Genomic DNA, 52,413 nt, shown 5'->3' with positions numbered 1-52,413 from the left:
GCACTTGGTCCCCATCGGAGTTCGGGGCGTCGCTGGTGGGCTCTTGGAACGGGTCGGAGCTGTGCGGCCCTTCGACAGGGCTCGTACCCGTGACGATGTCGCCCGGGCCCGCCTCCGCTGTGGTGCCGTCGTCGGCCTTCCTGGCCGGAGACTTTCGCGCTGCCATGAGCTACTCCTTCGTGCAGGGGCCCCCGCAGCGGGAGCAGGACGTGAAGAACGAGCCGAATGCGCAGTCGGTGCAGCGGTAGCCGCCGCGGGTGCGGCCGCCAAGGTTGGCGGGGAACGCCCCGTACTGGCGGAGGGCTCGCTCGTGCTGGGGGTTGTCGACGGTGACGGTGCCGTCGCGGCCGGGGGTGTACGCGGTGCGGGCGCCGGTCTGGGCTCCCTGGATGTCGATGCCGCGTACGGCGCCGTCGGGCATGCAGAGCCTGGCCAAGGGGGCCGCCTTTCGAGGGTGGGAGGGTGCCTCTGGAGGCCGGGCGGCGTGGTGCCCGCCCGGCCTCCAGGGGTCGTTGGGTCAGGCCTTCTTGATGCCGGTGATGGCGCCGTTCCACGCCGGGGCGTAGCAGACGAGGGCGCCCATCCAGTAGGAGCTGGACTCGAACGCGAACTGCGTGACCGGCCAGTCGACGCCCATCATGTCCTGCACGTTGTAGACGGCCCAGACGTCGCTGACCTCGGAGTCCGGGAGCGGCAGGGTGTCGGAGATGATCGGGGCGTTGCCCTGCGGCATCCAGGGGTGGACCTCGATGTCGACGCCCTTGCCGGTGACCTCGTTGATGATCGAGGTGACGACGTCGCCGAGGGTGACGCCGGTCAACTGGTCCTGGGTCAGGGTCATCCGGTAGTTCGAGGATGAGTTGACCTTGAGCGAGTCGGAGAGCTGCTTGCGGTCGGAGCCGTTGAACAGGATGCGGTCCGGGTCGGCCTTGACGGCGTCGTAGAGCGCCGCGAAGGCGGTCTGGAACTCAGAGCCCGGGTTGGTGGTCGACAGGGCCGCGTTGAGGCGGTTGACGTACCCGGATTCGGCGCCGGTGCAGATCGGCAGGATGCCGTCGTAGCCGGCCGTGTAAGCGGTGGTGTCCGCGGTGACGGCGGAGGCCGCGGTGCCGGACGTCGGGAGCGCGCCCTGCAGGGTGAAGGTGTTGTAGCCGGTGCGTCCGGCGTACCAGCGCGAGGCGTCGCCCGGGTCCGAGGAGCCGGTGGAGACGTACACGCGCAGGCCGGTGGCGCCGGTGGGCAGGTTGACGGTGACGTCGACGACCTGGCCGCCCGAGGGGGCGACGTTGACGGCCGAGGTGAGCACCGACTGTCCGAAGTCGCCGGCGTCCGATGTGACCTTGACGTAGATGTTCGTCGAGACGCCGGACAGTGCGGTCTCGCTGCCCGCTGCGGAGCGGGCGGTGAGGGCCAGACCGGTCGGCGCGGCGACTGCGCCGAGGAAGTTCCGGGCGCTGGTGCCGCGGCCGAGGAGCAGCATGCGCTCCTCGAGGAGCATGCTCGAGTAGAGCAGGCTCGTGCGGGAGAGCTGGCGGATGTCCTGGTAGCCCTGGCCGGCGTACTGAGCGGACCAGGTGACCTGGTCGGACACGCTGAACTGCGAGTAGCCGACGGTCTTGTCGTAGCCCGCGTACGTGATCTTCGGGCCGCGCGCGTAGTAGAGGCCGTTCGCGCCGCCGGGAGGTGCGAAGTTGGTCTGCGTCGCGTCGACGATGCCGGGGTGGATGTTCGCGACGCCGCCGGTGGCGGTGCCGGTGAATCCGGAGATCACCTTGAACTGGTGGGCCAGGCCTACGCCCTTGCGGCGCGGGAGCCGGTTGCGCAGCGGGGTGGGGCGCGGCGTGAGCATCTTCGCCGGCGCTTCGAGGTCGTAGGCGACCAGGCCGGTGCCGAGCGGCGAGGTCGTCGTGATGTCCTTCACCAGGTCCGGCTGCTCGGCCTTGAGGGCCTCCAGGGCGCTGGTGACGGACGCGAGCGCGTCTGGGGAGATCGCCTTGCTGATGTCGCCCTCGAGGCTCTTGGTGAGCGCCTCGTATGCCGTGGTCGGACCGGTGTTGAAGGAGATACCGCGACCCTCGCCGAAGGACTGGGCGAGGACCTGCTGGTCGACGTATCGCGACGGCGCCGTGTCGAGCGCGGACATCAGCTCGTCGAAGCGGCGGCTGACTTCGGCCTTGGTCAGCTCCGGGGCCTCCGGCGTACCGCCGAAGAGCACCTGAGCCTTGGGCAGAGCACCCATGCCCTGCTCCTCTCATGCGAAAGCCCCCTCGTCGGGGGCTGTTGAACGTGCGGTGGGGGTCATAGGCGGACGGTCAGGCGTCGGCCTTGGCCAGGAGGTCGCGGCGCCGCTCCAGATAGCCCTCGCGCAGCTCGCGGTCCTGGCACCGGTCTGCCTTGGTCAGCAGCTCAGCGGCCTCGGCGCGCATGCGGTCGGCGTCGCTGGTACGGGCCCTCGCCGCGTCTGCGGGGTTCCGGGTCAGCACGGGGCCTCCCAGTGTCGGCAGCTTCTTGATCTCCTCTAGGGCGCTGGTCGCCTTCGTCAGATCGCCCTCGAGCGTCGTGATGCGCTCCTCGGAGGACGAGGTGGCCTCTGCGACTGCCGCCTTCACAAGATCGGCCATTTCGGCCTTGGTCACTACCGCTGTCTCGCCTGTCGGGGCGCCGGCAGCGGCCGTCTGGGCGGTGTCCATACCGTCCGCCTTGTCGGCGCGATCAAGGTTGTCCTGCTCCATCTGCTCGCGCTCGTTGAACCATTTCAGGCTGCTGACGGCGTCGAGGAGCAGGCGGATGTCGGTGGCCTCGTGGAGGTTGCCCTCGGCGAGGGACTCGGCCTCGCTGATGATCAGCCGGGCGATGCAGGCGATCGCGTCGGTGGCCGAAGTGATGTCCCCACCCTCCGAGCCGTCGTCGCCAGCGCCGTCTTCGCCATCGGCTTTGGCGAGGGCGGGAACCAGGGCTCGTACGTCGCGGAGGACGCCCTCGACCTGGTTCTGCATCGCCGCCTGGTCGTCGGTGGCCGCCGAGCTCGTGTCATCCGCCTTGGTGGCGTCCTTCGCCGTTCCGTCTGCTTTCCAGTCCTTGGGCACCAGGCCCTCCAATCCGAGGGCCTTGGCCCGCTTGATGATGTGACGGCGGATGGCGTCGTGGTCGACGCCTCCGCGGCCGACTGCGCGGATGGCCTTGCGCAGATCGCCCTTGCTGGTGATGGGGTACGAGCCGTCGGCCATGGCGGTACCGGCCGCGGCGGCCTTCCGCCGGCCGGCTGCCGAGGTGTCCGCCTTCTGCAGCTCGGCGAGGCGCTCGGCGACGCGGCTGTCGACGAGGCCTCGGATCATGTCCTCGGCCACCGGGAGGCCGACCGCGTCCATCTTGAGGAGGATGGACGCTGGCCGGAGCGCGCTGGCCTCCTCGGCCTTCCCGATCGGCTCGGCGGTGACCGCTGTCCCGGCGGCCGCAAGGCTGGTGAGTGCCGTACGGACGGCGTCGGGGAGCTGTTCGTACAGGTCGTCGGCGATGCCGAATGCTGCGGCGTCGGTCTTCTCCACGACGAGCGCGCCGTCGACCAGCTCGAGGTCGCCCTCGGCGCCGTCGGCCTTGGCGATCTCGAACATGGTGGTCGGGTTGCAGGGCCGGTCGACGACGGAGACCTCACAGATCGAGCCGCCGACGATCTCACCCCCGGGGGCGTCGGTCTTCCCGAGCTTGATCTTGGGGTTCTTGATGCCGACGGAGAACCCCTTGAGGACCTTGTGCCGGACCTTGAGGCAGGCGACGGGGTCGACGATGTGCGCGGCCAGGAGGTGGCTGTCGCCGTCGCCCTTCGCGAGGCCGACGCCGACTCCCACAGCCCGCTTCACGTCGTGCTGCTCGCGCACGTTGGCGCCCTCGGCGAACCAGGCCGGCATCGCGCCGTCCAGCCACTCCGGGTTGAGGCGCTGGTTGGCGCGGTCGAGGTCGGAGGAGGCTGCGGGTCCGTAGACCATCATCGTGCCGTCGTCCTGCTCCTCCGTCTTCGTGATCGGCGCCCACGCGAAGGTGGTGGTCGTGTCCATCGGCTGCCCTTTCCGTGAGCGTCCAGCAGCGTGGGTCAGGTGCCGAGGCCTTCGGGGAGGAGGGCGCAGCGGCAGGAGGGGTGCCCGGGCGGGTAGGAGTGCCCGCTGGGGAAGGTCTGGCTCATGGGGATGGCGCCGGCGCTCTCGTTGGTGATGCAGACCGGGCAGACCCGTTCGTCGACCGCGGTGAGCCACGACTTCTGGCGGACGCCGTTGCGCTGGTACGTGAACAGGGAGGCGGCGGAGACGGCTCGGGCGATCTCGGTGACGGCGATGCGTTCGGCCCAGGCGGGGTCGCTGAGCAGGTGACCGATCGAGATGGCCAGGGTGTCGGCGGAGTCGCCGCGGGTGAGCGCGCCGGAGAGGATCTTCGCCAGCCGGCCCATGCGGTTCGCCGCGATGTTCCGGATGATGAGGCCGGCGTCGTCGAGGAGGGTCTGCAGCCCGTTGGTGGCGCCGTTATTGGCGACCAGGCGGGCGGCGTCCTTGTCGCCGGGCCGCCATTTCGACCAGTCGACGGTCGAGTGCCCAGCGAGGACGGAGACCGCGGACCGCTCGCCGATGACGTACCCGTCGGCGTGGATCTCCCGGACGCTGAGGAGAGCCTGCGGGAAGGGGATTCCCTGGGCGGCGAGCCAGCCGGCGGCGTCGTGCCAGGGCTTGCGCTGGTGGTCATCATCGCCGCCGGAGCGCTGTACGCCGCCGAGGTCCGGCTCGTCCGACTTCACGACGATGCCGCGCGCGGCGATCCACCGTTCGGCGAGGGCCCGGGCATCGACGGCGCCGGCGGCCGCCGCGATCAGGCGGGGTTTCCAGTAGTCGACGGCCCGCCGGTCAGCGGTCCAGCCCGGCCAGTCCCGGACGCGTTCAATATCCGGGGAAGATGACGCTTTTGGGTCGGCACCACCACCGTGCGGGTCGGCGAAGAGGACCAGTTCGTGGTTGACGTCCGGCGGGGCGTCGGCCTTGGTGACGGTGGTGAAGCGGAACGGCCGGGACGGCGTCGGGTTCTTGCGGGCCCAGCGCCGGAATGCGGCGAGCTCCGTTTTCACTGCGTCTGGCCGGTTGCTCTGCCCGCCGGACTCCGGCTCGGCGCCGGTGTCCTCGTCGTCCTGGTCCTGGTCGTCGCCTGCGTCCTCGATGGCGCCCTTCGGCGGGCCGATGAGCGTGCCGGGCGCCGCCTGCTCGGATGCGCCCTCCAGGAAGACGACGCCCCGGGTGGTGACGAGCATCGGCTTGTCGGCCTCCGGGAAGTCGTATCGCGGCTTCCCGGCGCTGTCACGGGCCTCGTTCATCGTCATCCGGCCCGTTTTCATCCGGTTCTCGGCGACGGCGTCCGCGGCCGCCTCGTCCTCCTCGTCCATCCCGAGGAACACGAACTCCAGATCGCGGCTCATCCCAAGGTGACGGCGCAGCACGGCCGTTACGAGGCTCTGCAGCCAGCGGGTCGTGGGCAAGGTGCCCTTGCGGCGCTGCACCGACTCCTGGCCCTCGTGCCAGCCCGTAGAGCCGAGTCCGCCCTGCTCCGTGAAACCGAGCTCCGCCATCGTCGTATCGAAATGCGAGGCGAGGAGCTTGATGAGGAACAGGTCGTACTCGGGCCGGTAGCGCTCGGCGACGTCGGGCTGCGTCGTGGGGTCCAGGCCGGGCGGCAGGATCCGCATCCGGTGACGCGATGCGCTGGTGCTGTACGCGTCGTTGAGCCAGACCTCGTAGTCCTTGAGCTGGGCCGGACTCCAGCCGTTCGCCCCGTTGTTGCGGAGCAGCGAGTTGGGGACGGTGCCCTCGGTGTACTCCGCCTTGATCCACTGGCGGCGCCGGATCCAGGTGTCGATGTCCTCGAGCGCCTGCTCCACGGCGCTGTACCCGTACAGGGTGTGGGAGCGGACGTTGCGGCGCTTGTAGACGAGCTGGTCGGTCCGCAGCGGGTTGAGGACGGCGCCGCCTTCGTCGACGTCGGCGACGAACTCGCCACGCGGGAATCCCCAGAGGATCTGCTGGAAAGCGGGGTTCGGCGGTAGAGGCCGACCGCCGCGGTGGTCGCGGAGCGGCTTGATGGTGGAGCCGTCGATGACCTCGAGGGAGAAGAGGTTCCCGCCCAGGGTGCGGCGCGGGTAGATCGCGACGGCGTCCAGGACGAGGTGCTCCTCCAGGATCTTGGAGAACCAGTCGGTGGGCTCCTCCCCCTGTCCCCGGTCGGGGTTCTCCAGGAAGTCCATGCACCGGGTGACCTCGCCCGAGAGCCGCTGCCGGAGCGCCTTGGCGACGACGTGGTCCGGCTCGTCCGTGCCCTCCTGGGCGCGCTCGATGGCCGACTCGGTGAGGCGGATCGTCCACCCCAGCGAGGCCACCTCGGCTTTACGGATCTCGATGCAGCGGCGTGGCAGTCCGCCGGCGTCCGCGGCGTCTCTGAGGACTTTCCACGGCACGATCCGGTCGGACATGCCGGGCAGGTTGCTGGAGACCGGGTACTCGTTGAGCCGTGGTTCGGGCCGGCCGGTGTCCGGGCGCGGCGGATCGATCGCGGCGGGGATCAGCGGGACGCCCGGGCCGAACGCCACAGCCGGGTCGGTGCGCGGCAGGGGCGGGAAAACGCCGGTGGTCTGGCCGCCGAGGCGGCTGTTCGTGAGGAGCGCGGCGACCTGGTCGCTGGTGAAGGTGACGGCTCCGCCCGGTACAGCGGCCTTGTCGAGCGTGCGCGGCCCGGTCCGCTTCTTACGGCCCACGAGCACCCCCTTCGTCGTGTCGGTGAGCGGCGGGCCGCTCGGGGGTCAGAGGCCTGCGGCGGCGTACAGGCCGGCTCCGCACAGGGCTTCGTGGGTGGCGCGCTGGGCTTCGTTGGCGGTGAGCTGCGCGGCGCTGTGGGCAACCCACCGGGTACCGCAGAGGGTGCGGCCCGGGTGCGCCCGGCAGAGCATGACGCGGTAGCCGCGGGCGGCGTGGACGGGGCAGCGGGGCGCAAGGCCGGGCATCAGCCAGACCAGGCGGGGACGTTGACGCATGAGGGTGCTCCGGGGGTCAGGCAGCGGCGTACTGACGCAGCCACTCGGACTGCTCGTCGATGCCGCCGGGCGGGGTGTAGTACGCGAGGAGGAGGGCGTCGGCGTGGTCCGGGCTGCGACCCAGGCGCTTCTTCGTCTTCTCCTTCGGCTCGACGACGATCCGGCCGGCGGCGTCGATGCTGTACTTCGGGGCCGTGAGCTGGGTGACGAGCCGCTCGCGGTCCATCTCTTCGAGCCCGGACAGGTCCCAGGCCTCGTCTTCGGAGAGCTGGCGGCCGATGCGCCACCAGATCTCAGACCGGAGCCGGGGGAATTTCTCGGGTTCGCTGGTGGCGGTGGACACGTTGACGGGGATGATCGCCGCGGTGTGCTCGCCCTTGAGGCCCTTCTCCCGGAGGGTGCCGGCGATGCCCCAGCCGATGCCGATGCTGTCGATCTTGACGGCTGTGGGGCGTACGGACTGGATGATCTCCAGGATGCGGGCGGCGGCCTTGATCGGGTCCCGCTCGCGGAAAGACCACTCCCTGCCGACGACTTTGCCTCGGCGCTCGCGGATGACGGTCTCGTCGCCGCCGGCTCCCATGTCGATGCCGAGCTCGTGCGGCGTCCGTTCTTCCTGTGGCAGGTCGTCGTCGTGGGGGGCGTGGCAGGCGCGGATGGCGGAGAGCCGTACGACGCCGTCCTCGGCATCGTCGGGGAACTCGCCGAGCACCTTGGAGATGTAGGTCGGGGATTCCTCGCCGAACTCTTCGCGCATCTCGTCGACGTAGTCCGGGCCGACGAGCATCGGCTTGAGGCTGTCGGGGACCGTCTCCCCCGTGAAGTTCGGGGTGTCGAACGTCGAGATGTGGATGGTGTTCCAGCGGGAGCCGGGCTGGCAGATCCTGGCGAAGTGGGAGCCGGGGTCGTCGGGGTTGCCGATGGCGAGGATGCGGCAGTGCTCACCGGTTGCGATGGACATGGCCGCGGTCCAGAACTGCTTGTTGATGCCGCACGCCTCGTCCAAGATCACCAGCACGTATTTCGCGTGGATGCCCTGGAAGGCGTGCGGGTTGTAGTCGGATGGCTTGCGGCCGAAGGCGACGAGCCGCTTGCCGAGCTTCCAGTCGGTCTCGTTGACGCGGCCGATGAACTTTGTGCCTCGGGACTCCGCTTTCACCCAGGCGCCGTTGATCTCGGACCAGAGGATCGCCTTGACCTGGTCGCCGGTCGGCGCGGTCGTGACGACGCGGGCCTCGCCCGGCGGGTGGGTGTCCAGCCACCAGCACACCAGCCTGGACGCCTGGAAACTCTTGCCGGAGCCGTGGCAGGAGTGCACGGCCGTGAGCCGGTTGTCGCGGACGGACTCGGCGATCTCGACCTGCTTGGACCACAGGTGCTCGCCGAGCTTGTCGCTCGCCCACCGGCCCGGCTCGGTGACGTACTGGACGGCCTGCTGCTCCCGCTCGGCCTCCGCGTCCAGCATGTCGGCTGCGAGGGCGAGAGCATCCATGGCCGCCTCACCTACGTGCCGGGAGCAGCCCGAAGATGCCGGGCCGCGACCGCTTTAGCCGCCGTGGCCTCGGCGCCGGTGACGCCGGCGTGCGTGAGGGCCGCCTCGATCGCCCCGATCACGGTGGTCGCCTGCTGCTCGCTGATGGCGGCCAGGCGCTCGTCGATGCGGAGCCGGCCGATGGTGCCGAGGACGGTGACGCACCGGTCCATCGCCCGCTCGTACAGTACGACTTCGGAGCGGAGCTGCTCGGCGTTCTTGTCGTCGGTGTACCGGATGCGGTGCAGCTCGTTGACGCGTTCGGCGAGCGCGTCCTTCCAGGCGATGACCTGCCCGGCCAGTTCGCTTAGGGCGGTGAGCGGGTTCTCGACCGGGGGGACGTCGAGGATCGCGAGGGCCCGCCGGGTTTCCTCCTCCAGGCGGGCCTCGGCCACACGGCGTTCGCCGGCGGCTCGATTCTGGGGGGCGCTCCCGCCGTGGACGCGGCAGACCGTCTGCCCCTTGAGCGCCCAGGCCTTGCAGCGCTCCCCTCTCTCTCCGCCGGTGCCCTTCTTGTGGCCGGTGCAGCGGCGTTCGGGGGTGGGCTTCGCGAGGTTGCTACGCGAGGCGACCATCACTGGCCGCCGGATGTCCAGTGCGCCGGAAGCGGGGCGGTCTCCTCGGGAGGCTCGGTGGGCAGCTTCTCGGGGGTGCAGTCGCAGCCGGGCAGGTCTGCCTCGTTCGGGGCGGTGCAGGTGCTGGCGTGGATGTGGGCCGCGGCCTCCATGTCGATCGCGTGGGGGCCGCAGGCGTGGACGATGACGGTCGTGTCGGCGCCGGTGGGCAGCGGTGGGTAGACCGGCGTGGGGGCGTCCGGGTTGTCGAGCTGCTCTTGGGCGGCGCGGCGGTCGATCTCCAGCAGGCGGACGGCTTCGACGTCTTCGTTGGTGGGACGGCGAAGCCAGTGGACAAGGGCCGGGCGCTGGCACAGCGTGCAGGCGGGCCCCCTGGAGGCGGAAATGTCGATCGGCGCGGGCGCGTCGGCGGTCTGCGGCCCCGGGCGGGGCGCGGGGGTGGGCGAGGTGAGGGTGTCCACGCCAGTCTCCTTCGGTCAGGTGACGGTGAGTTGCCCGTACGGGATGACGGGCTGCTCCGGGTTGTCGGTGATACGGATCCACACCGTGTACTTGCCCTTGGCGAGGATGGGCCCGTCGCTGCCGGGGCCGACGAGGACCTGCGCACGGTAGGCGCGGGTGCCGGGGATCGACTGGGTGCCGTCCCAGCCGCCCACGTACCAGGTCGCGGGCCGGGCGCCGATCGCGGTGAAGGCGAACTCCACGAGGTCGGACGTCGGGTCGTACGGGAGGCCTTGGACGGTCGCGGTGACCTCGGCCTCGACGAATTCGCGGCTCTCGCGGTCGATGGACTGCACTCGCCCCCCGTTCTAGTCGTCGACGTGCCAGCGGCCGTCGCCACGCCGGGCCTGCCACCGGCGGAGCCCATCACGGACCCGCCAGCGGCTCGTCGGCCCGGTGACCTGGAGGACGAGGCGGCGCAGGTTGCTGCGGACGGCGGTTGCCACCGCGGTGATGACGGCGCCGGCTTGGAGGACGACCTCGAAGTACCGGCCAGTCTGGACGGCGCCGGCTTGGAGGACGACAGCCCGGTAGGAGGCGCGCGCGGTGCGGCGACAGCGGCCGGTGAGGCCCGTTGTCGCGCGCCGGTGAAAGCCGATCGCCCGCGCGGCACGCCCGGTCGTGTCGACGGCGGTGGCGAGCGCGAGCCGGGCTGCGGCACGGGCGGTAGCTGCCGGTTCCGTCAGCGTCTCGGTGTGTAGGAGTTGCTGGAGGGTGCGGAGCCCCTGCCCTGTCGCGAGGGCGACGGCCGCCCGGGTGAGGGTCGCTGCCCGGGTGAGGACGCTAATGGTCACCACTCTCGCCGCCGCGTGCAGTCCGGCGGTACGGGCGGTCCGGCCTGCCGGTGTGGCGGAGGCCTGGCGTCCCATCAGCACGGTCCGCCCCACAGCAGCCTGCCCGCCGGCTTCGGCGGTGCGGGCCACGTCGGTGCGCCGGGCGGCCGTGGGGTTGACCACGGGGGTGGCGCGGGCGGTGAGCGCGGTCAACCGGCTGGCCGTGGCCCCGGCCAGGCTGCTCGCGACGGCCCGCAGTCCGGCCGTCCGCCGGAGGGCGCTGCTCCCCAGGATGGTGGTAGCGGCGTAGAGCTGGGCGCCCCTTCTGGTCACGGCGATCGTGGCGATGTCGGCGGCCAACATCACTCCGTGGGCGATCTGGCTGATGACCGACGCGGCCGTGGTCTGTACCTCGGCCGCCAGCATGCGGGTGTAGGACGCGCCCCGGCTCATCCCGGTGCTGAGGACCGTGGTGGTGCGTAGTGCGGTGAGCGTGGCGGCCCGCCAGAACCCGGTACCGCAGATGGTGGTGACGGTCCGGGTCACGCTGGCGGCACGGCGCGCCGCGCTGCCGGCGGTGACGACGGCGGTCCGGGCGAGGGAGATGACGCGGCTCGTACGGCTGCTGGTGGTGGCCGTGGTGGCTGCGGCCAGCCCGGTCTGGCGCAGCGGCCCCCCGGGTCCGGTCGTCACGTAGGCAGGCCGGGCAAGCGATGTCCTGCGGCCCTGCCCGAGGAGGGCCTGGACGGCGGCCGAACGGGCCATCTGCACCACCCTGGCCGCGGCGCCGGTGGTCGTGGCCGGCGCTGCCCGCAGGAGACTCGCCCGTCGGCTGGCCGTGGGCGCGCTGATGACCGGGGTCTGGCGGTCGAGGCCTACCCGGCGCAACAGGCTGGATGCGGTCGTGATGGCCGCCTGGACGGCGACCGCGACGAGGCGGCCGAGTGCAAGGGCTGTCGTGGCTGTGGCCGTCGCTCCCCGCCGTATCCTGCCCGCCCGGCCGGTGGCGGCCTGCCCCGTGACCGTCGACGCGTACGGCAGCGTGAGCAGCCGGCTGCTGCCCGGCGCCGTGCCCACGGCTGCCAGCAGCGCCGCGAGCACACTGCTGCGGCGGCCGGTGGCCAGCGTGGCTACTGCGGCTTGGAGAACGCGCGCCACCGACCGGCGCAGACCGCCCTGGACCAGCGCAACGACGGTGAGCGCGGCGAGCGTGACGCTCCGCCTGGCCGACGCCTCGGCGGTTACGCCCGCACCTCGGGGCAGCGCCGCAGCCCGCCGTACGAGTGGGGTGGCGGTGGACGCCGCCGCGCGGGGCAACTGGGCCCGCCGCAGCCCGTCCACGGACGTCGCCGCCGTGGTGGCGCGGGCCAGAGCTGTGGAGCGGACGGCGGCGGCAGTAAGCGACGTGGTGGCGCCCAGGTTGATGGAGGTGGTCTGGTTGGGGACGAACTCGACCAGCGCCCAGAGGGTGCTCACTCGGCGGGTTGTTGACTGGGAGATGCTCGCCCTGTAGCCGATCTGCGCGGCGGCGAGGGTGGCCGGCGTCCAGGCATCGGCGGTCTGCGGGTTGCTGTAGGTCGTGAGCTGGTACAGGCGCGGTACGGCGCTCTTGTGGGTGGACCAGCCGTTGACGGCAACGCTGGTGGAGGGCGACTCGGAGACGGTGCCGCCGGACTGGCCTTTGATGCGGGTGACGATGCTGGCCGTGGTGGTGGCGGTGGAACCGATCCGCGCGCCGACGGCTACGAGGGTGATCGCGTCGGAGGCGCCGATGCCGGCGGAGGCCGGTGAGGACACGGTGAAGTCGTCGGTGGCCGTGGTGCCGGTCGCGGCCGTCTGGTTGTAGGTGGTCGCGTCGTCTGGCGGGGCCTCCGCCACGCGGGTCCAGTTGTTCGCCGCTCCGGCGGTGCCTCCTACGCCGGTCCACGTGTTGTTGTCGCCAGCGCCTGCCGGCTGGAGGTGGACGACGGAGCCGGGCCCGGGCAGGCCGTTCTGGACCGTGCCGGTGTCGTCGTTGACGGCGATGTCGTCGATGCAGACGTCCATCGCGGTCGCCGACTGGATCGCGCCGACCCTGAAGCGGGAGAACCCGTTGATGTTCGTGCACAGGGTGTCGGCGAACTGGACGCCGTCGAGGTAGCCCTTGAACGCGGAGACGCCGGCGGTGAGGGTACCGCCGACGTCGGTGAAGTCGAGCTCGACCCGGTACCAGCGGCCGGTCGAGAGGACGCCGGTCGGAGAGCCGAGGTTGACGGCGGCCTGGTTGTCGCGGAGCTGCAGCTGGCCGGTGCTGGTGAGCCGCAGGACGCCGGGGAAATACCCGGACTGCCCGATCCCGTAGATGTTGCAGTCCGCGGCGGGCAGCGCCGTGATGTACAGGTAGAACCGGTGGAATGTCCGCTGCACCACGCCGGACGTGAGCTGGTGCTCGATGTATTGCGTGGCCCCGGACGGGGTGATGCGCAGGGAGGCGTTGCCGGCGCGGTGAATCGTCTGGGAGATGGCCGGGGAGCCGTTGGAGTCCTGCCACTCCATCAGGGCAGCCGCGCTCAGCAGCTCGAACCCGCACGTGTACATCCGCGCCATCAGCCTGTCACCTCACAGGTCGGTCCAGCGGGTGTGCACGGCGGGGTCGGTGTAGGCGGCGTGGCGTCAGGAAAACTTGGTGGTGAGGGTGTAGGCGACCTGATCGCCGGAGTTGAGGTTCTGCGCGCCGTGCTCGCAGTGGAAGAACAGGTTTCCGTTCGTCACGTTGGAGACGCCGGGGATGTTCCCGCCGGTGACGGTGTCGCCCGAGGCGATGGTGGAGATCGCGGTGGAGCCGTTCTGGGCGCGGGTCACGGTCAGCGTGTTTGTGCTGATGCCCACGATCTTCAGGACCTCGGTGCGGATCTGGATGTACTGGTTCGTCGCGAAGCTGGCGCCGTTCGCGACGACCAGGGTGGTCGCCGAGTTCGAGCCGATGACAGCCGAACCGGCCTGCACCGAGTCCGCGGTCGGCTTCGACGCGGTGTCCGACAGGGCGACCTCGGCGATCGACTGCGAACTACCGGACGTCAACGTGCCGGTGACCTGGTAGGTGTCGGACGGCGTGGTCGTCGTGACGATCGACGACGTCCCCGCCACACGCGACTCCGAGGCCTCCTTGAACAGGCCCACGTCCGACGCGGCGGCGGTGAGGCCGGCCGGGTTGTTCCCCCAGGCCAGGTTCAGCGGCTCGGCCTGCGAGGGCGACGACCCGCGCATCCTGCCCGCGATGATCTCCCGCCCCTTGGCGGTGACAACAGCCATCAGGCTCTCCCTCTCCTTCGGTTCGATCGGTGGATACGGCGGTTCGCGAGTCGACGGCCGACGTGCTGCCACCAGGCCTGCCGTAGCGGATTGGCGTAGTGGGCGGCGACGACACCGTGGTCCTCGATGGTGCCGTCAGCACGCCGGACGACCATGCGCAATTCACTGGCGTGCGGGACATCGGTGCCAGCACGGCTCATTGCTCCCCCTCGCCCTTCCGGGCCTCCTGCTCGCGGGTTCTGACCTCAGCGAGGCACACGCCGTACGGCTGGCCGGTGGCGGCCTGCAACTCCCTGGCCTGGGCCTTGACACTCGGATCTCCCTTGGGCGCCCCCGGGGCGGCGGCGTTGGCGGAGCGGGCGCGCGCGGCGGCCTTGGCCTGTCCGCAGATGAGCGGCTTCGGCGGTCCGTCCAGGAACTGTTTGATGAACTCGCGCTTCCGGTGCCGGCGCTCCGCCCGGTTGAGGCGCCGCCTGGGCTGTTCCGCGCCACCGTTGCTCGCGGTCATCAGCTTCGCCCCATCGCGCGCTGCTCAGCTCGCTGTGCAGCGCGCCGGACGGCAGCACTTACGGCGCCGGGGGACGGGACATGGTGCACGTGAACGACCGCTCCAACCGAGGCGGTGCCGGCGCCGGGGGCTGGGTTTGGGCTTCTGGTACCGGCTTCCGCCGAGGTACGGATCTCGGTCGTGCCGGACGAGGTCGTTCGGCCGGTTCCGTCCCGGGTGACGTGGTGGGCAACGGCCAGGTGCTCCGCGAGCGGCGCTGTGTCCACGGTGAGTTTCGCGACGGTTTCACCGTGTTCGCGCCTGATCGGGCCGAGCTTGATACTCAGCCGGAGCGGCTGTGAACAGGCCGGGCAGTCGAGGGTGATGTGCGTGGGTGCGGCCACCATGTCAGCCTCCTGCGCGGGCGGGCCACGACCAGGTACCGGCGTCGGTGCCGCACCTGATGTCGCGGGCCCAGTAGGTGTCGGGGCCGTCGAGGAGGACCTGGAGGTTGCAGGGCACGTCCTCCTCCTGGGCGCTGGCCCGGACGACGATCGCGGGGAACACGTCGCCGGCGCGGGCTGGAGTCGGGCGGCTGCGTCCACCGAGGCGTTGGCGGGCGATGGCGCGGGCATCATCGTCGCTGAGCCGGTAAAGGACGCTCTGCCCGATCTGGGGGGCGGGTGGCGGCCAGAAGATGGTCGCGACGGTTTCCGGGGGCGGGATCGGGCCTCGAGACATGGGCGGTTGTCCTCACGGGCGGAGTGCCGCGTGGCGCGGCCGGGCAGGGTGGAGCGCGATCAGCTCGGTGAGGGTGAGCAGACCGCGGCGGGACGGGTGAGGGTCGTGGGCGATACGGCCATCGATCCAGCAGACGGCGTGCCGGACTCCGCGCTCGGACAGTCCGAAGGCGAGGCCGTACGCACACGGCCGGTTCGGGGATTGCTCGTAGACGTCGTAGCCCGCCAGACGGCAGAAGGCGATGAGGGAACCCCACCAGTCGTCCAGCAGGAGGAAGTGCGGGACGGCGAGGAGCGGCAGCTCCAGGAGGGACGCGACGGCGGCCTGGAGGCAGTTCCCGGGCCGGCCCTCGGGGTCGTCGTGGAGGATCGTCTGCGTGACGGGCTTCACCAGGAGCCGGACCATTCGCCCGGGCCGTCCCACATGGCCTCGACGGTCTGCCGGGTGCGGTGCTCGTCGCACAGCGGGTCTTGGAAGTGGCAGGGCGGGATCGACGCGATCCGCTTCGTGGGGACGTCGCACCGGCGTCCGTCGGCGATGGGGGCTCGGCAGCCGGCCCAGTCGGTGAGCGCGCTCCCGTCGAGGTCGAGGCGCTCGAGGAGTACGGCGCGCATGTGGGCGTACGCGGCCTCGGCTGTCGGGTGCCCGATGTCCTGCCACGCCGGGCTGGCCGCACGCTGCCCTTCCGGCGCGGCCATCACGATCTGCGCGGCCTCGGAGCAGCACTCGATATAGCGGCCCATGCGGGCGTTCCCGCCCGTGTAGACGTACATGCCGTCGCGCGGGCCCGCCTGGAGCTGCTGGACGGTGTGGTGCTGCATCGCTCGTCACCCCCGGTCGGTGCGGACGGAAGTGTGGTTGTCCCGCGCGCCGCAGGGGTGGTCACCGCGGCGCGCAGAGTGTGAGGCCGGCCCCGGCGGAGCACGTGACGCCGGGGCCGGTGGGGTCCTCGCGGATTACCCGTGTCGCTTCGGCGGGCGACACATCAGTCCTCACCGGTCGGCGCCCGTATACCCGTCTCGGTGAGGAGTGTGATCCGCTGCCCGGTGTGATCTCCCTGTCCCCTGGGAGATCACCCGTGGCCGCCCAGGCCCGTTCGCCGGGCAGCGGAGTTCGTGGTGGACCGCCGTGGCGCGGCGACCCTCGGCGCCAGCCGACGACGGTCCGTCCCCGCCCCGGTCCGCTGGTGCGCGGTGGGGCGGAGTTGGAGGGGTACCGGCGGCGAGGGTGCGGCCGTCAGGCGAGGGAGTGCACCGCGTAGGCGCGGCGGGCGCGGTTGCGGGTGGCCTTCTCCGCGCGGATGACGTCGACGGCGCGGAAGAGGGGCTGTCCGGCCAGGTTGCGCATCGGCCGGCCTTGGGGCGTCTCGGCTTGCGCCAAGTGCCCGCGGTACTTCCAGTTCCGTACCGTGTTCGGCTCGACTCCGGCGGCCTCGGCAGCTTCGAGGGCGGTCCAGAGCGTGTTCTGAAGATCGCCGCTGAGGTCCATGGTCACCTCCGGCCGTGCATGTTCTGAGGGAAACGAAAAAGGCCCCGCGAGGTCGCGGAGCCTTCCCGTATGCGGACGCACTGATCCGGGAGCAGCATCACGCGTGATACGCACCCCCGTCAAGCAAGTGTTTTGTCTGGCGTGGCGTCCGGGTGACGGCCTGGCAGGGTGCTGCCTCGGCTGAGTGTTCCGCGCAGGACGGGCGGCAGTTCGTCGTCGTCGAGGGCGGGGAGGTCCAGCACGGTGTGGACGTCGGGCTCCTGGCGGGCGGCGGCCGGGATGAGGCTGCGGACGTAGTCCCGGTACTCGGCGTGGGTGAACAGGGCCTGGCAGTCGGGGTCCTGGCACTCGATGTACGGCTGGTCGTTGACGAGGCGGAGGTCGCGGGATTCGGTGAGCCAGGGACCGCCGCAGCGCTTGCACGGGGCGAATCGTTTCGTCTCGGGGGCTTTGTCCCGGCCGGTGAAGCGGACTGCCGCCCGGTGCCAGTGGGCGATCTGCGCGGCGGGGTTCCCGGACGGGACGACGTCTCGGCCCACGCGGGCGGGGTCGTGCGACTCGGAGGCGAGCGGGTGCTCCTGCAGGAGCCACTCGACGTGGGCAATGAGCAGCCGGACGGTCCCGGCGATCCAGATTTCCTCCCGTACCCCCGGGGTACGGACCGGGCGGTCGCCGAGGCCGCGGAGCCGGCGGAGCTCGGCGGCGGTCTCGGCCAGGCCGCCGGCGATCCGGTCGATGAGGAGGCGGGCGGCCTGCCCGGGCCAGGGCGTCGTGTCGGTGGGCGCACTGTGCATCGTGGCCGTCGGTACGCCGCGCTGGCCGTAGAGGGGCTCGCGGGTGACGGCGACCAGGAGCTCGGGGAGCTCCTCCAGGTGACGGGTCGCGCGCTCGACGCAGCCGGGGCAGTGGATGGGCGCTCCCCAGGTGACGGGGACGTCGTGGTCGGTGTGGGTGGCGAGGGCGTGGTGTTCGGCTCGGCGCCAGGCGGTGTTGCAGACGCCGAGGCAGGGGGCGGGAGTTGGCATTGCGGGCCTCCCCTGGTGTGGGACAGCGGGGCGGAGGAACGCGAACGGCCCCGCCAGGTTCGAGAGCGGGGCCGTTCACGGAAGCGAGCTGCTGCATGGAGTCGGCAGATCTCTTCGATCTTGCCCCACAAGTCACATCAGAAGCAAGGAAACCAGGGCATACGGGCGTCGTTTATGGTCACGTCACGGCTTCGCCGCTTCCCTCCACCTGCTGCCACGCATGGGGGCCGTAGACGGTTTCGGTAGCCGTGCCATTGGTGCTCAGGTACCCCTGGTCATCCACGTGCTGCACAGTCACGTCAACGCGCAAAGCTCCACTGGAAAGCACCAGGTACGAGTACGTGCGGTAAGAGGGCCGTGCAGGCTCCTCATCCCGCCAGTGCACGGGTTCTGTTTTGCCGATGAGATGGATCCGAACGGTCATGCCCTGGAACGTAGCCAGCTCAACGCACCAGGGATCGCCTTTTCAGACTTCCGGCCGCCGTATGACCTGACGGCGACCGAAGCTAGGCGCGCCGGTCCTTGAGGCGTTGCACGGCGGCATCGAGGTGCGGAACGCAGTGCTGCTTCACGCCGCCCTTCGGGAGGTTGGCGACGAGCTGAGCGAGGACCGGGTAGACGTCCTGGTGCTCGTGCGTGGCGTCGACGAGGTCGAGGGCCTTGGTCGTGGCGGTGAACTCGAGGCCCAGGGCGTCGTCGGAGCAGCGCGTACGGAGTTGGTCCACGAGCGCCTGGACGTCGGCGCGAGGCTTGCGGTGGCCGTCGACGTCGTACAGGTAGGTCACGGGGTCGCCGGCGGTCTCGGTCGCCTTCGGTTTCGCACTGGTGTCGCCGTCACCGTCTCCGGAGGAGCATCCGGTGAGCGCTGTGAGCAGCACTGCGGTGCAGGCGGTCAGAGCAAGGGTGTTGGTGCGCACGCGTCCCCCCGGGGCGATTGAGCGAGGACGGCATCATGCCGTGCCGGCGGGCTCGGGGTCTCGCGAATCGCGATCTGCGCCGCACGCAGAGAGCTGCCCGGCGGGTGTACGCCGGGCAGCTCTTCGGGGGGGGACGCTCAGCATGGCACCGTTGGCGGGTCTCGGGAACGGCTTGGGCATCGTTCACCCGGGAGGCTTACGCGGCGGCGTGCGGGGCGATCTCCTGGAGCCGGTGGCGGGCGCGCGCTGCGTAGGTGGCGGATTGCTCGATGCCGATGAAGCCGCGGCCCTCGAGGAGTGCGGCCGCGCCGGTGGTGCCTGCGCCGGCGAACGGGTCGAGGATTGTCCCGCCTTCGGGGACGATGCGCACCAGTTGCTGCATGACCTCGACGGGCTTCTGCGTGATGTGGAGCCGGGCTGCGCCTCGGGGCTGGCTGCCGGTGAAGTGGCCCGGCAGGTAGACGGGGGCGTTGCCGGGGATCATCGCGCCGTGGCTCCCCCAGACGATGAACTCGCACTCCTGGCGGAGGCGGCCGGGCTGGGGGCGGGCGATCGGCTTGTGCCAGACAGCGATCCCGCGCCAGGTGTACCCGGCGGCTTGCAGGGCGTCGCTCGTGGCGGGGAGTTGGCGCCAGTCGGTGAAGATGAGGGCGGCGCCTCCCGGGCGTGTGAGCCGGTAGGAGTGGGCCAGGATCATCGCGAGCCAGGCGGAGTACGAGCGCTGGTCGCGGTTCTCGCCGGTGAAGTCACCGAGATCGGCGCCGTGGTTGCGTCCGCCCTCAGAGAGGTACTTCTCGCGGGCGGTGCGGCTGGTGCGCTCGGTCATGGTCCGGCCGCCGCTGTTGTACGGGGGGTCGCAGATGACGGCGTCGACGGTCTGATCGAGGGTGGGGAGCAGCGTAAGGGCGTCGCCTCGGTGGAGTGTCCACATGTTGGGGTGCCTCTCGTGCGGTCGCGTACGCCGGTTGGCGAGCGAGTCGGTGCACGGCCCCGGCGGGGCTTAAATCACCCATTCCCGGACTTGATCTTGGGCAAGGTGCCTGATTAGGCACTATCAGACCTCGGTGCCCGCCAAAAGGTTGTACGCCGCGGGGTGGCAGTTTCGAGGCACGGACCCCACATCTAGTGATTTGATGTCACCGGCCCAGGGCTGAAGGCAACTTCGGTCTCCCGTGCCTACAACTCACATATCGTTTCGGCTGCTTCACCAGGAAGGCCCCTCACATTCGACACCTCGATCGAGGTGGCGGGCCTGAACCCCGGGCCACTCGGGGCCTCTTGGAGGAAGCATGGAAGATCCCCCTGCCGACCGCGATCGCGATGACCATTGCGATCACTGCGTTTGTCGAGAACGCCAGCCCTCCACACGGCAGGCGATCATCGACTGGGCACCGGTCGCGCGGATCATCCTCGAGGTACTGCAGCAGATCCCCTGGCACTGACCAGGCCCCGACCGTACTACGGACCGTGCGCAGCAATGAGCCCGGCCGAGAGCTAGACGGCCGGGCTCACTGACTGCGGCACCCAGGGGCCTGGCGCTGCTGTAACAGCGCCGGGCCCCACTTCATTGCGGTGCCCGCGTCCTGCAGCGGGTTCGACGCTTTTACGCTTTTACTGATTTACGGATTCCCGCTGAAGCGCAGCATACGACATGGAAAAGCCATCAGCCATGGACAACATGGAGACAGTTCGTCTCGCACCCGCCCCTAACTGGGGCTCTGAACTGGGGTTTTCCCTGAGCGCTGCCGGTGCTGGCCGAGACGGCGCGTGGACAGTCTGTTCATTGCTCACCTGTCGGCGAGGACCAGGGTCAGGCCGACGAGCGCGAGGGGTAGGGCCGCCGACGAGTGTCCGCTGACGAGGAGCACGAAGACGCCGAGGGTCCAGGCGGAGGCGGGGATGGCGGGTTGGCGGCGCATGGCGCGCCAGCCGTCGCAGTGGGCATTCCAGAGGGTCCGCACAGCGGCGGCCGGTCGCATCATGGCCACCATGACAGCACGTCCGCGCGAACGCGGCGTGGCCTTCCCTAGCAGGGGTCTCGGGCGTGAGATTGAGGGGGCAACTTCGTCGAGCAGCTCGGCCACGATCTCGTTCACCCGTCGTTGCGGGGCTGCTTGGGGGCCGTCGCGGGCTGGCTGTTCCTGCGGTAGCCGCGGCGACCCGCGAGCGCTTTCGTGACGGTCGCCCCCTTCCAGCGGTTCACGCCGTGCGCGGTGTCGTCCGGGGCGGGCCAGCGGCCGCGTGTGCGGTCGGCTCGAATGGTGGCGGCCTTTATGCCGATGCCCGCGTCCTCGAGCTGCGTCGCGGTGTATAGGCGGGTGGGGTCGAGGGTGACGGTTTCGCGCTGGACGTGGTCGCGAACGAAGGCGGCGATGTCCTGGGCGGCGTACTCCTTGTAGCGGCCGCGCCGGTCGATGTTGGCGGGCCAGGCGGGGTGCTGGGCCCAGGTCTTGCTGACGGTGTCCGTGCTGACGCCGTATGTCTCGGCGATCTCGGGGACGATCAGGCGGGTGCGGTCTACCATGGTGGCGATTCTCCTTTGCGGAGTTTTCAACTGATGAGGGGCCGGCGCTCTGTCACCCCCGGGTTTGCCTGGGGAATGCGTCGGCCCCTTCTGTTTGTGCTGTGACAGGGGCTGTGGGGGGCGTTGAGGGTCCGGGAGAGGGTGCCCGCCCCGGGCTGGCTGCTCGGGGCGGGCGGGGCCGTCTAGGACTTGTCGTCCCAGTCGTCGAGATCATCGGTGGTGATCATCTCGAGGATGGTTGCGAGCCGGGCGAGTGAGTACTCGGCTGCGTCCATCCGCCAGGGAGCGGGCCCTGCCATTGCCGTGAGGAACATCAGCTCGTAGGTGGTGAACCAGTCGAGGATGGCGCTGTCGTGCGCGTTCCGCACGTTCTCGGCGATGGGTTCGTCGGCGAGGATGGCGCGCGCCCGGTCAAGGGCGAGAACCCCTTCGGGGCTCGGTCGGCCATCGGTGCCGAAGAACGAGGGAATCTCCACCGGGATGGGGAGACTCTGCAGGACGATCCGGAGTGCGTTGAAGGCCCCCAGGAGGGCCTTGATCGCCTGGGCCCGCTGTTCATCGTGGTCTGCCACGATGTTCTCCTCTCTGGATTTTTCAACTGACCGTCAGTGGAGGGGCTGTCACCCCCCTCCCTGACATCTCTAACTTTACAGCGTTCGCGTCTACATTTGCAACACCTTTCTCCGGAGAAGTTCAGCCGGGCCCGAGCCCGCGCCCTACGATGTGAGCCTCGGCCTTACGGCTGGGTGGCGACCGGCAGGTTTTCGCGAGCACCCCTTGGGGTGTCTGGGCCCCGGCTCGGGCCTGCCGGTCCTTTGCCGTTCCGGGGCCGGACACACGACCGCCCCCGGCTGGATGCCGGGGGCGGTGCGATGCGTGTTAGCCGTCCTGCGAGGCGGCCCATCCGGCGATGTCCAGGAGGCACCCGTCCGCCATCATCAGGCAGGCCTCAATGGACATGGCGCGCGCCGCGTGGAACTCGGCGGCCACCAGGACCGTGAAGACGTCCATGGCGGCGAGCCAGTAGGCGCACACGCTGTAGAGGTTCCCGTGCTGCTCTTCCGGCATCGGCTGGTCTCGGAGGACCTCCATGATCCGGCGCACGGCCGGGATGGCCTCGAGGTTGCTGACGCCCGGGCCGGTGGCCAGGGCGATCGGGACCGGGAGGGCGAGGCAGACGCGGGCCAGACCGCTGTAGGTGACGCTGAGGCCGAGCGCGAGGCGCTCGATGACTTCGTCCTGAGAGTCGGCCATTTCGGCTTCCTTTCGGTGGGTGGCGGGTCGGGGTTCGCGGCCCCTTCCCTCTTACGCATCTAACTTTACAGCACTCGATTCTATTTTTGCAACACCCTGCGGACGATTCATCGAGCTGAAACCAGGACCGCCCCCGGCTGGATGCCGGGGGCGGCCATGGCGCCGGTCAGTCCTGCGCCAGGAGCCACTCTCCGAGGCTCTTGAGGGCGTCCTGGGAGATGTCGAGGGCCTTGAGGATCTGATGAGCGCGCACGCGGCTCCAGCCGCCGATGGCGAAGATGCCGAGGAGGTCCATCCCGGTGAGCCAGAACACGCAGGCGGTGAACAGTGCGGCCTGCGCCTCCTCGGGCATCGGCTGCTCGGTCGCGATCTCGGCGGTGCGCTCGACGGCGGGGGGCGCCTCGACGTCAGCCTGGAAGGCGCCCATGTCCGGGAGGTTGATCGGGACAGGGAGCATCACGCAGCAGCGCTGGAGCATCTTGTACTGGGTGTCGAGCCTGCGGGCGATGGCCTCGGCGGTGAGGTCTTCGGAGTCGGCCATTTCGGCTTCCTTTCGATGGGTGGTCGGGTCGGGGTTCGCGGCCCCTCCCTCCTTACGCATCTAACTTTACAGCACTAGATTCTAAATTTGCAACACCTTTGGCTGAAGAAAGGGCCCCACCCGCGCGAGCGAGCGGAGCCCGTGACCAGCCGTCAGGCCAGCCGCCATCCGGACAGCCGGTCATCGACCCCTACGTCCGCCGTCAGACGCTTCCCCGGGAGGTCCGACGGCGCCAGGCCGACCGCCTCGGCGATCTCGGCGGCCGGGTATCGCACGGGGGGCTCCGCCTCGGAGGCAGGGACGTCGGCCTGAACCTCGGCCTGGTCACCGAACAGCAAGAGGATCTTGACGTTGACTCGGTCGCTCATGGTTACGCTCATCCTGTCGTCGGACACCTGGGGGTCGGAGCTCGATTTCGCCGGCTCGAGCAGGCCGGTGGCGACGGCGGCGCGCATCCAGTCGCGCGCCTCCTGGATCAGTGCCTCGGGGTTGTCCTTGCCGAGGCTCAGCCACTCGGAGTGGCTGCCGCCCGTTGCGAGTTGCCAACGGGCGGAGGCGAGCTGGCGCACGCGCGGGTCGGTGTAGTGGACGCGGGCCGCTGCGGCGGCGTCGACGGGGGGCTCGGTCATCAGGTCGGGGTTCACCTTCGGTGGGGGTACACGGGCAGGATGTGCGGGCCGGCTTCAGGCGCCGGGGACCGCGACGGGGTTGTCGCCGATCCAGCCGATCCGCGCGTCGACGTTGGCCTCGGCCTCGCGTTGCCGAGTGGCGTGAGCCTGCTCCGCCGCGCGCCCAGTGTTCGTCCGGCAGTTCTCTCCCTCGGTGGCTCCGCACCGTTCGCACTCGATCCGGAGAACCTCGGCGGCCACGGCGCGCGCCCGCTCCCTGGCGCGGCGCTGTTGCGCGGTTTTCGACTCCCACGATTTCAGGAGCGATGTGGGCACGCCGTCCATGCCTTCCCGGTACGTGACCGTGTTCTCGGAGTGCCTGGCCGTGTCCGCGAGGAGGATCAGCTGGTTGGCGGTCGGGATGACGGCGGGCCCCCCGTAGTCCTCGCGGTCCGTGTCCAGGGCTGCTGCGCCCCAGCCGTCGCCCCGCTGGAAGGCGGCGGCGAGGGGGACGTCGCCCTCGATGATGCGGGCGACGCGGTGCAGGCGCTCCGCTCGGTCCCGGAGGATGGTGGCTTCGCGGCGCATGCTCTCGATGTCGTCGGCGAGCTCGACCGGGGTGTCGGGGGTCTCCGCGGCGCGCGCGAGCTGGCTGAGCCAGACGGCTGCGGCCGAGCAGTGCACGGCGAGCTCGTCGACGGTGATGCGAGGGCCGGCCGACAGGTGGCTGACGGACGTCTCGGCGGCGTCCACCTGGCCGGGGAGCGGGCGGTCCGGGGCTTCCACGACCGCGTACAGGCGGACGCCGCGGCTCTCCCGGGTGTCGCGTCGGCGCGGCTGTCCTGCGTAGCCGAGCGCGGTCGCTGTCTTCGCCCAGACGCGGTCGGCTGCGTCGGAGTCGGCGGACATGATGCGGATCTCGGCGCGGCCGTCGTCGGGAAGCGCGCGGCTCTCTGTGGTGCTCACGGATTCTCCAGGGTCGTGATGGGCGGGGTGGTTCTTCACCGATGGGCCGGTCGGAAGGGGTCGGGGGTGTCGCCGGTGAGGATGTCGCGGACGATTTGCGCGACCTCGGTGGCGCCGGCCTCCGTCGTAGGGGCGTGGATCGAGAAGGCGCGCGTCTGGGGGCTGTTGACCATGAGCTCCCAGCCGCTGTCGGTGTAGAGGGCCACAGCGAGGCCTGTCGTACCTCCAAGCCCCCAGCGCGGGCCGTCGTCGCGGGGCCTCACCGCTACGCCCATCCGGACCCAGGAGCCTGCGCGGGTGAGGCCCTGCTCGTCGAGGGCCGCCGACAGCGCCGCGTGCAGCGTGTAGACCTCGGTGCTGTTCCGCTCGGTGCGGGGGCGGCCGTACTTCCGGGACGTAGCTTCGGCGGCCGCGACGGTGAGCCAGGACAGTCCCTCGACGTCGCGGTCGTGGCCGTGCTTCGCGGCGGTCTGCAGGAGGTCGTCGAGGAGCTGCGCAGCCTCCGTGACGACGCTGGGCGCGTACAGGGCTGCGTGCCGGTCGTACGCCGCGCGGATCCGGTCGACGGAGGTGCGGGAGGCGATCATTCGGGGTTCCGATCGTCGGGGACCCCGGGAGCGCGCTTGGGGTCAGAGGAGCTTGGCGACGAGGCCTGCGCAGAGGAGCAGGGCGACGAGGGCCAGGACGCGGAGGTCGCTGCGGTCGAGGCCGCCACCGGCGACGGGGACGATCGACTCGCCGTGCGGGTGGTCGCCGCCGTGGAACTCGTCGCGGTGGCCGTCGGCGTGGCCGCGTGCGCCGACCTCGGTGGCGTAGCGGCGGGACTCGGTCCGGCAGACGGGGCAGCTGTAGCGGTATGCGGTGCGCATGCAGTCATAGTCTCGCGTCCGGGTGTTGGTAGATAGGGGGTGGTAGATGGGTGCTAGATCGGGGCGGTAGATGGGCTCTCACCTGGGCGTCTGTCGCCTTTCAGGAGGGGGTGCGGGTGGACTTCGGGAGAGGGGCGTGCGGGAGCACTGGAGGGGGTGAGGGCGGGAGGTGAGTGCGCCCCCCGGCGGGGGTGGTGGAGCCGGGCCCGGAGGCCGGGCCTGCGGTCCCCCGAGGAGGGGGTCGCAGTGGCCTTGATCGCGGGTGGCGGGGCAGTGCTTTCGGCAGCCCGCCGGGGGGCGTCAGCCGGGGTGTCGGAGGGGCCGGCGGGAGGCGCCTCGAGGGTGCCGTGTTCGGCCTCGGGAAGCTCGTCGGAGGTCGGGTCGACGCGGTGATCGCTGACGTTGAACCGGTAGACGGCTTCAGCGAGTGGCATGCCCAGTGCGGCGGTGAGTTCGTCGACGTGGACCCCGTACGTGGGCCCCCGGTTCTTACTGCCGCGGATCTGCATGATCTTGACGGGGATGCCCAAGCGTTTGCAGTGCTCGCGGAGGCGGGTGACGTCCCAGTCGGGAGGAAAGCGGCCGGGCTCCTCGAGGAGCGTGCTGAGGTGTACGCCGCGGCGCCCTTCGGCGACGGCCTCCTGGACGCGGCTGATGACGTTGAGCCACAGCCAGTGCTCGGCCGCCCGCACTTCCGCCGGGTCGGGGCCGGCGTTCTGCTGCTCCTCGCCCTGCCCGTCCTCGCGCTGCTTGTCGTGATCGTTTGGGGGTGCGGCCCGGTACGCGGCCACGATCCACAGCACCACGCCTGTCGCGAAGATGGGCAGGGCCGCCGGCGCGAGGGCCCGCAACAGGGCTGCCAGGTAGGGGTGAAGGAAGACGTAGCCGACGACCACGGTGAACGCGCCGAGTCCGAGCTGCTCCAGCAGGTCCCACCCGGAGCGCTCCTTGGCTTTTGGCTCCTTCTCCGTTCCGTCCCCGCTGGGGGCCTTCGCCGCCTCGTCGGCGCCTTCGCTCCTGGGCTGCTCGCCGTCGTCCGACGTCCCGCCGGAATTCGCCTTGCCGTCGCCCTTCGCCGCAGTCTTCTTCCTGCCCTTGACGCTGCTCTTGCCGTTGCCCTTACGGTCCCGCTTGGCTGCAGCGCCGCCCTCCGGCGCGCCCTCGGAGAACGTGACCAGGAGGCGCCAGGCCCGGCCGGTCAGCACGGGGACGCGGCGCGCCAGGACCATGGATCCGGCGGCGACGTCGGCGCAGATCTCCCCGAGGGTGGGCAGGGGCTCCTTCTCTCGGCTCACGGGGTGAGGCCCTTAGTGATCAGGGAGACGAGGAGGCGGACGAGGTTGACGGGGATGGCCCAGAGCCCTCCGGCTTTGGCGAGGGTGGTCGCGGCGATCAGGCCGAAGATGACGGGCGGGAAACGCTTCGAGCCCCAGTCGGGTAGGAACGTGATCGCCACGCAGATGGCCGCAACTGCTCCGGCTCCCCAGTCGCCCATGGGGGATCCGGGGCCAAGGAGCCCGGTCGGCACGGAGTTGACGCCCTGCATGAGGTCGGCCCAGTTACTTCCTGCGGCCTCCCAGACGAGGCCGGTGACCAGGGCGAAAGCGCCGAGCCGGTCGTCGTCAGTGAGCTTGCTCCGCTTGTTGCCGCGGAGCCCGAGCAGCAGGTGGAACGCGAGATAGCCCGACAGGCCGGTGGAGGTCACCACACCGAAGATCTGGTGTCCCATGCCGGGGCCGGCGGCGAGGGTCGTGAGGGTCACGGCTTGGCCTTTCAGCGGGTGTTGCCGGGCGCGTACAGGGCGGTGGCGAGGAGTGCGGACGCGAGCGGGATGCGGGCGAGCCAGCGGAAGAGGAGGGGCTTGTGGCGGACGCGGGAGTCGATGAGCCACCACAGCCCGACGCACATGCCACCGGCGGTGAGCAGCAGGGATACGGCGGAGGCGCCGAGTCCCCACTGCTGGCCGTGGTCGTTGAGCCAGTCGACGGGCGCGGGCGCCATGCGCCGGCACAGCTCGCCTGCGCCCAGCGTCGCGAGGACCCGGGCGAGGCTCGGGACTGGGAAGATCCGCCCGATTTCGGGGCGGCCGAAGAGGCGCCAGGCTCCCCATCCGCCGGCGACGGCCAGGAGCAAGCTGACGGTGCCGACGGCGGCCTGCTCGGCTACCGGCAGGTAGACGCCGAGGAGTTGGACCAGGCCGAAGCCGTACCCCACGGCCGCGGCGCTGCCTGTGAATAGGGCGGGCTTGATGCGTGAGCGCCTGCCCTTCTTAACCGTCGCTCCGTCCGGAGCCTTGATTTTCGATGCTCCGCCGCCCAGGGAGACAGGCCTCCGCAGCTGAGTTCCACGGCCGGGCGCCTTGGGCTTCTTCTTCGCCCCGGCCTCGGCGGGCGGGGCGGGCTGCTCGTCGGCCTCCTCGCTGGCCGGTGGGTCGAGCTGCTCGTCGCAGACGAGGCACAACTGCGCGATCGTCTCGCCGTAGATGTTGTTCACAGGTACGGCGCGGGGGTGGCTGCACTCCGGCTCCCGCTCAGCGGCGGCCTCGTCGGCCTTCTCCGGGTGGAGGAGCCGGATGATCCAGCTCTCGCGGGCCTTGGTCTCTGCGGGGCGCTTGAGGACTGTCGGGAGCGGCCGGGGCGGCACGGTGGGCGGCACGGTGGGCTTCGGCGGGTTCGAGGGTGTGGCCGGGAGCGCAGGATTCTGCGGCTCGGCGGGCGGGGCGGGCTCGGTCGGAGGCACGTCCTGCTTCCGCTCCTGCTGGGCGTCCCAGTCTGCCCAGGCCTCCTCCGGGGTCCGGCCGGTCATGATGCGCCTGCCGTGATCGTCGTGAAGAGCGCGGCGAGGCTGATCAGGAAGAGCGCGAGGGCGTAGCCGGTGAAGCGGGGTCCGCCGACGAGGAGGAGGGCGTAGAAGATGGCGGCGCCGCCGATGAGGACGGCCATGAGGAACTCGAGCGTCAGGCGGTAGTCCACGGTTGCTCCGTTCATCGCTGGAGGGCTGGGCGGGGGGGTCAGGTTGTGATGCACGCGGGCTCAGGGAGCTCGTAGCCGGCCGCGATGAGCTGCGCGGCTTCCCTGCGGCGTTCGTGGGCGGTGGAGACCGCTACGCCGAGCATGCTGGCGATGGTGTTGAGGTCGATGGCCTCGGGGTCGCCGGCGCCGTCGGTGAGGATCATTCGGGCGACCCTGCGGGCGTCGCGCTCACTGGGCTTCAGGCGGGCGGCGTCCTCGGCTTCGACGGCGTGGCGCTCCATTTCGGCGATACGGAGGCGCGTTTCGGCGGCAGCCGCCCGGGAGGCTTCGGCGGCCTCCTGGTCGATCGTGGTCTGGAGTTCCCGGGCGGCCGCGGCGGCGGCCGTTTCGGTGGCCCGGAGCGCCGTTTCGGCGGCAGCGGCTTCCGTTTCGGCAGCAAGCCGGGCGGTTTCGGCAGCAGCCTTCCGGCGTTCGGCGGCGCGCTCCTCGGCGGCCGCTGTCTCCTCGAGCCGGCGCGCGTCTTCGAGGGCCCGGGCGGCGGCGGCGCGCTGCTCGGCGGTGAGCTGCTCCTGCGTTTCGGCGGCGCGGCGCTTCGCTTCGGCGGCAGCCGCTTCCGTTTCGGAGGTCCGCTTTGCGTCTTCTGCGGCCTTCGCTTCGGCGGCGCGGGTTTCGGCCAGGGCGCGGGCAGTGTCCTCGGCAGCCCGGGCCGCTGTGCGGCGGGCGTCGGCGGCGCGCTCTGCGGAGCGGGCTGCTTCCTCGTCGGCGGCCGCGGCCGCCGCGCGGTCCTCGGCTGCCTGCTTCGCGGCAGCGGCGGCGGCCGCGGACTCGAGGGCCTCCGCCTCCTGGACAGCGACACGCTCCTGGGCCGCGGCGACGGCGGCGGCCTTGGCGTGTGCACTGCGGGAAGCGACGGTAGCGACCGACGCCCGGGCATCCGCCTTCTGCCGCGCCTCGGCGACCTCGGCCTGCTTGTTGAGGCGGGCGATTTCCTGGTCACCGGCCCGGAGTTCAGCCTGGAGCGTCTCGTCCTCCTCGCGCTCCTGCTCTGCCTGGGCGCGCCGCTGCTCCTCGTCGCGGGCCTGCTGCGGGATGGCGAGTGCCTCGTCGACGGTGAGGCCGTACGGCGCGAGGATCATCGGGAGCCGCTCGTCCATCGGCGCGGACTTCCAGCCCGCGCGGTACCACTTCCCCTTCGGGTACTCGCGGTCGAGCGCTGCCCGGTAGATGAGCAGGTCACGGCGCCTATCTACCGTCTCGCGGTAGGAGCCGATCCCGTGGATCACCATCCGCCGGAACATGAGGAAGCTGCCGAGCGGCGCGAGGAGCCAGCGCTCGAGCGGGACGCCGTCGCGGCGGGTGCCGGCGGCGATGTCCTCGGCTCGGGTGACCTGGACGATGACGCGGCGGGCGGCCTCGACGGCGATCACGAACATGACGGGAATGACGGCGTGCATGCCGACACCGACGAGGTCCTGGCGCCAGGGCCGGTCGCCCGAGGAGGCGTTGAAAACGATCGTGGCCGCGGTGAATCCGTGGGCCGCAAGCCGGAGGATGGGCCAGCGGATCCGGCGGTGCGTGAGGACGAGATCGAGGGCGTAGAGGACGACGATGCCGACGTCGACGCCGATCGGGAAGACCCGCGCGAACTCGCCAAAATGGTGCGCCTCGCCGAGCTTGACGAGGGCGCGGTAGGAGCCGGTGAAGCCGATCGCGGCGAGGAGCAGGCCGCCGACGGTCGCGACGACGTTGAGCCCCTGGCGGGCTGCTGTCGAAACGGCGTCGGCTGTCGTCGAAACGGCCCGGCCTGTTGTCGAATCCGACATGGCTGCGGTGTCTGCGCCCGAAATGGCCTTCCCGGCCAGCGCCGCCGCACGGCGCCGGCCGATGGCTGAGGACGCGGTTGACGGCCGGGTGGGCCGGTGTGCGGCTGCCCGAGCCGGAACGGTGAGGGCTGTTGTCGAAACGGCCGTGGCTGCTCCCGAAACGGTGTTTCGGGACCAGGGCCAAAGGCGCTTCACGGTCTTCATCGGACCTTCCAGGGCGAGACAGTGCGGGACGGACGACGCGGCCTCAAAACGCCGTCGGGGAGGGCCAGAGCCGGGACCCGCGGAGAGGCGGGGCCCGGCGGTGGGCAGCGTCAGCCGCGGTTGCGGCGGGGGCGGCCGAGCTTCCAGAGGGACATGCCGGCGGCGACGAGCGTGGTGGCCGCGACGACCCAGCTCAGGGTGTTCAGGCCGGTGCTGGCCATGGCGGCCGCTCCGGTTCCACCGATTCCTCCGCCGACGATGACTCCGTACATGACTGGTGGACCTTTCAGTAGCGGGCTCACGCCGGTTGCACGAGCCCGGGCTTGGGGGGGGTGAGGGGTCAGGTAGCGACCCACAGCTCCTCACGGCGCAGCGCCAGGTCGAGGAGCGCGCGGAAATAGACGGCGTGCTGGAAGAGGTCGTAGGCGAGTTCAACCACGAGGACGCAGGCGAGGAGGCGGGCGCGCCAGCCCGCGTGCCATACGGAGACGACCTTCTCGACGACGAAGATCCCGCCAATCGCGGTCCAGAACGGGTCCACGCCGATCTCGCCGAGGTAGCACAGCTCCAGCGCGACGAACGAGAGGTACAGGGCGAACGCGATGGCGCCGAGGCCCATCATGATCTGCTTGCCGACGTACGGAGCGGTGACCTTGGTGAGGCCGTAGTCGCGGAGGTTCTCCAGGGCACCGCGCTGCCAGCGCAGCCGCTGGTCCCACAGGGCGCGGGGCGTGGTCATGACCTCGGTCGTCACCGTGCACGCGGCCGGCGACATGGTGCGGTAGCCGAGTGTCTTGACGGCCTTGGTGATCTCGTCGTCTTCGGTGAGGGAGGCGAGGCTGTAGTAGGAGGCGCCTCCGCCGAGTTGACCGGCCAGGCGAGCGGCCTTGACTTGCTTGAGGACGCGGACCCGGAACAAGCTGGCGGTACCGGTAAGGACGACGGCCTTGCCGCCGTTACGGGCGATCTCCCAGGCGTAGCGCTGGTACTCGTTCCGCTGCAACTGGCCGAGGAGGCCTCCGCCTTCCTCGCCGTAGAAGACGCCCCCGACCGCGCCCACACGGCGGCGCATCGCCGCAGCGGCATGCTCGACGAAGCCGGGGGTGAGGACGGTGTCGGCGTCCTGGATGAGGACCAGGTCGTCGTCACCCAGCGTGGGCAGGAGCTGTTCCAGTGCCTCGTTGAGGGCGCCGGCCTTCATGCCTTCGATCCCGTGCAAGTCCAGGACCCACGCTCCCGAGTCTTGCGCTGCCTCGCGGGTGGCGCCCGAGTCCGTGCAGTTGTTCGTTACCGCAATCACCTGGTCCGGGACGCGGGTCTGCGCGTGGAGTCCGTCGATCGCGGCACCGATGCGGTCGCCCTCGTTCCGGGCCGGGATCAACGCGATCACACGCGGGCCATCGTGGTGAGATGCCGGCGCCCGGTCCGTGAGCTGCATGGGAATCGTCATCAGGTCTGAGTCCAAGGCTTGGGGGATGGGGGTGGAGGGCCGGGCCAGCGCCGCGCTGGCCCGGCGACCTCCTGTGGAGAGGGTCAGAACGGCCAGCGCGGCTTCCAGTCGCGGCCGCCAGCCTCTCGGTGGTGCTTCGCGGACTCGCCGCCCTTCGAGCGGCTCTTCTTCTTCGCGGCCTTCTCGCGCTCGGCGGTGCTCGGGGTCGAGGCGTACGGGTTGGCCTTGGCCAGCCGGCGCTCAAGGCGGCCCATCAGTCGTGCCCGCCGAGCGGAGGTTGCGGCTTGACGAGTTCGGCGACCGCGACGAACTCGCGCCAGCACCTCTCCTCCTGACCGGGCGTGAGGGCCGGCTCCCAGTCGGCGACGGCCTCGACCGGACCAACCCCCTCCACGTCGACGGTGAGAGTCAGCTCGATGACCACCTGCGTGATCCCGTCCGGGCCGGTGCGCTCGGTCTGCAAGAGGGAGATGGCTCCCCCCGCCGTGGCGTGGATGTCCCGGAGGCCCAGGACGTCCCACACGACAAGGCGGGTGGGCGTCTCGCCCAGTTCGGGGCGCGGGGCATGCGCGCTGATGTTCGGGATGCCGAGGGCCTCGCCGATCGCGGCGGCGTAGCCGGGGGTCTGCGCCTGCTCGGGCGCTGCGCTGTTCATCGGCCGTCACCGGGTACGAGTCCGGCGTCCTGGAGGTCGCCGAGGATCCGCTCCAGGCAGTCGCTCAGCGCTTCGAGCGCCCGGGTGCTGCGGGCGGGGTCCGTGGAGCCGTAGACGGTGCCGAACTGGTCCAGCGTCTTGCGGGCGTCGCGCTCCGCCGGGCTGACGGGACGGTGCTCGAGCTGGAGGGAGTCGCAGAGCTGGCGGAGCGCGGTCCGGTGGCCGATGAGGGCGCCGGTGACGATGTGCGGACTGTCGCCACCCCGGACGCCGTCGTAGAGGGTCTGGGCCCGGCGGGCGGTGGGGATCGTGGCCGAGAGCGGTGCCGGCTGCGGCAGGAGGAATCGGCGGGGGCGCCCCGCCTCGGGGGTGAAGCGAGCTTGCGGGGACTGGGTAGTGTCGGGCATGCCTGCCCTTTCGTCGCTGTGAGGGTGGGCCCCCCGACCCATATGGGCCTGCCAGCCCGGGCCGGGGGTTTTGCGTAGTAGCGCGGGCGTCAACCCGAGCTATGTACGGTGACCGTACACCAAAAGCGTACGGTCACCGTACAGTCTTGGAAAGAGCCCGCCCAGATTCGAGAAAGGGCGCCGGCGTGAGCGACGAGGAGGTACGGCGAGTGTTCGAGGCGCTCGATGCCGTCGAGGCCATCACGGACCCGGAGGCGCGGTCGCGCGCACAAAGCCAGGTCACGGCCGAGGTACGGGAGCGGAGTTCGCGCTGGATGAAGGAGCGCACCACCCTCGCGAACCGGATCAAACAGGAGGAGGGCGAGAAGGCCACCATCCGAGGCCTTTCAAAGCGCCTGGGGGTCGCCCCCGGAACGGTGCAGGACATGCTCGACGGGTACCGGGGGTCCGGACAGCGCCGGTCACCGACGGCTCGACGTAAGGGCAGGGCGGCCGAGTCGCCCCCCGAGCCCGATCAGCCGTAACGCCGCTGCGGCAGGGGTCCGCCACTCGGACCGAGTGGATGTGGCTCAACGTCATCAGCCGCGTCCAGGAGGCCGTCGCCGAAGGGCGCCGCGGCGTACACCTCAGCCGGGGGGGGTTGGGGCCCGCACGTGGCCCCGTGGGCCCCACCCCTGCCGCAGCCTCGCCGGCCCCACGCGCGGACCATGGGTCCGGGCCACGAGGCCACGGTTCATGAGGTCGCGAGACAGAACCCGGGCGCCTGTCTATGCGGCGATCCTCGCCGACCTGGAAGAACTCGCGAAATCGCTCAACATGCAGGCGATTCAGGCCCTGGCGGAGGCGGGCCCCGACGCGGCCCCATAGCGTGTCGATCTATGGACCGGGGGCCCGCGGCCCCCAGGCGGGGCGTATCGACTCGGTGGCCCGTGATGCGGCGCCTCAGGCGCTCTTCGGCTTCCGGGCCTTCTTCGCGGTGGCCTTCTTCGACATGTCATGGACGGTGGCGTCCTCACCGCGGGACTCCTGGGCCTTCGCCACGGACTCCTTCAGGGCGGCCATCAGGTCCACGACCTTCCCCGGCCGTTTCGGCGCCTCGGCCGCCGGTTCGCGGTGCTCACGCTTCAGCTCCAGCATTTCCTCTACGGCTTCCGTGTACCGGTCGGTGAAGTCCGGGCCGTCGAGGCCGTCGCGGGTGAGGCGGTCGATGAGGTGTTCGGCCTCGGCGATCTCGGCGGCGGTGAGCTTCACCTCGTCCGGGCGGAGTTCGGAGGGGTCGCGGATCTCGTCGTCCCAGTGCAGGGCGTGGAGCACGATGATGTTGTCCCGTACGCGGAGAAGGCCGAGGCGCTCCCGGCCTGACCAGGCAAATTTGGCGACGGCGACCTTCGACGAGCGCTCCAGGGCCTTCCGGAGCAGCACGTACGGCTTAGCGGCGACCTGGTTGTCCGGCTGGAGGTAGTAGCCGTCGCCGAGGCGGATGGGGTCGATGCTGTCGGCGGGGACGAAAGCTTCGATCTCGATCGCCTTCGCCGTGGGCAGGGGCATCTCGCGCAGCTCGGAGTCGAGGACCGGGATGATCGTGTCCTGGTCGAGCTGGTAGCCCTTGCCGATCTCGGTGGTGGGGACCTCGCGGTTCTCCAGTTCGCACACTTTGCGGTTCCGGACGCGCCCCAGGTCCTTCAGGTGGATCCGGTGGAAGTGAACGGAGTGGTCCTCGGTCGCGCTCAGCACGCGGATGGGGACCGTGACCAGGCCGAAGCTGATGGCGCCTGACCAGACGGTTCGGGGCATGGGAGACCTCCGTGACGTGCCCCGAGAACGTCAGACTACGAGCGGAAGAGGGGGGACGCATGCGGGTAAGCGCCAGTTCTCCCCGCACTGACCGGGCACCGCTGCACGTCGTGTCAGCCGATGAATGTGACCGCTGCGGCGCATTCGTCAGCACGTCACGCACCGGCCATTGACTCTCGTGCGCCCCCTCTAAGTAACCGTTCGGGTTGCTCCGTTCACGTTCGGTGCGTCAGGTTGGATGCCTGGCAGGCGAGGGGTCTGCCGATCGTGTGTGCTTCAGGAGGATTCCCGTGGACCTGTCGAAGTCCGAGGTAGCGGTGCTAGCGGTGCTCGTTACGCAGGAGGTTGGACCGATCGACGCTCCGGTCGTCCCGGTGCGGATCGAGGACGTGGAGGACGAGTTCTGATCCCCGCGAGCCGGATCGCGCCCTGACCAGCGTGCGACCGGTTCGTCCACAACGAGTGCTCCGATGCCTGCAGGTGTCGGAGCACTTCCTCGTTCTGGCAGTTCACTCGGGAGGGGTGCTTGATGATCCACGTGTACAGCGGGCCGACGCTGGGGGCCGATGACCCGGTCCTCGCCGGTCCGGGTATCCGGTGGCGGCCACCGGCGCGGCATGGTGACTTCTTTGATCCGGCGATCGCCGACACGGACACGGTCGTCCTGGTCGACGGGCTCTACCACCAGGCGCCGGCGGTCCGTCACAAGGAGCTCCTGGCGCTCTTGGCGCGCGGGGTGCGCGTGATCGGGGCGGCGAGTATCGGCGCGCTGCGGGCCGCCGAGCTCCACCCGTATGGGATGGAGGGCGTGGGGGCGGTCTATGAGCTGTACCGGGCCGGGACGCTGACGGCGGACGATGAGGTCGCCGTTGGCCAGGACCCGGTCGACGGGCGGGCGCTGACGTGGCCGTTGGTGAACCTCCGTCACGTCCTGGGACTGGCCGCGGCCGAGGGTGTTCTCCCGCCGGGCCCGCGGTCAGCCGACCGGCTCCTCGCAGGGTTGCGAGGCGTGTACTACGCGCAGAGGACACCTGCCGCGGTCCGGGCTCTGTGCCGCCGGATGGGCGCCGGGCCGTTCGTGGAGTGGCTCGACGGGCGGCGGACGGCCGATCCGCGGTTCGGGGACCTGAAGCACTCCGACGCGGTCGCCGCGGTGAGGGTCGCGCTCGCGGGCGGCCGCCGCGGCCGGGAGGCTGTGCCGGCGGTCTGGGATACGGCGTACTTCCGGCGGTGGCGGGACCACTTCGCCGCGCAGGAGCTGGACGGTGTGCCGGTGCCGACGAGGCTGCGGGTGCTGTATCAGCAGGTGTTCGATCCGGGGTTCGCGGCGGTGTGGCGCGTCTACCTCGAGCGGTGCTCTCTTTTCCCGCCGGAGGGCGGCCGGGGCCGGCGGCTGAGCGACCGGACACGGGAGCTCACCGGTGAGGCGGACGCGAGCCTGCTGCAGGCCGTGTTCCGGATCGAGCCGGACCGGTGTGACGGCTCAGCGGTCAACGTTCTCCTGGCCCGGGAGACATCGGCGGACCGTACCGCGGTCGCCCGGTACGCCGCGGCGATCGAGCGGGCCCGTCAGGAGGTGCCGGGGTTCACGGTCGAGGGCGTACGGGACGACGTCGCCGCGCGGATGCTGGCCGCGGTGTGGCAGTGCGGCGACGCCGGCGTCGAGGAGCAGGCGCGGGCGCGGGGCCTTCGGGGTGCCGGTCACGCGGTCGAGGAAGTGAAGGCGCTGGTGCCGGGGTTCGTAGAGGACCAGCGGCGCGTGGAGGGTGGGCTGGTCCGTGGCTGACGACGTGGTGGTCCTTGACGGGACGGTACGCTCGCGGGCGCCCGAGGAGACGTGGGCGGCGCTGGAGCCGTGGCTGGAGCGGTGCGGGATCAGCCGGGTCGCGGACCTGACGGGGCTGGACTATCTCGGGGTGCCGGTGTGGACGGCGATCCGGCCCGGAGCACTCACGCTGACCGCGTCGCAGGGCAAGGGGGCGACCGGGCGGCTCGCGGCGATCTCGGCGGTGATGGAGTCGGTCGAGCTGTGGCACGCCGAACAGGAGTTGCCGGTCGACCGGGTGGGAGCGGCGCGGGCGTTGGGGCTGCCGTATCCGCTGCTGTCGCTGCCCCTACGGGAGCGGCACCCCGGGCTCGGGGACGTGCCACTGGAGTGGACGACGGGCCTGGGCCTGGTGAGCGGCCGTCGCGTTCTGGTGCCCGTCGACCTGGTGCAGCGGCGCGTGCCGAGCATGTGGCGGCCGGCTGTGTTCCGGGCGACGAGCACCGGCCTGGCGTGCGGGAACAGCGCGGAGGAGGCGGTGCTGCACGGCGTGTACGAGGTGATGGAGCGGCACACGCTTCACCTCGACGAGAAGACCGGAGGGGAGCTGCGAACGGTCGTCGACCCTGACAGCGTCGAGGCGCCGTACGCGGCAGAGTTGATCGAGCGCGTGCGGGCGGCGGGCGTCGTACTGGAGCTGCTGGTCGTGGAGAGCCCGTACGGGTTGCCTGTGTGCCTGGCGTACCTGTGGTCGGAGGACATTCCGCTCTGGTTCGCTGGGTCCGGCTGCCACCACGATCCGCACATCGCGCTGACCCGGGCCATTACGGAGGCGGCGCAGTCCCGCCTGACGTGCATCGCCGGTACGCGTGACGATCTGCCGTCCGAGGAGGAGTCCTTCGCTGCCGGGCAGGCGCTGCCCCCGGCCGTCGGGGGCCCGTCGGGGGCCGCATGGGAGACGTTGTTCGCCGACGTCGGCGGTACGGCCGGCGGCCCGCTGCGGGGACGTGCGGAGGGCGCGGTCCGGCTCGTGGAGGCGGTGACCGGGTACGAGCCGATCATGGTCACCCTGTCGGAGCCCGAGGCGCCGTTCACGGCTGTCAAGATCATCGCTCCGGGGGCGACGTCCCGGACACGTCGGGCGATCCCCCGGTGAACGGCAGCACGGAGCGCGAGGAGCTGCTCGCCGCGCACTTCGACGCGTTCCACACGGCCCGTGCCGGCAGCGGCTTCGTGTCGGCGCTGTACGCGGAGGCGATGGGCGACGCCTACCCGGCGGACGTCGCGCCGTACAGCTCGTGCGACCGGCAGCTCCTCGAGACCGCGGCGGCCCGTCTGCAGCTCCGGCCGGGCGAGGACCTGGCGGACGTCGGCTGCGGGACGGGCGGTGTCGGCCTGTGGCTGGCGCGGGAGCTCCGCGCACGGCTTACGGGCCTGGACATCTCTCCGGCCGCTGTACGGATCGCGGCCGCCCGGGCCGCGGGGTTCGTGCCGGCCGCGCGGGCGGTGTTCCTCACGGGGACGCTCGAGGCGACCGGCCTGCGCGACGGGGTGGTCGACGGGGTCGTCTGCGTGGACGCGCTGGCGAATGCCAGCGACCGCGTCCAGGCGCTCGCCGAGTTCGGCAGGGTCCTACGCCCGGGCGGCCGGGCGGTGATGACGCGGGCCGGGGCGTCCGGGCTCCGGCAGACGGTGACCGAGCAGGCGTACGCGGCCGGCCTGGAGCTGGAGTTCGTCGACGAGCGGCCGGGCGAGCCAGCGATGTGGGGGCGCCTGTACCGGCTGTGGCAGGCCCGCGCGGTGGACCTTCGGCGTGAGCTGGGCGATGTCCAAGCCGACGGGATGTTGCGGGAGGCGGAGCGGATGCTGCCCCGTCTCGCCGGGAGGGAGGCGCTGGTGGTGACGCTCCGGAAGCCGGGGGGTGGCGGATAGGGTCACCGGGTCAGGGTTCGGGACGTGGATGGAGTGTGTCGGGTGGCTCGGGTTGCAGTGCTCTCCGCGGGGTCGTGGGGGACGACGATGGCGAAGGTGTTCGCCGACGCCGGCAGCGACGTCGTTGTCCACGCGCGACGCGATGAGGTCGCCGACGCCATCAACGGGCGGCACCAGAACCCTCGGTACCTGCCCGATGTCCTCCTGCCACCCCGCCTCCGGGCAACGACGAGCGCGACCGAGGCCCTGGCCGGCGCGGCGTACGTGGTGCTGTCCATCCCCGCTCAGACGCTGCGGGAGAACCTCGCCGCCTGGGCCCCCCACATCGGCGCGGACGCGGTCGTCGTAAGCCTGATGAAGGGCATCGAGACACACTCCGGGCTCCGCATGTCCGAGGTGATCGGCGAGGTGACGGGAATCCCGGCCGAGCGGATCGCCGTGCTGTCCGGGCCGAACCTCGCCCGGGAGATCGCGGGCGGCCAGCCGGCGGCGTCCGTCATCGCCTGCCCGGACGAGACCGCGGCCGCCGTGCTGCAGGCTGCCTGCCACACCCCGTACTTCCGCCCATACACATCGACGGACGTAGCGGGCTGCGAACTCGGCGGGGCGACGAAGAACGTCATCGCCCTCGCTGTCGGGCTGGCCGCCGGCCTGGGCCTGGGCGACAACGCCCGGGCTCTGCTCATCACCCGCGGCCTCGCGGAGACCGCCCGGCTCGGCGCCACGATGGGCGCCGACCCGCTGACGTTCTCCGGGCTTGCCGGGGCTGGCGATCTCATCGCCACCTGCTCCTCACCGCTGTCCAGGAACCGGACTTTCGGCGAGCACCTGGGACAGGGCATGACCGTCAACGAGGCAGCCGAAGCGACGGGCCAGACCGCCGAGGGCGTGAAATCCTGCCGGGCGCTCCTCGACCTGGCCCGGGCACATGACGTCGAAATGCCGATCACGGAGGTCGTCGCCTCGGTGATCGACGGTACGGCCACGGTCAAGGAAGCCGCGGCGGCGCTGATGTCGCGGTCCCCGAAGCCGGAGCATTACGGAGCCTGAGGTGCTCCGTTGTAGGGGGTATGAGCCACCGTCCGTACCCCCGCGCAGACCGCGCTCTGCATCAGGTCGACCGACACGACGAGGAGACCCCGCCACGCTCCGACTCTCCGCCCGGGCGAGAAGCCGATCACGTGAGGAACACGGTGGCGCGTCGGGGACTGGAGCAGGCGGGGTACGGGCCGCGGTCGGAGGCGTCGGATGGATGACCTGATCATCGAGTGGCTCGGCGCGCAGCTCGACGAAGACCAGCGGATCGTGTCGCGTGCCCTTGATCACGTCGATGCCGAATGGCGGCTGGACGCGGCGAGAAACGTGGTGCTCTGCCGCCGCCTGACCGTATCCGGGCGGCAGTCGACCCCGGTGACGGCGATCGAGTGGAGGTATCCGAGGGTGGGCGCGCCGGCGCTTGCGCCGCACGTGGCCGAGCATGATCCGGCCCGGGTACTGCGAGAGATCGACGCCAAGCGGCGCATGATCGGCAGGATCAACAGCCACGCCACGATGATGGGGTGGGACGAGGTACACGGTGACCTGTTGCGCCTGCTGGCTGCCCCCTATGCGCACCGCCCTGGTTACCGCGAGGAATGGCGGCCGTGAACGACGACATGCACCCGTGGCGGAACTAGAAGGGGCCCTTCACTCGAACGAGTGAAGGGCGCCGCGCGGGCCACGTCAATCGCCACCGTGGTCCTACTGTTTGCCGCAGGCCCGGCGGACGGGATCGCAACCACTACGGCGAGTGTGTGCACAGCATCATCAAGTGCACACACCGTCCTGCGGCACAGGTGGAACGTGCTGCGACCCAAGTGGTCCACGCCGCCGGGCCGCTTAACACGACGATGCCCCCGACCGATGTGGTCGGGGGCATCGTCATGCCATCAGAGAATCAGCCAGCGAGGCGGCCAGCGACGCGCTGCATGACCATGCCGCGCCACGACTCAGGCAGAGGGCGACCGAAAACGCCGCCGTCGGACACGTCCGCGAGGCACAGCCGCCGATCCTGGCGGGCCCGACGGGTGAGGGCCTCGACAATGCCGTTGGTGTACGCAACGAGCCGATCAACAGCCTCGCCGATCTCGGGCGGAACGACGCTGCTGCCGGACTCCCAGCGGATAATCGCGTCGGGGGTTGAGTCGACGTGTTCGGCGAGCTGGTGTCGGCTGAGGCCGAGTGCGGTGCGGGCGGCGGCGAGGTCGGCGGCAGTGACGGGTGCGGGCATTTGTCCCCCCTCGGGTTGGTCTTGGTTCAGGCTGCCCTGGTTCGGGTGTGGGTAAGGAAAAATTTCCGCTTGCTGCCCACTGCTGCCCATCGGGGTCGAGGAGTAGTCCAGCGCGCGCCCGCCCGGCCCTGGGGCGAGGCTGGAGACATGACCCCGGTGACCGTGTACCCGCCCGATGAGGCTGGCGGCCGACGTGTCCGCGCGGGCGAGGCCATCCTCGGCCGCGCGTTCTCCGTACGGGACGTGGCGGCGCTGCTCCAGACCGCCGGCCTTCAGGACGCGGACGAGATGACCGTGGTCCGCGCGGAGTGGATCGAGTGGCGTGGTGGTGGTCCCGAGGTCTGGACGCACTGACTCCGAACCGGCTCGATCAGACCCCGATACCCTTCGCTGATGAGCACGAACTGGGGTCTGTACGCAGGCATATTCGGCGCCGCCACCGGCGGCATTGGCGCGGTGACAGGAGTGCTGGGCTACCTCGCGGCCCGCTCGGGAAACAAGATCGCCAACGAAGGCAACGCCATCGCCAAGGAGGCGAACCGCAAGAGCGATGAGGCCAACGCCCTCGCGCTCGACGCCAACACGCTCTCGCACCGGCAAGACCAGCGGGAGACCGAGGCCCACGACGTCGAGTGGGAGGGCGACTGGATCGGCCCGGGCCGCTACGCCCTCACGGTGAGCGGCACCCACACCGCGTACAGCGTGATCGCGCGCGTGACAGTCGACGGCGAGTCAGCTCGGAAGGAGAGCGCCACCGTCACACCCGGCGAGTCTCTGGTCTTCGAATTCCCCGAGGCCGCGCGGACTTACCGGGAAGAACTGCGGGAGCACGCTCGCCAACGGGACAGGCCCTCGCTTGCCATTCCCGTCGTTCAGGATGGGACGCGCTTCTACATGCACTCGATCGTCGAACGGGTGCAGTGGAAGACGCCCCTCGGCGCGGTGAGGGAGCACGAGAACCCCCGTCGGCTCACCACCCTGGGCGACTTCGGCTGAAGGGCGCTGCCGTCCGCTGGTCAGCGCGGGCAGAGGGCGACGTCACGCGTCGTACAGCGGGCAGCGGCGCAGCTCCGGGTCGAGGATGTCGAGGGCCCGGTCCATCGGCGTCGGCTCCCGGGACGAATGCGTGGCGAGGATGCCGAGCGAGGCGCCCGTCCCGTTGCCGTCGATCGACTGCGTCAGGGCAGCCTCGTACATCTCGGCGAACGCAGCGGACAGCAGGTCGATCTCGTCGCACTCGACGAGCGGGTGAACGACGTGCCGCCCGGACGGGCAGGCGGGCACGAGCTTCGTGTGCGAGGTGACGTGCAGCTCATCCATCGGGCTGCTCCTCGCTCGGCGCCGCCGGCCGCATGTCCTCCAGCAGCTCCAACTCCAGCGCGCTCAGCACCGGGTCGTACCCGGCCACCCGGTACACGACCTGGTCGGCGAACACCACGACGTCGGGGCGCGGCATGTGCAGGTAGCTGTACTTGTCGACGAGGGCCTGGACGGAGATACGGGTGCGGGCCGGCGCGGTGTCGATGGTGATGCCGCGCCCGCGGTGACGGGTGAACACCATCTCCGCGAATTGGGGTTCGCGGCAGGTGTGGGGCTGGCCGGGGGTGAGACCGGCCTCACGGCAGAGGGCGCAGACGCTCATGGCTGGGGGGCCTCTCCGTCGAGGGCGCGCACGGTGTACGCCGGGGATGCCGTCCTGGGTGGTTCGGGCTTCTCGGGCTCGGTAGTAGCGGAGCGCGTCGTGGAGGTCGTCGAATTCGCTCTGTAGGACCAGGGCGACGACCGGGACCAGGGAGAACAGGAAGAAGATCGCGGCGCACGGGACGTTGCCGTACGCGTACTGCTGCGCTGCACACCAGGCGTTCCATACGGCGTGGAGGGCCAGGAGGAGGCAGACGATGCGGGGCCGACGCGTGCCGCCACGTGCGGCGGTCATCGTCGGAGGCTCCTGACGATGTTGTTGGCGAGTAGGAACGCCTCTGCGGGGATGGGGGCGATGCCTTCGTCTCCGGGGGTGACTGTGCGGTCGAGGAGGTTGGCGACGAAGCGCGCGCTCTCGGGGGCCAGGAGGCCGGCGAGCTGCCCGGCTGGTCCGGGTACCGCGTTCGAGACGCCCTCCATGAACCACCGTTCGCGGGAGACGTGGTGGAGGTGCCAGGAGCCGTCGGCCCGGAGCTCGGCGGTCGTGGTGTCGGCGAGTCGCCGCAGGAGCTCAGCTGCTTCACGGACGGTGCTCGCGGCTGTGCTCGAGCCGCCAGCCTGCGGGGTCGAGGCGGGCTCTTGGCCTGGGCGAAGCGGTACGACGTTCGCGTCGATGAGGGGCGGGCGTCCGGAGTGGCCCGGGCAGTAGTCCTGGCCGTCCGGGTGGGTCCGCCAGCCCTGTCGCTGTGCTGCGGCGCGCGCTTCGTCCGGGTTCGACGTTCCGGTGATCAGGGAGGTTGCGCATGTGCCGTGTGCCCACTGCTGGTTGCAGTTGAGGGTGATGCCCATCGTCACGACGTCGCCCCCGACGCGTGGAGGAGGTGAGCTTGCTCGACGGCGGGCTCTGCCGGTTGCGGCTGGGCAGGGCGCCGGGTGGGGAGGTGCCCCCACTGCCAGCTCATGTCGAGGACGGCGCAGACCTGGGCTGTGCGGAATCCTCGGGCGTAGGCGGCGATGACGCGGATCTGCGCGGGTGAGAGCTGGTCGTGGGGGGTGCCACCGGCCATCACGGCTCCTGTCGTTGAAGGGCGGGCGAGGGCGGGGCGGGCCTGCCTGTTCACTGATCGGCAGGCCCGCTCGACGCATTGAGATCAGTTCCGGGGTGCGACGCCGCTCGTCGCGAGCACGTTGATCAGATCTGTCGCGGCCAGGCGGTACTTCTGCTGTTCGGGGCGCGGGAGGTCTGCGTAGGCCATGTGTTCGCGGCCGGCCCGGCGGTCGTACTCGGCCAGGGCGCGCGCGAGCTCGTCGACGGACAGTTGGGCGTGTCCTTCGGTCTCGAAGCTGATGATGATCTCGCTGTCGCCGGGGAAGAACGCGATCGCGTTGTCCGGCGTGCTGGCGTTGGCGTCGGTGATGCCGTGGACCTCGCGGTAGGCGCGGTCGACGGCCCGCCAGGCCTTGCCCACTTCGACGTGGTTCGCGCCGTATGCCGGGTCAGCGACGACGGCGAACTCGCGGCGGGTGACGTGGACGGTGCGCTCTGTGAGGGACATTGGATAGGACTCCGTGTTCGTCTTGCGAATGAGACGGGGGTTTGGTCAGGGGCGGTGGCGGCGGATCAGCCGGACCACCATCAGGAGGACCCCGGCGACGACGGCGAGGCCGAGCGCCACGGTGAGGGCAGTCCAGGCTGTTGCGGCGCCGAGGATCAGGAAGATGCGGTCCACGAAGCTCACGACGGCGGCGCCCCGCCGTCGGCGATGCTGGCGCGGATCGACGCACAGGCGGTCGGCCGTTGTGCCTGGTCGTCGAGCGTGACCGGGGTGTTCACGGCGTCCCATTTCACGAGGTCCCAGCAGTCGTCACACGAACCCGGGCCGACCGGGGTGGTGTGGCAGCAGACGAGGACTCCGTCGGACCGCCGGTACGGTGCGGGCGGTGTGTACGTGTCGGCGGACTGGACCGGGTCGACGTGGGTGAGGGCGATGCACGCGCCGTGTCCGTCGACCCAGACGACCGCGGTGCCGCCGAGAACCTGCGCCTCAGAACGGGTGCGGGTGTCGAGGCGCTTGCCGTCGCCGTCCTCGGGCCGGACGCCCGGGTAGGCGGTGACTGGGGTGCCGATCGGGTAGCGCGCATTCCAGCGGGTGGCGTCGCCGTGCGGGTTGGTCTCGGCCATGGTCAGGCTTCCCCGTCGGGCTGGGACACGGCGGCGGGCTGCTCGCCGTCGATGGCGCGGATGGTCGGGCAGGGCCAGCACTTGCCCCGGCAACCGCGGCAGGGCGCGGTGTGCGCGCCGTCGTGCTGGCAGCCGAGCGGCTTCCAGGACCAGTCGGACGCCGGGCGGTGCAGATTCCGAACCCGCGCGATCGCTTCGGCCTGCGTCTCGTCCTGCTGTGCCTCGCCGTCCGCCCGTCGACCAACCCTGCGGCGGGGTGTGTCGCCCGCTCGGAGACGCTGGTTGAGCGCGGTGATCGTCGACTCGGACAGTGGCGCGTTGACGCGCTCGGCGTAGCTGCGCGGCTCGCCGTCCGCCCGGCCCGGACCGGACACGGCATCGGCCAGGCGGCTCAGCTCGCGTGTCTGCCAGGCGGCCAGTTCTTCAGCGAGGGTGCGTCCCGGGCAGTGAGAGCACCAGCCGAACGTCTGATGCGTCGGGATGCTGTGGCCGAGCGGAATGTCGGGGTGGTAGATGCTCATCGGGTCTCCTCGTCCCGGCCGCCGAGCCGGCGCACGGCCTCTGTCAGTTCGGCGACTTCGGCGACCAGGTCCCGGCTTCGGTCGCGGATGGCTTCCCAGTTCGCTCCGGTGCCGAGGCCGAGGGCCTGCGACAGGGCGAGCCGGTACGCCTCGGCGGCTGCCTCGGCCTGACGCAGCCACTTCCGGTACTCCTCGCGGTCCCCGACCACGCGGAGGATTCCCTCGCCATGGGCCTGAGCGCGTTCCCGCGCGCTGCACCATGCCGACCGGTAGCGGTCGCGCTCGCCCGTCAGGCTGCGGATGTCGGCGCCCATGCTGGTGATCACCTGCGTGGCTCGCCTAGTGACGGTGTCGGCGTCCGCCTCCTCGACCACCTGGTCGGTGGGCGCGGACGCCGGGGCCGTGGCGGGCAGCGTGTCGAAGGCGCCGCCGTACATCACCTCCAGCTCGTGTCGCATGCGCTCGTTCGCCGTGCGCAGTTCGGCCTGCTCGGCGTCCGCGACGGCAATAACGGCGTCGAGCATGTGCTGCCCGTCGTCGAGGACCCAGCCTTCGGTCTCGCGGATTGCTGCGTCGTACCGGTTGCGGCGCTCGGCGGGTGTGGTCTCGGTCATGTGCTGCTCCTCGGGCTGTGATGGACTGGAGGGGCCGGCGCCCCGCAACTCGACTGCGGGGCGCCGGTGCTGTCACACGTGGCGCAGCGTGATGTCGGCGAGGTCTCGGCGCGCCTCGGCGCAGGTGGTGCGCCCGCTCGCCAGGTCGTAGACCAGGCCGACGGCGTGGTACTCGCCCTCGTCGGTGGCGTCGCGGAGGCGTGAGGCGATCTCGGCGATCAGGTCGAGGACGTCGCCGTCGGAGTCACCGAGCTCGTCGACTTCCTCGTCCTCGTCGGGCTCGCCGACCGCGGTGATGATGGCGTGCCGCATGCCCTTGTGGAGGCGCAGCCGGTCGGCCTCGGGCATGTCGGGGTGGATGGCGAGGTGGAGGCGGACGAACGGGCCGTCGGGGCTGTCCAGGTTGATGACGTGAGCGGTGGGCTCCAGGCCGTCGGCACCGAGGTTGACGGCCCACTCGCCCACGGGCGCCGCCGGGATCATCCGCTCGGCGATCTGGCGTGCCGCCTCCGCGAGTTCGTCCTCGTCGAGGACGCTGCCCCAGGTGACGAGATCACCGTCGGCGTGCAGGTGGGGGATGTAGGACTGGCGCAAGGAGGCGACGATCTCCTCGACGGTCGGCAGGTGGACGAGCGCGGAGAGGGCGCGGCCTGCTTCGGCGCGGAGGTCTTCGTCGGTGTACGGGCGGTCGGTCATGGTGTGGCCTTTCGTTGCGGGGCGGGGTGGGGCATGGGACGACGAGACACAGTCACGAGGAGGCGATCGGCAGGTCCGGGCGCAGGGACCGCAAGTCGTCCTCGACCACGCCGCGGTTCACGCTGCGGATCGCGGTGAAGGTGGCGCCGCAGCCCCCGCCGCGCTTCGGGGCGTAGCCGGACACGTCGACGTGAGCGAGCGCCCTCGGCAAGGTGGGCTGCCCGCAGGCGCCGCAGCTGGACGAGGTCCGGTCGACGAGGAGCGTCGCCGTCTGCTGCGCCCCCTCGGCGGCCTTGAACCCGCCCCGGGCAACCGCGCGGCGGACAGCGGCGGCGTGGTGCTCCCAATACGTCCGGTCGTCGTCGGTGAGGGCGTCCCACTCGGGGCCTCGTGGGTCGAAGCGCTGCGCCAGCCAGGCGGGCATCGTGTCAGCGGCGGGCGCCAGCTCGGCCGGCGGCTGACTGACGAGCGCGGCGGCCAGGTGCTCGGCGAGGTACTGCCGCATCTGGGCGTGCTGGAGGCTGGCGTACTGGGCGGTGAGCTGGAACTCGGTGATCGAGTCGTAGATGGTGCTGGTGAGCTGCTGTTCGGCGGACGGGGCGGGCGTCGGGTCGGTCATGATCACTCCTTGTTGACGGTGATGTCAGCGGTGTACGGGGGCGGCGGTGTACCCGGCCCGACGTGTGCGCGGTCGCGGCGGTGGCCGGATCGGCGGGTCAGGTCAGGCGGTGCGGCGGTCGATTGCGGCGATCCAGGCGACGGCGACTGCGGCGACTTGGACCAGCTCGGCGCGCAGCTTGGCCGGGTCGGACTCGGCGAAGGCCTCCTGCTCCTCCTCGTGCAGGACGTCCCGCCAGGTGAGCTGTCCCATCCGTGCCATGGACTCGCAGACGTGGCGGGCCCGATTCGCGCGGTCGCGGTCTTCCGTGAGTGCGGTGCCGTCGGGGTGGTTCTGCTCGCCCCACCTCTCGTCCTGGCGGACGCGTTCGGCGAGGACTTCCTGCAGCACTCGGTCAGTGGCGATCATCGGGTTGGCGGTCATGCGGTCCTCCGGTGGTGCGGTGGGGTGGCGGCCCGCCTTCCGGCCGGTTGGCGCGAGCAGCACGGCCAGCACCGCGTCGGCGTACACGTGCGCCGGGATCAACTGCGGGTGCGTGCGCCACCACTCCAGCGCGTCGGGGCTGCCGTTGCTGTCGCGGATGGACTGCGCGGCGAGGTCGACGAGCGCCACCCGGTCGGTGGTCGCGGGCGCCGGGACCGTGGCGGCGGCGAGCAGCGCCTCGCCGATCTGGTCCCGCAGTTCGCAGCCCGCGCACCCGAGCCCGGCGGCGAGATTGTCGTGGCGGGCGACGGCCCCGTGCAGGGCGGACAGGTAGGACTCGGTACGGCGCAGTAGGTCGACGGTGGCGGGTGTGCTGTCGGGCATGTGCTGCTCCTCGGGCGGGGATGGACTGGAGGGGCGGGCGGACGTGCTGCTGCTCATGCGGGCAGGTCGAGGACGCCCTGCGCGAACCGCTCGCGGGCGAGGTCGTGGTAGGCCGGGTTCAGGTCGATGCCGATGTACCGCCGGCCGAACTGCCGGGCCGCGGCGCCTGTGGTGCCGGACCCGGAGAACGGGTCGAGGACGGTCCCGCCGGGCTTACAGCCGGCCTTGATGCAGCGGGTGGGCAGCTCGATGGGGAACACAGCGAAATGCGCGGCGGGATAGGGCTTGGTGGTGATGTCCCAGACGTCGCCTGGGTTGCGGCCGAGGGGGTGCCCGTCGATGCCGGGCTCGTCACGCTGCGACGTCGAGTACGTCTGCGCGGGCAGAACCCCGAGACGCTGGCGCTCCGTGTGACCTCGAGGCCTGCGCTGCGGGCGCATGGTGTGTGGCTCGCGGATGGCGTCGAGATTGAACCAGTACCTCGATGCCTTCGTCATCAGGAACAGGTGCTCGTGTCGCGACGCCAGCCGGTCCGTGACGGACTCCGGCATCGCGTTGTGCTTGTACCAGACGACCTCACTGCGGAGGATCCATCCGTCGTCCTGGAGGGCGAACGCGGCGCGCCACGGAACGCCGATCAGGTTCTTGGTGGGTAGCGCCGTGGTGCCTCGGATCGTCTCGGCGGTGAACGTGCAGTCCTTCCGCTGCCCGGTCTGGCCCTGCTTGTGCGTCGAGCCGGGCGGATAGGCGTAGCTGTCGCCGAGGTTGAGCCACAGCGTCCCGTCGTCGGCGAGCACGCGTCGCGCCTCGGCGAAAACCTGCCGCATCGTCTCGACGTACTCGGCCGGCGTCGCCTCCAGCCCGTACTGACCGGGCGTGCCGTAGTCGCGGAGACCGAAGTAGGGCGGGCTGGTGACGATGCAGTCGACGGAGCCGGCGGGCAGCGTGCGGAGCTGTTCCAGGGCGTCGCCGAGGAGGAGCGTCACCTGATCATCGCGGTAGTACGGGCGGTCGGGCATGGGCTGCTCCAGGTTCGGTGTGGGATCGTGCTGGGTGCGGCCGGCCCTGGCATCCACAGGGCCGGCCGTGCTGCTACTCACGGGGTGATGCGGATCTCGGGGAGCGGCACGTTCGCGTCGAGCTGGCGGTGCGCGGGCGGCCGGCCTGGTGCTGCGGAAGTGGCCGGGCGTGTCTGGGACATCGGGAAGAACTCCGTGGGAATGGCGAGCTGGCCGGGGGCGGTCTGTACGGGCTTGCCGAGGCGGCGGCGGGCGGCGTCCGCGGCCTTGAAGGCGGTGCTGCGCCGCCGAGCCCGTTCCTTGCGTCGGCAGGTGGGGCCGAGCCCGTCCGGGCTCGGCTTCCGCATCGGCGTCTTGCACGCACTGCAACGGATGGTCACGTGATGCTCGGGTGTCAGCTTCAGGCGAGTGCTTCGACGCGGTCGAGATGTTCGATCAGCGCCATTCCGGCCGCCGTGATCTCCAGTGCCTCGGCGCGGACCGCCGCGTTGTGGCTGGTGGGCCGGTCGGTGTCCTGGGTCGCGTCGAGGACGGCCTGGGCGAGGTTGCCGACGTGCTCGACGATGGCCACAACCCACTCGGGGAGCTGGTGGTCCTCGTGTCCCCGCTGGGCCACCTGCCGGGCGCGTTCGGCGTGGACCTCCAGGTAGGGGCCCTCGAGGCGGGGGGCGTCGTAGTTGGGGTACACGGGGCGGCTCCGATCGAGGGAGGGCGACGGCTTGGTGGTGGCGGGCGCGGTCTGGGCGATCGCCTGGAGGGTCGTGATGCCGGTGGGGCTATTGCGGGCCATGTCGACGGCGGCGTAGTGCGCGGGCCACTGGCTGGCGTAGATGCGGCTCTGGTCGTAGTCGGCGCGGTCGATGCAGGCGACGATCTGGGCGGGGTAGCTTTCCGCCGGCAGGGCGCCGGGCGCCGGGTGGTCGTACTGGGCGAGGACCTGCAGGGCGATGGCCGGGGTGATCGTGGCCGAGTCGAGCGGCGGGACGGGGCAGTTCATGGGCGGGCGTCTCCCAGGAGTTCGTGGAGAAGGGCGGCGAGCTTGTGACGCGTGGTGTGGTCGATGACGTGGTCAGGGGCGACGCAGGTCCGCACGCTGCAGCCGGGCAGCACGGGGCCGTCAGGGAGGCCGGGATGGGTCATGGCCCAGGCGATGCGGCGGGCGGAGTGGACGCGGCCTGCGTGCGTCAGGACGGGGATGCCGTTGTCGATCTGGTCGAGCCACAGGAGGTGGCCGCCGCTGATGTGGCGGGTGCGGGATCGGAAGCGCTGCTGGATCGTGGGCCGCAGCTCGCGGGGTGCGTAGTTGCGGCCCAGGTTGGCGAGGACGTCGGCGACGTCGCTGTGCGGGACGTTGAGCTCGCGGCAGATCACGTGCGGAGGGCGGCCGCCGAGGAGGTGCTCGGTGATGTCGATCCGTACGTGAGGCGGCAGCACGGCGAGCTCCTCGGGAGACTCGGCCTCGGCGCCGGCGTGAAGGTCGCGGGCAAGGATGGTCACCCGCGGCTCCCGATACGTTCGGGGCGCGGCTGGTCGACGATCTGCTTGGCGAGCCGGCCGATGGTGCCGTTGGCGCCGGTGAGATCTCGCCGGGTGTGGGCGACGGCCTTGATCATCCGGTCGAGGCGGTCCCGGTAGTTCTTCCGCTCGATGGCGCGGCTGCGCTCGAAGCGCCGCCGGTCGAGCTCGGCGGAGAGGTAGGCCTGGGCGAGCTGGGCGCGCAGCTCGGTGGTGACGGCGCGGTGGTGGCGGGTGGTCGTGAGTCCGAACATGAGGTCACCGCACGATTCCGAGCTGGCGGGCGGCGTTGAGCCAGCCCGGGAGCTCATGGGTGATGCCGTCGTACAGCGCTTCGTCGCTGAGGGTCTGCGGCTCGGAGCCGGCGTGGAAGTACGAGGCGTTGTCGACGGCGCGGCCGCGGAGTTGGTCGAGGCTGTCGAGGTAGGCGACCCGCTTTGTGCCGAAGCCGACGAACGACCAGAACATGGGCATCCTGGAGGCCTCTCGGAGCGTCCACTCGGTCTCCAGCGGGTCGTTGGGGATGCCGTCCGTCTGGAACACGACGAGCGCGGGCCCGGTGGCTCCCGACGACCGGTAGTGCCCGATCACTCGGTCCATGGCGACCGCGTACTTGGTGCGGCCCATGGTCGGCTTCCCGCCGTGGAGTTCGTGCTGGTCGGCGACGACGCCCTGGTAGTCAGTGAGGTGGATGCCGACGGGCGGGTAGGGGCGGTGGTCGAACATGACGAGCGGGACCAGGCCGTCGTCGTCGAGCCGGGTGGACAGGGCCAGGACGCGGCCGGCGAGGTGCTGCACGCTGCCGTCCGCGTAGTAGCGCGCCATAGACAGGGAGCGGTCGATGACGAGGTAGACCGCCATGTTGCTGCCATCGAGTGCTCGCTTCTGGAGGGAGGCCGCGGCGGTCTTCGCGACATCGACGAGTGCGGGGGCGGTCTCTTCGAGCTTGGTGAGGCTGATCATTCGGAGGCGCCTTTCTGAGGAGGGGCGGGGAGCCGGTCGGTGGCATCGCCGATCGCGTTGGCGAGGCGGCGCCACTTGGCGGCCTGTGCCGGGTCGGGGTACTGGGGGCAGTGGCAGTCGGCGGCGGCGTGGAGGCCGTGGATGACGTCGACCAGGTCATCCACGTACGGCACCAGGAGGTGTGCAGCCATCGGGGGTTGGGGCCTTTCGGTCAGGGCCGACGGTTGCGGCGGCGGTCGTCGAGCCGGACGACGCCGGCGGGGAGGTCGAGCGGGAGCTGGTTCTGCTGGGCCCGGCAGGTGGCCTGGTGCGGCATGTGGAGCCGTTCGGGGCCCCACAGCGGCAGTTCCTTGGTCACGCGGCGCGAGATCCAGGTACCGGTGCCGTCCCTGCGCACGGCCGTGTTGCCGGCGGGGTCGGGGTTCGGGTTGACGGCCATCCGTTTGCCCCCGGCGGTCGTTGCGCCTGGCTGGGTGCGCGTCCAGAGGATCTCCGCGTTGCAGTCCGGGCAGCGGGCGGTCACCGCTTCCTCCTGGGCACGTCTCGTGAGGCGGCCTCGAGGGCCTGCGCGTAGAGGACGTCCGCGGCCTCCGTTCGCGCTCGGTGGGGGCCGGGGAGCGGGATCACCGGGTTGGCGGGGAAGCACGGCGTTCCGACGGGAGCGCCGCAGTCTGTGCAGCCGACGGTCGCGGCCGTCCAGTCGTCGCGTCGGCCCCGGTGCGGCTCGGTCATCGACGCGGTTGCCCGCTGGTTGGTGCAGTCACTGCCGGCCTGGGCGTGGCAGTGTCGGCACCGGACGGCGACCTCGGGGTGGCGCGCCTCAGCGCGGGTCATGGGCCGGCGCGGGGCCGGGACGTGGTCAGGCATCTGCCGCCTCCGGCCGGACTCCTGGGTTGAGGTGGCTCGTGCGGCGGGCGGTGACGGTGGCGGCGGCGACCGCCCTCGGGCCGTACATGCGCAGCGCGGCGTCGGTACCGAGCTGGTTGATGACGCCGGCGACGGTGCTGCGTGAGACGTCGTCGCTGTCAGCGCGTGAGGCCCGGGTGGAACGGATGCCGCACAGCAGGCACTCGCCGTCTGTGCCGGGCTCCGTCGGCCCTTGCGGGTGCTCGCTGCACTTGGTGGTGGGAGCGGGCTGCGCCACGGTGTCGAGCAGGCCGCGCGCCTTGATCAGGTCGTTGCGGATCTGCTCGAGCGTCTCCGGTGTCGCGCTCGCCTGCGAGAGGTCGTCGCCGTACTGGCCGAGCAGGCGCAGGGCACGGCCGAGGTCGCTGATGGCAGTTCGGTTCATGGCGGTGCTCCGTTCAAGAGCCGGTCTGGGAGGTGTCGTTGAGGTGCGGCAGCACCAGGACATGGCCGTAGAGGTCGATCGCCGTCGCGCGGCCGTAGGCGGCGATGGCGGCCTGGATCTCGTCGTCCG

The 52,413-nt window shown here is 71.0% G+C and carries 72 protein-coding genes (2 of these 72 cut by a window edge); 9 read left to right on the top strand and 63 right to left on the bottom strand.

What is annotated here, in order from left to right; genetic code table 11:
• From AB0912_RS15715 to AB0912_RS15615, 21 genes are all read right to left on the bottom strand, one after another.
• Positions 1-166: the 5' portion of a hypothetical protein gene (locus AB0912_RS15715; RefSeq protein WP_366699802.1), read on the bottom strand. Its footprint begins 197 nt before the window's first position; only the first 166 of its 363 coding nucleotides appear in the window; it begins with the start codon at positions 164-166; its stop codon lies off the left edge, out of view.
• Between the two features lie 3 nt (positions 167-169).
• Positions 170-436, bottom strand: coding sequence for a hypothetical protein (locus tag AB0912_RS15710; RefSeq protein WP_366699800.1), 267 nt, complete (start codon positions 434-436; stop codon positions 170-172).
• Positions 437-517: 81 nt separating this feature from the next.
• The gene (locus AB0912_RS15705) at positions 518-2,239 is read right to left on the bottom strand and encodes a hypothetical protein (protein WP_366699798.1); all 1,722 of its coding nucleotides are present in this window, start codon (positions 2,237-2,239) and stop codon (positions 518-520) included.
• Between the two features lie 73 nt (positions 2,240-2,312).
• On the bottom strand, positions 2,313-4,052 hold the full coding sequence (locus AB0912_RS15700) for a hypothetical protein (protein ID WP_366699796.1): 1,740 nt from the start codon (positions 4,050-4,052) through the stop codon (positions 2,313-2,315).
• A gap of 35 nt (positions 4,053-4,087) precedes the next feature.
• Positions 4,088-6,778, bottom strand: coding sequence for a phage minor head protein (locus tag AB0912_RS15695; protein ID WP_366699794.1), 2,691 nt, complete (start codon positions 6,776-6,778; stop codon positions 4,088-4,090).
• Between the two features lie 45 nt (positions 6,779-6,823).
• Positions 6,824-7,054 (bottom strand): hypothetical protein, encoded by a 231-nt coding sequence (locus tag AB0912_RS15690; RefSeq protein ID WP_366699792.1) that lies wholly within the window; start codon positions 7,052-7,054, stop codon positions 6,824-6,826.
• 16 nt (positions 7,055-7,070) lie between these two features.
• Entirely contained in the window at positions 7,071-8,546 is a 1,476-nt protein-coding gene (locus tag AB0912_RS15685; protein ID WP_366699790.1) for a hypothetical protein, read from the bottom strand.
• Positions 8,547-8,557: 11 nt separating this feature from the next.
• Positions 8,558-9,160 carry a hypothetical protein gene (locus AB0912_RS15680; RefSeq protein WP_366699788.1) on the bottom strand — a complete coding sequence of 201 codons (603 nt, stop codon included), beginning with the start codon at positions 9,158-9,160 and terminating at the stop codon, positions 8,558-8,560.
• The gene (locus AB0912_RS15675) at positions 9,160-9,621 is read right to left on the bottom strand and encodes a hypothetical protein (protein ID WP_366699786.1); all 462 of its coding nucleotides are present in this window, start codon (positions 9,619-9,621) and stop codon (positions 9,160-9,162) included. The genes AB0912_RS15680 and AB0912_RS15675 overlap by 1 nt, the downstream gene beginning before the upstream one ends.
• A 15-nt stretch (positions 9,622-9,636) precedes the next feature.
• Complete coding sequence (locus AB0912_RS15670) at positions 9,637-9,957, bottom strand: hypothetical protein (protein ID WP_366699784.1); 321 nt, start codon at positions 9,955-9,957, stop codon at positions 9,637-9,639.
• 12 nt (positions 9,958-9,969) lie between these two features.
• Positions 9,970-13,020, bottom strand: coding sequence for a hypothetical protein (locus AB0912_RS15665; protein ID WP_366699782.1), 3,051 nt, complete (start codon positions 13,018-13,020; stop codon positions 9,970-9,972).
• 66 nt (positions 13,021-13,086) lie between these two features.
• Positions 13,087-13,725, bottom strand: a complete 639-nt coding sequence (locus AB0912_RS15660) for a hypothetical protein (protein WP_366699780.1) — start codon at positions 13,723-13,725, stop codon at positions 13,087-13,089.
• Between the two features lie 196 nt (positions 13,726-13,921).
• Positions 13,922-14,233 carry a hypothetical protein gene (locus tag AB0912_RS15655; protein WP_366699778.1) on the bottom strand — a complete coding sequence of 104 codons (312 nt, stop codon included), beginning with the start codon at positions 14,231-14,233 and terminating at the stop codon, positions 13,922-13,924.
• Positions 14,234-14,620: 387 nt separating this feature from the next.
• A complete protein-coding gene (locus AB0912_RS15650) occupies positions 14,621-14,953 on the bottom strand; it encodes a hypothetical protein (protein ID WP_366699776.1) in 333 nt (110 codons plus the stop codon).
• Positions 14,954-14,965: 12 nt separating this feature from the next.
• Complete coding sequence (locus tag AB0912_RS15645) at positions 14,966-15,343, bottom strand: hypothetical protein (protein ID WP_366699774.1); 378 nt, start codon at positions 15,341-15,343, stop codon at positions 14,966-14,968.
• Complete coding sequence (locus AB0912_RS15640; RefSeq protein WP_366699772.1) at positions 15,340-15,774, bottom strand: hypothetical protein; 435 nt, start codon at positions 15,772-15,774, stop codon at positions 15,340-15,342. The genes AB0912_RS15645 and AB0912_RS15640 overlap by 4 nt, the downstream gene beginning before the upstream one ends.
• 415 nt (positions 15,775-16,189) lie before the next feature.
• On the bottom strand, positions 16,190-16,441 hold the full coding sequence (locus AB0912_RS15635; protein WP_366699770.1) for a MerR family transcriptional regulator: 252 nt from the start codon (positions 16,439-16,441) through the stop codon (positions 16,190-16,192).
• Positions 16,442-16,560: 119 nt separating this feature from the next.
• Positions 16,561-17,466, bottom strand: a complete 906-nt coding sequence (locus AB0912_RS15630) for a hypothetical protein (protein ID WP_366699768.1) — start codon at positions 17,464-17,466, stop codon at positions 16,561-16,563.
• Between the two features lie 178 nt (positions 17,467-17,644).
• Positions 17,645-17,890, bottom strand: coding sequence for a hypothetical protein (locus AB0912_RS15625; RefSeq protein WP_366699766.1), 246 nt, complete (start codon positions 17,888-17,890; stop codon positions 17,645-17,647).
• An 82-nt stretch (positions 17,891-17,972) separates the two neighbouring features.
• Positions 17,973-18,383 carry a hypothetical protein gene (locus tag AB0912_RS15620; protein ID WP_366699764.1) on the bottom strand — a complete coding sequence of 137 codons (411 nt, stop codon included), beginning with the start codon at positions 18,381-18,383 and terminating at the stop codon, positions 17,973-17,975.
• A 196-nt stretch (positions 18,384-18,579) separates the two neighbouring features.
• Positions 18,580-19,314 (bottom strand): DNA methyltransferase, encoded by a 735-nt coding sequence (locus AB0912_RS15615; protein ID WP_366699762.1) that lies wholly within the window; start codon positions 19,312-19,314, stop codon positions 18,580-18,582.
• Between the two features lie 358 nt (positions 19,315-19,672).
• Here AB0912_RS15615 and AB0912_RS15610 point away from each other — a divergent pair, with 358 nt between their 5' ends.
• Positions 19,673-19,825: a hypothetical protein gene (locus tag AB0912_RS15610; RefSeq protein ID WP_366699760.1), complete on the top strand. Its 153-nt coding sequence runs from the start codon at positions 19,673-19,675 to the stop codon at positions 19,823-19,825.
• 345 nt (positions 19,826-20,170) lie between these two features.
• Here the strand turns inward: AB0912_RS15610 and AB0912_RS15605 are convergent, their stop codons facing one another.
• From AB0912_RS15605 to AB0912_RS15520, 18 genes are all read right to left on the bottom strand, one after another.
• Complete coding sequence (locus AB0912_RS15605; RefSeq protein ID WP_366699758.1) at positions 20,171-20,365, bottom strand: hypothetical protein; 195 nt, start codon at positions 20,363-20,365, stop codon at positions 20,171-20,173.
• 110 nt (positions 20,366-20,475) lie between these two features.
• The gene (locus AB0912_RS15600) at positions 20,476-20,907 is read right to left on the bottom strand and encodes a hypothetical protein (protein WP_366699756.1); all 432 of its coding nucleotides are present in this window, start codon (positions 20,905-20,907) and stop codon (positions 20,476-20,478) included.
• Between the two features lie 182 nt (positions 20,908-21,089).
• Positions 21,090-21,479, bottom strand: coding sequence for a hypothetical protein (locus AB0912_RS15595; protein ID WP_366699754.1), 390 nt, complete (start codon positions 21,477-21,479; stop codon positions 21,090-21,092).
• Between the two features lie 307 nt (positions 21,480-21,786).
• The gene (locus tag AB0912_RS15590; RefSeq protein ID WP_366699752.1) at positions 21,787-22,161 is read right to left on the bottom strand and encodes a hypothetical protein; all 375 of its coding nucleotides are present in this window, start codon (positions 22,159-22,161) and stop codon (positions 21,787-21,789) included.
• Between the two features lie 166 nt (positions 22,162-22,327).
• On the bottom strand, positions 22,328-22,702 hold the full coding sequence (locus AB0912_RS15585) for a hypothetical protein (protein ID WP_366699750.1): 375 nt from the start codon (positions 22,700-22,702) through the stop codon (positions 22,328-22,330).
• 152 nt (positions 22,703-22,854) lie between these two features.
• The gene (locus AB0912_RS15580; RefSeq protein WP_366699748.1) at positions 22,855-23,346 is read right to left on the bottom strand and encodes a hypothetical protein; all 492 of its coding nucleotides are present in this window, start codon (positions 23,344-23,346) and stop codon (positions 22,855-22,857) included.
• Between the two features lie 39 nt (positions 23,347-23,385).
• Entirely contained in the window at positions 23,386-24,276 is an 891-nt protein-coding gene (locus AB0912_RS15575) for a hypothetical protein (RefSeq protein WP_366699746.1), read from the bottom strand.
• 35 nt (positions 24,277-24,311) lie between these two features.
• Positions 24,312-24,863: a hypothetical protein gene (locus AB0912_RS15570; RefSeq protein WP_366699744.1), complete on the bottom strand. Its 552-nt coding sequence runs from the start codon at positions 24,861-24,863 to the stop codon at positions 24,312-24,314.
• 42 nt (positions 24,864-24,905) lie between these two features.
• Entirely contained in the window at positions 24,906-25,145 is a 240-nt protein-coding gene (locus tag AB0912_RS15565; RefSeq protein ID WP_267052333.1) for a hypothetical protein, read from the bottom strand.
• A 53-nt stretch (positions 25,146-25,198) separates the two neighbouring features.
• On the bottom strand, positions 25,199-26,440 hold the full coding sequence (locus AB0912_RS15560) for a hypothetical protein (RefSeq protein ID WP_366699742.1): 1,242 nt from the start codon (positions 26,438-26,440) through the stop codon (positions 25,199-25,201).
• Positions 26,437-26,907 (bottom strand): hypothetical protein, encoded by a 471-nt coding sequence (locus tag AB0912_RS15555; protein WP_366699740.1) that lies wholly within the window; start codon positions 26,905-26,907, stop codon positions 26,437-26,439. Before AB0912_RS15555 ends, AB0912_RS15560 begins: the two co-directional genes overlap by 4 nt.
• An 11-nt stretch (positions 26,908-26,918) precedes the next feature.
• Positions 26,919-27,950 carry a hypothetical protein gene (locus tag AB0912_RS15550; protein WP_366699738.1) on the bottom strand — a complete coding sequence of 344 codons (1,032 nt, stop codon included), beginning with the start codon at positions 27,948-27,950 and terminating at the stop codon, positions 26,919-26,921.
• A complete protein-coding gene (locus AB0912_RS15545; protein ID WP_366699736.1) occupies positions 27,947-28,132 on the bottom strand; it encodes a hypothetical protein in 186 nt (61 codons plus the stop codon). The genes AB0912_RS15550 and AB0912_RS15545 overlap by 4 nt, the downstream gene beginning before the upstream one ends.
• Positions 28,133-28,155: 23 nt before the next feature.
• Positions 28,156-30,144 carry a DUF2637 domain-containing protein gene (locus tag AB0912_RS15540; RefSeq protein WP_366699734.1) on the bottom strand — a complete coding sequence of 663 codons (1,989 nt, stop codon included), beginning with the start codon at positions 30,142-30,144 and terminating at the stop codon, positions 28,156-28,158.
• 340 nt (positions 30,145-30,484) lie between these two features.
• Positions 30,485-31,534: a glycosyltransferase family 2 protein gene (locus AB0912_RS15535; RefSeq protein WP_366699732.1), complete on the bottom strand. Its 1,050-nt coding sequence runs from the start codon at positions 31,532-31,534 to the stop codon at positions 30,485-30,487.
• A 143-nt stretch (positions 31,535-31,677) separates the two neighbouring features.
• A complete protein-coding gene (locus tag AB0912_RS15530; protein ID WP_366699730.1) occupies positions 31,678-31,848 on the bottom strand; it encodes a hypothetical protein in 171 nt (56 codons plus the stop codon).
• The gene (locus tag AB0912_RS15525) at positions 31,848-32,249 is read right to left on the bottom strand and encodes a hypothetical protein (RefSeq protein ID WP_366699728.1); all 402 of its coding nucleotides are present in this window, start codon (positions 32,247-32,249) and stop codon (positions 31,848-31,850) included. Before AB0912_RS15525 ends, AB0912_RS15530 begins: the two co-directional genes overlap by 1 nt.
• Positions 32,246-32,656 (bottom strand): hypothetical protein, encoded by a 411-nt coding sequence (locus AB0912_RS15520; RefSeq protein WP_366699726.1) that lies wholly within the window; start codon positions 32,654-32,656, stop codon positions 32,246-32,248. The genes AB0912_RS15525 and AB0912_RS15520 overlap by 4 nt, the downstream gene beginning before the upstream one ends.
• A 185-nt stretch (positions 32,657-32,841) precedes the next feature.
• Here AB0912_RS15520 and AB0912_RS15515 point away from each other — a divergent pair, with 185 nt between their 5' ends.
• Complete coding sequence (locus AB0912_RS15515) at positions 32,842-33,180, top strand: hypothetical protein (RefSeq protein ID WP_366699724.1); 339 nt, start codon at positions 32,842-32,844, stop codon at positions 33,178-33,180.
• Positions 33,181-33,598: 418 nt separating this feature from the next.
• On the opposite strand, the gene AB0912_RS15510 is transcribed toward AB0912_RS15515, so the two are convergent.
• Positions 33,599-34,450: a Ku protein gene (locus AB0912_RS15510; RefSeq protein ID WP_366699722.1), complete on the bottom strand. Its 852-nt coding sequence runs from the start codon at positions 34,448-34,450 to the stop codon at positions 33,599-33,601.
• Positions 34,451-34,979: 529 nt separating this feature from the next.
• Here AB0912_RS15510 and AB0912_RS15505 point away from each other — a divergent pair.
• The 5 genes from AB0912_RS15505 to AB0912_RS15485 all read left to right on the top strand — a co-directional run bounded on the left by AB0912_RS15505 (position 34,980) and on the right by AB0912_RS15485 (position 39,794).
• Positions 34,980-36,236, top strand: coding sequence for a TfuA domain-containing protein (locus AB0912_RS15505; RefSeq protein WP_366699720.1), 1,257 nt, complete (start codon positions 34,980-34,982; stop codon positions 36,234-36,236).
• Positions 36,229-37,371 (top strand): YcaO-like family protein, encoded by a 1,143-nt coding sequence (locus tag AB0912_RS15500; RefSeq protein ID WP_366699718.1) that lies wholly within the window; start codon positions 36,229-36,231, stop codon positions 37,369-37,371. Before AB0912_RS15505 ends, AB0912_RS15500 begins: the two co-directional genes overlap by 8 nt.
• The gene (locus tag AB0912_RS15495; RefSeq protein WP_366699716.1) at positions 37,368-38,147 is read left to right on the top strand and encodes a methyltransferase domain-containing protein; all 780 of its coding nucleotides are present in this window, start codon (positions 37,368-37,370) and stop codon (positions 38,145-38,147) included. Before AB0912_RS15500 ends, AB0912_RS15495 begins: the two co-directional genes overlap by 4 nt.
• A 33-nt stretch (positions 38,148-38,180) precedes the next feature.
• A complete protein-coding gene (locus tag AB0912_RS15490) occupies positions 38,181-39,197 on the top strand; it encodes an NAD(P)H-dependent glycerol-3-phosphate dehydrogenase (protein ID WP_366699897.1) in 1,017 nt (338 codons plus the stop codon).
• A 198-nt stretch (positions 39,198-39,395) separates the two neighbouring features.
• Entirely contained in the window at positions 39,396-39,794 is a 399-nt protein-coding gene (locus tag AB0912_RS15485) for a DUF6221 family protein (RefSeq protein WP_366699714.1), read from the top strand.
• Positions 39,795-40,083: 289 nt separating this feature from the next.
• Here AB0912_RS15485 and AB0912_RS15480 read toward each other — a convergent pair whose 3' ends face one another.
• Positions 40,084-40,416, bottom strand: coding sequence for a helix-turn-helix transcriptional regulator (locus AB0912_RS15480; protein WP_366699712.1), 333 nt, complete (start codon positions 40,414-40,416; stop codon positions 40,084-40,086).
• A gap of 147 nt (positions 40,417-40,563) precedes the next feature.
• Here AB0912_RS15480 and AB0912_RS15475 point away from each other — a divergent pair, with 147 nt between their 5' ends.
• Together AB0912_RS15475 and AB0912_RS15470 are read left to right on the top strand one after the other, a co-directional pair.
• Positions 40,564-40,770 (top strand): hypothetical protein, encoded by a 207-nt coding sequence (locus tag AB0912_RS15475; RefSeq protein WP_366699710.1) that lies wholly within the window; start codon positions 40,564-40,566, stop codon positions 40,768-40,770.
• Positions 40,771-40,809: 39 nt separating this feature from the next.
• A complete protein-coding gene (locus tag AB0912_RS15470; protein ID WP_366699708.1) occupies positions 40,810-41,412 on the top strand; it encodes a hypothetical protein in 603 nt (200 codons plus the stop codon).
• A gap of 42 nt (positions 41,413-41,454) precedes the next feature.
• Here the strand turns inward: AB0912_RS15470 and AB0912_RS15465 are convergent, their stop codons facing one another.
• The 22 genes from AB0912_RS15465 to AB0912_RS15360 form a co-directional block, all read right to left on the bottom strand.
• Positions 41,455-41,736 (bottom strand): hypothetical protein, encoded by a 282-nt coding sequence (locus tag AB0912_RS15465; RefSeq protein WP_366699706.1) that lies wholly within the window; start codon positions 41,734-41,736, stop codon positions 41,455-41,457.
• Entirely contained in the window at positions 41,729-42,352 is a 624-nt protein-coding gene (locus AB0912_RS15460; protein WP_366699704.1) for a hypothetical protein, read from the bottom strand. The genes AB0912_RS15465 and AB0912_RS15460 overlap by 8 nt, the downstream gene beginning before the upstream one ends.
• Positions 42,349-42,912, bottom strand: coding sequence for a hypothetical protein (locus AB0912_RS15455; protein WP_366699702.1), 564 nt, complete (start codon positions 42,910-42,912; stop codon positions 42,349-42,351). The genes AB0912_RS15460 and AB0912_RS15455 overlap by 4 nt, the downstream gene beginning before the upstream one ends.
• Positions 42,909-43,124: a hypothetical protein gene (locus tag AB0912_RS15450; protein WP_366699700.1), complete on the bottom strand. Its 216-nt coding sequence runs from the start codon at positions 43,122-43,124 to the stop codon at positions 42,909-42,911. The genes AB0912_RS15455 and AB0912_RS15450 overlap by 4 nt, the downstream gene beginning before the upstream one ends.
• Positions 43,125-43,208: 84 nt before the next feature.
• Positions 43,209-43,613, bottom strand: a complete 405-nt coding sequence (locus AB0912_RS15445; RefSeq protein ID WP_366699698.1) for a hypothetical protein — start codon at positions 43,611-43,613, stop codon at positions 43,209-43,211.
• Positions 43,614-43,658: 45 nt separating this feature from the next.
• The gene (locus tag AB0912_RS15440) at positions 43,659-43,796 is read right to left on the bottom strand and encodes a hypothetical protein (protein ID WP_366699696.1); all 138 of its coding nucleotides are present in this window, start codon (positions 43,794-43,796) and stop codon (positions 43,659-43,661) included.
• Positions 43,793-44,239, bottom strand: a complete 447-nt coding sequence (locus AB0912_RS15435; RefSeq protein WP_366699694.1) for a hypothetical protein — start codon at positions 44,237-44,239, stop codon at positions 43,793-43,795. The genes AB0912_RS15440 and AB0912_RS15435 overlap by 4 nt, the downstream gene beginning before the upstream one ends.
• A 2-nt stretch (positions 44,240-44,241) precedes the next feature.
• The gene (locus AB0912_RS15430) at positions 44,242-44,760 is read right to left on the bottom strand and encodes a hypothetical protein (RefSeq protein WP_366699692.1); all 519 of its coding nucleotides are present in this window, start codon (positions 44,758-44,760) and stop codon (positions 44,242-44,244) included.
• A complete protein-coding gene (locus AB0912_RS15425) occupies positions 44,757-45,374 on the bottom strand; it encodes a hypothetical protein (RefSeq protein ID WP_366699690.1) in 618 nt (205 codons plus the stop codon). Before AB0912_RS15425 ends, AB0912_RS15430 begins: the two co-directional genes overlap by 4 nt.
• 72 nt (positions 45,375-45,446) lie before the next feature.
• Positions 45,447-46,070, bottom strand: coding sequence for a hypothetical protein (locus AB0912_RS15420; protein WP_366699688.1), 624 nt, complete (start codon positions 46,068-46,070; stop codon positions 45,447-45,449).
• A gap of 52 nt (positions 46,071-46,122) precedes the next feature.
• Positions 46,123-46,689: a hypothetical protein gene (locus AB0912_RS15415; RefSeq protein ID WP_366699686.1), complete on the bottom strand. Its 567-nt coding sequence runs from the start codon at positions 46,687-46,689 to the stop codon at positions 46,123-46,125.
• Positions 46,690-46,791: 102 nt separating this feature from the next.
• Entirely contained in the window at positions 46,792-47,496 is a 705-nt protein-coding gene (locus tag AB0912_RS15410; protein ID WP_366699684.1) for a hypothetical protein, read from the bottom strand.
• 53 nt (positions 47,497-47,549) lie between these two features.
• Positions 47,550-48,515: a site-specific DNA-methyltransferase gene (locus tag AB0912_RS15405; RefSeq protein WP_366699895.1), complete on the bottom strand. Its 966-nt coding sequence runs from the start codon at positions 48,513-48,515 to the stop codon at positions 47,550-47,552.
• A gap of 77 nt (positions 48,516-48,592) precedes the next feature.
• Positions 48,593-48,862, bottom strand: coding sequence for a hypothetical protein (locus AB0912_RS15400; RefSeq protein ID WP_366699682.1), 270 nt, complete (start codon positions 48,860-48,862; stop codon positions 48,593-48,595).
• A gap of 53 nt (positions 48,863-48,915) precedes the next feature.
• The gene (locus AB0912_RS15395) at positions 48,916-49,512 is read right to left on the bottom strand and encodes a hypothetical protein (RefSeq protein ID WP_366699680.1); all 597 of its coding nucleotides are present in this window, start codon (positions 49,510-49,512) and stop codon (positions 48,916-48,918) included.
• Positions 49,509-50,012: a hypothetical protein gene (locus AB0912_RS15390; protein WP_366699678.1), complete on the bottom strand. Its 504-nt coding sequence runs from the start codon at positions 50,010-50,012 to the stop codon at positions 49,509-49,511. Before AB0912_RS15390 ends, AB0912_RS15395 begins: the two co-directional genes overlap by 4 nt.
• Positions 50,009-50,284, bottom strand: coding sequence for a hypothetical protein (locus tag AB0912_RS15385; RefSeq protein ID WP_366699676.1), 276 nt, complete (start codon positions 50,282-50,284; stop codon positions 50,009-50,011). The genes AB0912_RS15390 and AB0912_RS15385 overlap by 4 nt, the downstream gene beginning before the upstream one ends.
• A gap of 4 nt (positions 50,285-50,288) precedes the next feature.
• Complete coding sequence (locus AB0912_RS15380; RefSeq protein WP_366699674.1) at positions 50,289-50,993, bottom strand: VWA domain-containing protein; 705 nt, start codon at positions 50,991-50,993, stop codon at positions 50,289-50,291.
• Positions 50,990-51,184: a hypothetical protein gene (locus AB0912_RS15375; RefSeq protein WP_366699672.1), complete on the bottom strand. Its 195-nt coding sequence runs from the start codon at positions 51,182-51,184 to the stop codon at positions 50,990-50,992. The genes AB0912_RS15380 and AB0912_RS15375 overlap by 4 nt, the downstream gene beginning before the upstream one ends.
• A gap of 20 nt (positions 51,185-51,204) precedes the next feature.
• Positions 51,205-51,516, bottom strand: coding sequence for a hypothetical protein (locus tag AB0912_RS15370; protein WP_366699670.1), 312 nt, complete (start codon positions 51,514-51,516; stop codon positions 51,205-51,207).
• Between the two features lie 336 nt (positions 51,517-51,852).
• Positions 51,853-52,284 carry a hypothetical protein gene (locus AB0912_RS15365; protein WP_366699668.1) on the bottom strand — a complete coding sequence of 144 codons (432 nt, stop codon included), beginning with the start codon at positions 52,282-52,284 and terminating at the stop codon, positions 51,853-51,855.
• 13 nt (positions 52,285-52,297) lie between these two features.
• Positions 52,298-52,413 carry the final stretch of a helix-turn-helix domain-containing protein gene (locus AB0912_RS15360; protein WP_366699666.1) on the bottom strand. Its footprint extends 913 nt past the window's final position, so the window shows 116 of its 1,029 coding nt (coding positions 914-1,029); its start codon lies off the right edge, out of view — the gene reads right to left on this strand; it ends in the stop codon at positions 52,298-52,300.

It is taken from the genome of Streptomyces sp. NPDC007084 (assembly GCF_040703595.1).
Taxonomy (GTDB): Bacteria; Actinomycetota; Actinomycetes; order Streptomycetales; family Streptomycetaceae; genus Streptomyces.
This window is presented reverse-complemented; position numbering and strand designations above follow the sequence as displayed.

What these genes read in the sequence shown, in the direction of transcription:
- AB0912_RS15425 (WP_366699690.1), bottom strand. Translation starts at nt 45,374, where the DNA reads ATGACCGAGACCACACCCGCCGAGCGCCGCAACCGGTACGACGCAGCA.
- AB0912_RS15400 (WP_366699682.1), bottom strand. Translation starts at nt 48,862, where the DNA reads ATGCGGAAGCCGAGCCCGGACGGGCTCGGCCCCACCTGCCGACGCAAG.
- AB0912_RS15585 (WP_366699750.1), bottom strand. Translation starts at nt 22,702, where the DNA reads ATGGCCGACTCCGAAGACCTCACCGCCGAGGCCATCGCCCGCAGGCTC.
- AB0912_RS15705 (WP_366699798.1), bottom strand. Translation starts at nt 2,239, where the DNA reads ATGGGTGCTCTGCCCAAGGCTCAGGTGCTCTTCGGCGGTACGCCGGAG.
- AB0912_RS15420 (WP_366699688.1), bottom strand. Translation starts at nt 46,070, where the DNA reads ATGACCGACCGCCCGTACACCGACGAAGACCTCCGCGCCGAAGCAGGC.
- AB0912_RS15510 (WP_366699722.1), bottom strand. Translation starts at nt 34,450, where the DNA reads ATGCCCCGAACCGTCTGGTCAGGCGCCATCAGCTTCGGCCTGGTCACG.
- AB0912_RS15690 (WP_366699792.1), bottom strand. Translation starts at nt 7,054, where the DNA reads ATGCGTCAACGTCCCCGCCTGGTCTGGCTGATGCCCGGCCTTGCGCCC.
- AB0912_RS15475 (WP_366699710.1), top strand. Translation starts at nt 40,564, where the DNA reads ATGACCCCGGTGACCGTGTACCCGCCCGATGAGGCTGGCGGCCGACGT.
- AB0912_RS15520 (WP_366699726.1), bottom strand. Translation starts at nt 32,656, where the DNA reads ATGCCCGACACTACCCAGTCCCCGCAAGCTCGCTTCACCCCCGAGGCG.
- AB0912_RS15570 (WP_366699744.1), bottom strand. Translation starts at nt 24,863, where the DNA reads ATGATCGCCTCCCGCACCTCCGTCGACCGGATCCGCGCGGCGTACGAC.
- AB0912_RS15435 (WP_366699694.1), bottom strand. Translation starts at nt 44,239, where the DNA reads ATGGCCGAGACCAACCCGCACGGCGACGCCACCCGCTGGAATGCGCGC.
- AB0912_RS15460 (WP_366699704.1), bottom strand. Translation starts at nt 42,352, where the DNA reads ATGACCGCCGCACGTGGCGGCACGCGTCGGCCCCGCATCGTCTGCCTC.
- AB0912_RS15550 (WP_366699738.1), bottom strand. Translation starts at nt 27,950, where the DNA reads ATGACCGGCCGGACCCCGGAGGAGGCCTGGGCAGACTGGGACGCCCAG.
- AB0912_RS15610 (WP_366699760.1), top strand. Translation starts at nt 19,673, where the DNA reads ATGGAAGATCCCCCTGCCGACCGCGATCGCGATGACCATTGCGATCAC.
- AB0912_RS15665 (WP_366699782.1), bottom strand. Translation starts at nt 13,020, where the DNA reads ATGGCGCGGATGTACACGTGCGGGTTCGAGCTGCTGAGCGCGGCTGCC.
- AB0912_RS15650 (WP_366699776.1), bottom strand. Translation starts at nt 14,953, where the DNA reads ATGTCTCGAGGCCCGATCCCGCCCCCGGAAACCGTCGCGACCATCTTC.
- AB0912_RS15485 (WP_366699714.1), top strand. Translation starts at nt 39,396, where the DNA reads ATGGATGACCTGATCATCGAGTGGCTCGGCGCGCAGCTCGACGAAGAC.
- AB0912_RS15530 (WP_366699730.1), bottom strand. Translation starts at nt 31,848, where the DNA reads ATGGGCCGCCTTGAGCGCCGGCTGGCCAAGGCCAACCCGTACGCCTCG.
- AB0912_RS15635 (WP_366699770.1), bottom strand. Translation starts at nt 16,441, where the DNA reads ATGGACCTCAGCGGCGATCTTCAGAACACGCTCTGGACCGCCCTCGAA.
- AB0912_RS15615 (WP_366699762.1), bottom strand. Translation starts at nt 19,314, where the DNA reads ATGTGGACACTCCACCGAGGCGACGCCCTTACGCTGCTCCCCACCCTC.
- AB0912_RS15630 (WP_366699768.1), bottom strand. Translation starts at nt 17,466, where the DNA reads ATGCCAACTCCCGCCCCCTGCCTCGGCGTCTGCAACACCGCCTGGCGC.
- AB0912_RS15590 (WP_366699752.1), bottom strand. Translation starts at nt 22,161, where the DNA reads ATGGCCGACTCTCAGGACGAAGTCATCGAGCGCCTCGCGCTCGGCCTC.
- AB0912_RS15480 (WP_366699712.1), bottom strand. Translation starts at nt 40,416, where the DNA reads ATGCCCGCACCCGTCACTGCCGCCGACCTCGCCGCCGCCCGCACCGCA.
- AB0912_RS15410 (WP_366699684.1), bottom strand. Translation starts at nt 47,496, where the DNA reads ATGCCCGACAGCACACCCGCCACCGTCGACCTACTGCGCCGTACCGAG.
- AB0912_RS15525 (WP_366699728.1), bottom strand. Translation starts at nt 32,249, where the DNA reads ATGAACAGCGCAGCGCCCGAGCAGGCGCAGACCCCCGGCTACGCCGCC.
- AB0912_RS15405 (WP_366699895.1), bottom strand. Translation starts at nt 48,515, where the DNA reads ATGCCCGACCGCCCGTACTACCGCGATGATCAGGTGACGCTCCTCCTC.
- AB0912_RS15365 (WP_366699668.1), bottom strand. Translation starts at nt 52,284, where the DNA reads ATGAACCGAACTGCCATCAGCGACCTCGGCCGTGCCCTGCGCCTGCTC.
- AB0912_RS15565 (WP_267052333.1), bottom strand. Translation starts at nt 25,145, where the DNA reads ATGCGCACCGCATACCGCTACAGCTGCCCCGTCTGCCGGACCGAGTCC.
- AB0912_RS15380 (WP_366699674.1), bottom strand. Translation starts at nt 50,993, where the DNA reads ATGATCAGCCTCACCAAGCTCGAAGAGACCGCCCCCGCACTCGTCGAT.
- AB0912_RS15385 (WP_366699676.1), bottom strand. Translation starts at nt 50,284, where the DNA reads ATGTTCGGACTCACGACCACCCGCCACCACCGCGCCGTCACCACCGAG.
- AB0912_RS15700 (WP_366699796.1), bottom strand. Translation starts at nt 4,052, where the DNA reads ATGGACACGACCACCACCTTCGCGTGGGCGCCGATCACGAAGACGGAG.
- AB0912_RS15605 (WP_366699758.1), bottom strand. Translation starts at nt 20,365, where the DNA reads ATGATGCGACCGGCCGCCGCTGTGCGGACCCTCTGGAATGCCCACTGC.
- AB0912_RS15680 (WP_366699788.1), bottom strand. Translation starts at nt 9,160, where the DNA reads ATGGTCGCCTCGCGTAGCAACCTCGCGAAGCCCACCCCCGAACGCCGC.
- AB0912_RS15465 (WP_366699706.1), bottom strand. Translation starts at nt 41,736, where the DNA reads ATGGATGAGCTGCACGTCACCTCGCACACGAAGCTCGTGCCCGCCTGC.
- AB0912_RS15430 (WP_366699692.1), bottom strand. Translation starts at nt 44,760, where the DNA reads ATGAGCATCTACCACCCCGACATTCCGCTCGGCCACAGCATCCCGACG.
- AB0912_RS15395 (WP_366699680.1), bottom strand. Translation starts at nt 49,512, where the DNA reads ATGAACTGCCCCGTCCCGCCGCTCGACTCGGCCACGATCACCCCGGCC.
- AB0912_RS15505 (WP_366699720.1), top strand. Translation starts at nt 34,980, where the DNA reads ATGATCCACGTGTACAGCGGGCCGACGCTGGGGGCCGATGACCCGGTC.
- AB0912_RS15655 (WP_366699778.1), bottom strand. Translation starts at nt 14,233, where the DNA reads ATGACCGCGAGCAACGGTGGCGCGGAACAGCCCAGGCGGCGCCTCAAC.
- AB0912_RS15545 (WP_366699736.1), bottom strand. Translation starts at nt 28,132, where the DNA reads ATGAACGGAGCAACCGTGGACTACCGCCTGACGCTCGAGTTCCTCATG.
- AB0912_RS15640 (WP_366699772.1), bottom strand. Translation starts at nt 15,774, where the DNA reads ATGCAGCACCACACCGTCCAGCAGCTCCAGGCGGGCCCGCGCGACGGC.
- AB0912_RS15470 (WP_366699708.1), top strand. Translation starts at nt 40,810, where the DNA reads ATGAGCACGAACTGGGGTCTGTACGCAGGCATATTCGGCGCCGCCACC.
- AB0912_RS15685 (WP_366699790.1), bottom strand. Translation starts at nt 8,546, where the DNA reads ATGGATGCTCTCGCCCTCGCAGCCGACATGCTGGACGCGGAGGCCGAG.
- AB0912_RS15450 (WP_366699700.1), bottom strand. Translation starts at nt 43,124, where the DNA reads ATGGCCGGTGGCACCCCCCACGACCAGCTCTCACCCGCGCAGATCCGC.
- AB0912_RS15540 (WP_366699734.1), bottom strand. Translation starts at nt 30,144, where the DNA reads ATGAAGACCGTGAAGCGCCTTTGGCCCTGGTCCCGAAACACCGTTTCG.
- AB0912_RS15625 (WP_366699766.1), bottom strand. Translation starts at nt 17,890, where the DNA reads ATGACCGTTCGGATCCATCTCATCGGCAAAACAGAACCCGTGCACTGG.
- AB0912_RS15445 (WP_366699698.1), bottom strand. Translation starts at nt 43,613, where the DNA reads ATGTCCCTCACAGAGCGCACCGTCCACGTCACCCGCCGCGAGTTCGCC.
- AB0912_RS15415 (WP_366699686.1), bottom strand. Translation starts at nt 46,689, where the DNA reads ATGACCGACCCGACGCCCGCCCCGTCCGCCGAACAGCAGCTCACCAGC.
- AB0912_RS15660 (WP_366699780.1), bottom strand. Translation starts at nt 13,725, where the DNA reads ATGGCTGTTGTCACCGCCAAGGGGCGGGAGATCATCGCGGGCAGGATG.
- AB0912_RS15375 (WP_366699672.1), bottom strand. Translation starts at nt 51,184, where the DNA reads ATGGCTGCACACCTCCTGGTGCCGTACGTGGATGACCTGGTCGACGTC.
- AB0912_RS15600 (WP_366699756.1), bottom strand. Translation starts at nt 20,907, where the DNA reads ATGGTAGACCGCACCCGCCTGATCGTCCCCGAGATCGCCGAGACATAC.